General features: G+C 43.5%; 42 protein-coding genes (2 of these 42 running past the window's edge). 19 read left to right on the top strand and 23 right to left on the bottom strand.

The window, feature by feature from the left end:
* From atpE to PNK_RS08180, 9 genes are all read left to right on the top strand, one after another.
* Nucleotides 1-47: the 3' end of an ATP synthase F0 subunit C gene (gene atpE / locus PNK_RS08215; RefSeq protein ID WP_032124162.1), read on the top strand. It extends 187 nt beyond the left edge of the window; the window shows 47 of its 234 coding nt (coding positions 188-234); its start codon lies off the left edge, out of view; its stop codon occupies nt 45-47.
* Between the two features lie 7 nt (nt 48-54).
* Nucleotides 55-537 carry a F0F1 ATP synthase subunit B gene (atpF, locus tag PNK_RS08210; protein ID WP_059061416.1) on the top strand — a complete coding sequence of 161 codons (483 nt, stop codon included), beginning with the start codon at nt 55-57 and terminating at the stop codon, nt 535-537.
* Entirely contained in the window at nt 534-1,079 is a 546-nt protein-coding gene (gene atpH / locus PNK_RS08205) for an ATP synthase F1 subunit delta (RefSeq protein WP_059061414.1), read from the top strand. The genes atpF and atpH overlap by 4 nt, the downstream gene beginning before the upstream one ends.
* A gap of 8 nt (nt 1,080-1,087) precedes the next feature.
* Nucleotides 1,088-2,617 (top strand): F0F1 ATP synthase subunit alpha, encoded by a 1,530-nt coding sequence (gene atpA, locus PNK_RS08200; RefSeq protein WP_032124165.1) that lies wholly within the window; start codon nt 1,088-1,090, stop codon nt 2,615-2,617.
* 75 nt (nt 2,618-2,692) lie between these two features.
* Nucleotides 2,693-3,553, top strand: coding sequence for an ATP synthase F1 subunit gamma (gene atpG / locus PNK_RS08195; protein WP_059061412.1), 861 nt, complete (start codon nt 2,693-2,695; stop codon nt 3,551-3,553).
* Nucleotides 3,554-3,620: 67 nt separating this feature from the next.
* Nucleotides 3,621-5,018 carry a F0F1 ATP synthase subunit beta gene (atpD, locus tag PNK_RS08190; RefSeq protein WP_032124167.1) on the top strand — a complete coding sequence of 466 codons (1,398 nt, stop codon included), beginning with the start codon at nt 3,621-3,623 and terminating at the stop codon, nt 5,016-5,018.
* Nucleotides 5,019-5,096: 78 nt separating this feature from the next.
* A complete protein-coding gene (atpC, locus tag PNK_RS08185) occupies nt 5,097-5,510 on the top strand; it encodes an ATP synthase F1 subunit epsilon (protein ID WP_032124168.1) in 414 nt (137 codons plus the stop codon).
* A gap of 104 nt (nt 5,511-5,614) precedes the next feature.
* Nucleotides 5,615-5,797 (top strand): GxxExxY protein, encoded by a 183-nt coding sequence (locus tag PNK_RS14020; protein ID WP_420885364.1) that lies wholly within the window; start codon nt 5,615-5,617, stop codon nt 5,795-5,797.
* 276 nt (nt 5,798-6,073) lie between these two features.
* Nucleotides 6,074-7,039 (top strand): o-succinylbenzoate synthase, encoded by a 966-nt coding sequence (locus PNK_RS08180; protein WP_059061410.1) that lies wholly within the window; start codon nt 6,074-6,076, stop codon nt 7,037-7,039.
* 68 nt (nt 7,040-7,107) lie between these two features.
* Here PNK_RS08180 and ycaC read toward each other — a convergent pair whose 3' ends face one another.
* Both ycaC and PNK_RS08170 read right to left on the bottom strand, forming a co-directional pair.
* On the bottom strand, nt 7,108-7,734 hold the full coding sequence (gene ycaC, locus PNK_RS08175) for an isochorismate family cysteine hydrolase YcaC (protein ID WP_059061408.1): 627 nt from the start codon (nt 7,732-7,734) through the stop codon (nt 7,108-7,110).
* A 143-nt stretch (nt 7,735-7,877) separates the two neighbouring features.
* Nucleotides 7,878-9,548, bottom strand: a complete 1,671-nt coding sequence (locus PNK_RS08170) for an arylsulfatase (RefSeq protein WP_079992878.1) — start codon at nt 9,546-9,548, stop codon at nt 7,878-7,880.
* A 479-nt stretch (nt 9,549-10,027) separates the two neighbouring features.
* Here PNK_RS08170 and PNK_RS08165 point away from each other — a divergent pair, with 479 nt between their 5' ends.
* The 3 genes from PNK_RS08165 (at nt 10,028) to fumC (ending at nt 15,045) form a co-directional block, all read left to right on the top strand.
* The gene (locus PNK_RS08165; protein WP_079992877.1) at nt 10,028-11,431 is read left to right on the top strand and encodes a DUF1254 domain-containing protein; all 1,404 of its coding nucleotides are present in this window, start codon (nt 10,028-10,030) and stop codon (nt 11,429-11,431) included.
* An 83-nt stretch (nt 11,432-11,514) separates the two neighbouring features.
* Nucleotides 11,515-13,500: an alkyl/aryl-sulfatase gene (locus PNK_RS08160; protein ID WP_059061407.1), complete on the top strand. Its 1,986-nt coding sequence runs from the start codon at nt 11,515-11,517 to the stop codon at nt 13,498-13,500.
* A 153-nt stretch (nt 13,501-13,653) separates the two neighbouring features.
* Nucleotides 13,654-15,045 carry a class II fumarate hydratase gene (gene fumC, locus PNK_RS08155; protein WP_059061405.1) on the top strand — a complete coding sequence of 464 codons (1,392 nt, stop codon included), beginning with the start codon at nt 13,654-13,656 and terminating at the stop codon, nt 15,043-15,045.
* Here the strand turns inward: fumC and PNK_RS08150 are convergent.
* Both PNK_RS08150 and PNK_RS08145 read right to left on the bottom strand, forming a co-directional pair.
* The gene (locus tag PNK_RS08150) at nt 14,934-15,539 is read right to left on the bottom strand and encodes a hypothetical protein (RefSeq protein WP_059061403.1); all 606 of its coding nucleotides are present in this window, start codon (nt 15,537-15,539) and stop codon (nt 14,934-14,936) included. The genes fumC and PNK_RS08150 overlap by 112 nt on opposite strands.
* Before the next feature lie 20 nt (nt 15,540-15,559).
* Nucleotides 15,560-16,630, bottom strand: a complete 1,071-nt coding sequence (locus PNK_RS08145) for a 3-deoxy-7-phosphoheptulonate synthase (RefSeq protein ID WP_059061401.1) — start codon at nt 16,628-16,630, stop codon at nt 15,560-15,562.
* 678 nt (nt 16,631-17,308) lie between these two features.
* Here PNK_RS08145 and PNK_RS08140 point away from each other — a divergent pair.
* Nucleotides 17,309-18,703 carry an alanine/glycine:cation symporter family protein gene (locus PNK_RS08140; protein WP_420885343.1) on the top strand — a complete coding sequence of 465 codons (1,395 nt, stop codon included), beginning with the start codon at nt 17,309-17,311 and terminating at the stop codon, nt 18,701-18,703.
* Between the two features lie 16 nt (nt 18,704-18,719).
* Nucleotides 18,720-20,129, top strand: a complete 1,410-nt coding sequence (locus PNK_RS08135; RefSeq protein ID WP_059062392.1) for an alanine/glycine:cation symporter family protein — start codon at nt 18,720-18,722, stop codon at nt 20,127-20,129.
* A gap of 101 nt (nt 20,130-20,230) precedes the next feature.
* On the opposite strand, the gene PNK_RS08130 is transcribed toward PNK_RS08135, so the two are convergent.
* From PNK_RS08130 to PNK_RS08110, 5 genes are all read right to left on the bottom strand, one after another.
* On the bottom strand, nt 20,231-22,066 hold the full coding sequence (locus tag PNK_RS08130; RefSeq protein ID WP_059061399.1) for a hypothetical protein: 1,836 nt from the start codon (nt 22,064-22,066) through the stop codon (nt 20,231-20,233).
* A 428-nt stretch (nt 22,067-22,494) separates the two neighbouring features.
* Nucleotides 22,495-23,565 (bottom strand): hypothetical protein, encoded by a 1,071-nt coding sequence (locus PNK_RS08125; protein ID WP_059061397.1) that lies wholly within the window; start codon nt 23,563-23,565, stop codon nt 22,495-22,497.
* A 149-nt stretch (nt 23,566-23,714) separates the two neighbouring features.
* The gene (locus PNK_RS08120; protein WP_059061396.1) at nt 23,715-26,570 is read right to left on the bottom strand and encodes a valine--tRNA ligase; all 2,856 of its coding nucleotides are present in this window, start codon (nt 26,568-26,570) and stop codon (nt 23,715-23,717) included.
* Nucleotides 26,571-26,724: 154 nt separating this feature from the next.
* Entirely contained in the window at nt 26,725-27,165 is a 441-nt protein-coding gene (locus PNK_RS08115; protein WP_059061392.1) for a hypothetical protein, read from the bottom strand.
* Nucleotides 27,166-27,279: 114 nt separating this feature from the next.
* Nucleotides 27,280-27,714, bottom strand: a complete 435-nt coding sequence (locus tag PNK_RS08110) for a hypothetical protein (protein WP_158021758.1) — start codon at nt 27,712-27,714, stop codon at nt 27,280-27,282.
* Nucleotides 27,715-27,825: 111 nt separating this feature from the next.
* Here PNK_RS08110 and PNK_RS08105 point away from each other — a divergent pair.
* Nucleotides 27,826-28,553, top strand: a protein-coding gene (locus PNK_RS08105; RefSeq protein ID WP_197560202.1) for an IS1 family transposase whose coding sequence is annotated in 2 segments (ribosomal slippage) — nt 27,826-28,297 and nt 28,297-28,553 — 729 coding nt in all. Because the reading frame shifts where the segments join, the coding sequence is not laid out codon by codon here.
* 252 nt (nt 28,554-28,805) lie between these two features.
* On the opposite strand, the gene PNK_RS13165 is transcribed toward PNK_RS08105, so the two are convergent.
* The 4 genes from PNK_RS13165 to PNK_RS08090 all read right to left on the bottom strand — a co-directional run bounded on the left by PNK_RS13165 (nt 28,806) and on the right by PNK_RS08090 (nt 33,246).
* The gene (locus PNK_RS13165; RefSeq protein WP_158021757.1) at nt 28,806-29,360 is read right to left on the bottom strand and encodes an NUDIX hydrolase; all 555 of its coding nucleotides are present in this window, start codon (nt 29,358-29,360) and stop codon (nt 28,806-28,808) included.
* Nucleotides 29,350-32,286, bottom strand: a complete 2,937-nt coding sequence (gene pknD / locus PNK_RS08100) for a serine/threonine-protein kinase PknD (RefSeq protein WP_231909236.1) — start codon at nt 32,284-32,286, stop codon at nt 29,350-29,352. Before pknD ends, PNK_RS13165 begins: the two co-directional genes overlap by 11 nt.
* A gap of 174 nt (nt 32,287-32,460) precedes the next feature.
* On the bottom strand, nt 32,461-32,865 hold the full coding sequence (locus tag PNK_RS08095) for a hypothetical protein (RefSeq protein ID WP_059061385.1): 405 nt from the start codon (nt 32,863-32,865) through the stop codon (nt 32,461-32,463).
* A gap of 33 nt (nt 32,866-32,898) precedes the next feature.
* Nucleotides 32,899-33,246 carry a hypothetical protein gene (locus PNK_RS08090; RefSeq protein ID WP_051981696.1) on the bottom strand — a complete coding sequence of 116 codons (348 nt, stop codon included), beginning with the start codon at nt 33,244-33,246 and terminating at the stop codon, nt 32,899-32,901.
* Nucleotides 33,247-33,465: 219 nt separating this feature from the next.
* On the opposite strand from PNK_RS08090, the gene PNK_RS08085 reads away from it, so the two are divergent.
* The gene (locus tag PNK_RS08085) at nt 33,466-34,263 is read left to right on the top strand and encodes a hypothetical protein (protein WP_032124180.1); all 798 of its coding nucleotides are present in this window, start codon (nt 33,466-33,468) and stop codon (nt 34,261-34,263) included.
* 177 nt (nt 34,264-34,440) lie between these two features.
* Here the strand turns inward: PNK_RS08085 and PNK_RS08080 are convergent, their stop codons facing one another.
* From PNK_RS08080 to PNK_RS08050, 6 genes are all read right to left on the bottom strand, one after another.
* A complete protein-coding gene (locus PNK_RS08080; RefSeq protein ID WP_059061383.1) occupies nt 34,441-35,697 on the bottom strand; it encodes an MFS transporter in 1,257 nt (418 codons plus the stop codon).
* Nucleotides 35,698-36,322: 625 nt separating this feature from the next.
* Complete coding sequence (gene uvrA / locus PNK_RS08070) at nt 36,323-42,016, bottom strand: excinuclease ABC subunit UvrA (RefSeq protein WP_059061379.1); 5,694 nt, start codon at nt 42,014-42,016, stop codon at nt 36,323-36,325.
* A 205-nt stretch (nt 42,017-42,221) separates the two neighbouring features.
* Entirely contained in the window at nt 42,222-42,518 is a 297-nt protein-coding gene (locus PNK_RS08065) for a hypothetical protein (RefSeq protein WP_059061377.1), read from the bottom strand.
* Nucleotides 42,519-42,887: 369 nt separating this feature from the next.
* Complete coding sequence (locus tag PNK_RS08060) at nt 42,888-43,361, bottom strand: hypothetical protein (protein WP_059061375.1); 474 nt, start codon at nt 43,359-43,361, stop codon at nt 42,888-42,890.
* 27 nt (nt 43,362-43,388) lie between these two features.
* Complete coding sequence (locus PNK_RS08055) at nt 43,389-43,934, bottom strand: hypothetical protein (protein WP_059061374.1); 546 nt, start codon at nt 43,932-43,934, stop codon at nt 43,389-43,391.
* A 362-nt stretch (nt 43,935-44,296) separates the two neighbouring features.
* Nucleotides 44,297-47,317: a hypothetical protein gene (locus PNK_RS08050; RefSeq protein ID WP_059061372.1), complete on the bottom strand. Its 3,021-nt coding sequence runs from the start codon at nt 47,315-47,317 to the stop codon at nt 44,297-44,299.
* A gap of 418 nt (nt 47,318-47,735) precedes the next feature.
* On the opposite strand from PNK_RS08050, the gene pyk reads away from it, so the two are divergent.
* From pyk to PNK_RS08035, 3 genes are all read left to right on the top strand, one after another.
* Entirely contained in the window at nt 47,736-49,505 is a 1,770-nt protein-coding gene (pyk, locus tag PNK_RS08045; RefSeq protein WP_032124186.1) for a pyruvate kinase, read from the top strand.
* 302 nt (nt 49,506-49,807) lie between these two features.
* Nucleotides 49,808-51,907, top strand: a complete 2,100-nt coding sequence (locus PNK_RS08040; RefSeq protein WP_059061370.1) for a hypothetical protein — start codon at nt 49,808-49,810, stop codon at nt 51,905-51,907.
* Nucleotides 51,908-52,143: 236 nt separating this feature from the next.
* Nucleotides 52,144-54,177, top strand: coding sequence for a hypothetical protein (locus PNK_RS08035; RefSeq protein ID WP_158021756.1), 2,034 nt, complete (start codon nt 52,144-52,146; stop codon nt 54,175-54,177).
* A gap of 10 nt (nt 54,178-54,187) precedes the next feature.
* Here the strand turns inward: PNK_RS08035 and PNK_RS08030 are convergent, their stop codons facing one another.
* The 4 genes in view from PNK_RS08030 to folP are tightly spaced (at most 8 nt apart) and all read right to left on the bottom strand, a layout consistent with a single transcriptional unit that may run on beyond the window.
* Nucleotides 54,188-54,964 (bottom strand): RsmE family RNA methyltransferase, encoded by a 777-nt coding sequence (locus PNK_RS08030; RefSeq protein ID WP_079992875.1) that lies wholly within the window; start codon nt 54,962-54,964, stop codon nt 54,188-54,190.
* Nucleotides 54,909-56,225 carry a YbbR-like domain-containing protein gene (locus PNK_RS08025; RefSeq protein ID WP_051981699.1) on the bottom strand — a complete coding sequence of 439 codons (1,317 nt, stop codon included), beginning with the start codon at nt 56,223-56,225 and terminating at the stop codon, nt 54,909-54,911. Before PNK_RS08025 ends, PNK_RS08030 begins: the two co-directional genes overlap by 56 nt.
* Entirely contained in the window at nt 56,213-57,016 is an 804-nt protein-coding gene (cdaA, locus tag PNK_RS08020) for a diadenylate cyclase CdaA (RefSeq protein ID WP_032124190.1), read from the bottom strand. Before cdaA ends, PNK_RS08025 begins: the two co-directional genes overlap by 13 nt.
* A gap of 8 nt (nt 57,017-57,024) precedes the next feature.
* Nucleotides 57,025-57,671 carry the 3' portion of a dihydropteroate synthase gene (folP, locus tag PNK_RS08015; RefSeq protein WP_032124191.1) on the bottom strand. It continues 151 nt past the right edge of the window, so 647 of the gene's 798 nt are visible here — the last part of the coding sequence; the start codon falls outside the window, past its right edge; the stop codon is at nt 57,025-57,027.

Below are 57,671 nucleotides of genomic sequence, written 5' to 3'. Positions count from 1 at the left end.
TTTATGCTCTTATTGTCTTCTTCGTTGTTTTAGAAAGAATGGCATAATTGAATTATGAATTTAGAAATCGAGCAAATCTTAACTCAAATTGTTGCTTTTTTAATCATGCTTTGGGTTTTAAAAAAGTTTGCTTGGAAACCTCTGCTGGGTCTGATGGAAGAGCGTCAAGAGCTTATTCGCTCCGAGTTTGATTCCATTGAGATGCAGAAAAAAGAGGTTAACAAGCGGGCTGACGAATACAAAACCAAATTGCATGATATCGATGCTGAGGCAAGAAAAAGAATTCAAGAGGCCATTGGTAAAGGGCGAGACATTGCTCACGATATTGAGCGTGAGACACGCAACAAGGCTGCACTGATTTTGAACAATGCACAAGACGAGATGCGACGTGAATTGGATCAGGCCAAAGAACAGTTGAAGAGGGATGTTGTCAAGATTTCTCTGGCTGTAACTGAAAAGTTGATTCAAGAGAAGTTGGATCCTAGCAAGCATCAGAAATTGATTGAAGAAGCCATAGACCAGGTTGTGATCAAATGATAGCAAAAGCCGTTGCTTCGCGATATTCAAAGGCTTTAGTTGATGCAGCTACCTCTCCTGAGCAGCTAGAGAAGCATTTAGCTGCTTTGGAGGAGATTGCCGATTTACTGCAGGCGATGCCGAAACTTCGCGAGTTTTTATTCGATCCTCATCTCAGCACCAGGAATAAAAAAAACATTCTGCAGCGTTTATTTGGCGAGCGTCTCGACAAAACTATTTTGAGTTTTCTTTATTTGCTAATCGAAAAAGGGCGCTTTAAGTATTTGTCAGAGATCAGGAAAGAGTACCATCGTTTGGTCAAGCAGAAATTGGGAATTATAGAAGCGCGCTTGATTACGGCGGTACCCGCTGAGGATGCCTTGAAGGAAAAGGTGAAAGATAAGTTGGAAAAGGCTTATCGCAAAACGATCGATATCAAATCGGAAGTTCGCCCCGATATTATTGGTGGAATGATTTTAATCGTCGGCCATAAAATGATTGATGATAGTGTAAAACAAAGACTTGCAAAATTAAAAGATAGCTTATTAGCAGCTAAGGTCTAGGAGCGAGAATGCGATTAAAACCAGAAGAAGTATCCTGGGTTATCCAGCAAGAAATTGAAAAATATGATGAAGATCTTTCCTTAAAATTCGAGTCGGCTGGACGCGTCCTTTATGTGGGTGATGGCATTGCGCGTGTATGGGGTTTAGACGATGCCATGATGTCTGAGCTTGTCGAGTTCGCCGATGGAACATTGGGAATTGTTCTTAACCTTGAAGTTGACAATGTCGGGGTCATTATTCTTGGCTCTAACCGCAACATTCGTGAGCAAGACATTGTTAAACGTACGGGTAAGATTGCTTGCGTGCCTGTTGGAGAAGCGATGCTTGGACGTGTTGTTGATGCTTTAGGCAAGCCGATCGATGGTAAGGGACCGATTGAAACAACTGAATACCGTCCAATCGAGAGTCAGGCACCGGGCGTTGTTCAAAGAAAGCCTGTTAACGAACCTGTTCAGACTGGGATTAAAGCCATTGATGCGATGATTCCAATTGGTAGGGGGCAGCGGGAACTTATCATTGGTGATAGACAGACGGGTAAGACGACGATCATCTTAGATACCATCATCAATCAGAAAAATAGCGGTGTGCATTGCATTTATGTCGCTATTGGTCAAAAAGCTTCAACTGTTGCTCAAGTCGTGAAAACGCTAGAGGAGCATGGGGCTATGAAGTATACAACAGTTGTCTCAGCATCGGCATCAGACCCCGCTGCTTTGCAGTATATTGCTCCGTATTCAGCTGCGGCATTGGGCGAATATTTCATGTATCAAGGCAAGCATGTGATTTGCTTTTACGACGACTTATCGAAGCATGCGCAGGCCTATCGCCAGATTGCACTGCTGCTCCGCCGTCCGCCTGGCCGCGAAGCCTATCCTGGGGATATTTTCTATTTGCATTCCCGCTTGTTGGAAAGGGCTGCCAAGCTCAGCCAGGATCTCGGAGGGGGCTCTTTGACAGCGATTCCAGTGATTGAAACGCAAGCAAATGACGTGACGACTTATATTCCGACAAACGTCATTTCGATTACGGATGGACAGATATATTTAGAGCCAGATCTCTTTTATGCTGGTGTGCGTCCTGCGATTAACGTTGGTATTTCTGCTTCTCGAGTCGGTGGAAAGGCTCAAACTAAGGCAATGAAAAAAGTGGCTGCAAGTTTGCGTCTGGATTTAGCGCAGTACCGCGAGTTGGCTGCATTCGCTCAGTTTGGTTCTGAAATGGACAAGACGACACAGGCTCAGCTTGTGCGCGGGGAGCGAATGATAGAGGTCCTGAAACAGGACAAGTTTACTCCGTTTTCACTTTCGAAGCAGGTGATGATTATTTTTGCTGGAACGAGAGGGTATTTGGACGATTTTCCATTAGAGCTTGTCAAGGTGTTTGAAAACGAGTTTTATCCATTCATGGACACTCACTATCCGGATGTGGCTCGTTCGATTGACGAGACTAAGGATTTGGATCAGAGAACAATCGAGCAGTTAGAATCCGCAGTTGTTGAATTCAAACAAAAATTTAAAGAGCTCCATCAATTATCTTAAGCAGCGTTCAGAAATGGATGCATGATGAGGAAATTATAGGAAAAATGGCTTTAACGGGATTGATAGTGGCAGAGCATGGTTAGTTTAAGAGATATTCGCAAACGTCTACAGTCTATTCAAAATATCCAGCAGCTGACGAAAGCGATGGAAATGGTTGCCGCTTCTCGTTTGCATCACGTTCAAATGAAAGTAAAGCAGTCGCGCCCTTATGTGAACAAGATTAAAGACATTTTAGATCAGCTAAGTCAGGTTGCTTCGACAGACTATTGTCATCCACTTTTAGAGCAAAGAGAAGTGAAGAAAGTAGGTGTTGTTGTTATTGCGGCAGACATGGGATTGTCAGGCTCTTATAATAAAGATGTTTTTTCGGCTACGAATAAGTTTTTGAAGTCGTATAAGCAAGATCAAGTAGAACTTATTTTGGTTGGACGCAAAGCTGTGGAGTATTATCGCCGCCGCTCCTGGCCAATTCGCTATGAGCTTGAAGAGTGGGGTGAAAAACTCACACAGCAGCAGGTGATGACATTTGCTAATGATCTTGTCAGCTGGTTTTTGCTAGGCGAGTTGGACGAGGTCTGGTTTGTCTATACCCACTACATCACGATGATGTCGCGTAAAGTCGTGGTAGAGAAATTCTTGAATATTTCCCAGTCATCTAAAGAAGAGTCTAAGGGCGCTGCAGAGTATCTTTTTGAGCCAGCTCCCCAGGAAATTTACGGCGCTATTTTGCTCCGCTACTGCCTGACAAAGGTGCAAACGACATTAAATGAAGCCTATGCTTCAGAGCTTGCTGCGCGCATTTTTGCCATGAAGGCAGCGACCACAAATGCTGACGATATGATTGAAAAGTTAACGCTTGTGCGAAATAAAGTCCGCCAAGCGGGAATCACCAAAGAAATGCTGGAAATTACTTCTGGCGCGGAAGGATTAAAGTAATCGAGTTGACCGCTTGAGCTTTGTAAAAGATATAAATTTGTAATTGAGCGATAAGAGAAGGCATATTATGGCTGTAGGAAAAGTCAAACAGATTATTGGTCCCACATTAGATATCGAGTTTCCACCGGGCGAGCTTCCCAAAGTTTTGAACGCGATTAAGATCATCGATAAAGAGAGGCAGCTTGAGCTGACAGCCGAAGTAGCAATGCACTTAGGGGATAATGTGGTGCGCTGCGTAGCTTTGTCCTCTACGGATGGATTAGTACGTGGCATCGAAGCTGTTGATACCGGTGCTCCCATTACGATTCCTGTTGGGCGTAACACTTTGGGGCGTTTATTCAATGTGCTTGGGGACCCCATCGATCAAGATGGTCCAGTTTTAGATGCTGAAACCTCACCTATTCATAAAGATGCACCTACATTTGAAGATCAAGATACGCAAGCGGCCTTGTTTGAAACAGGGATTAAGGTCATCGACTTGCTTTGTCCTTATTTGAAAGGGGGAAAGGTTGGTCTGTTCGGTGGCGCGGGCGTTGGCAAGTCTGTGATTGTGATGGAGCTGATCCGCAATATTGCGACTCATCATGGCGGCTATTCGGTTTTTTGCGGAATCGGAGAAAGAACGCGTGAAGGAAACGACTTGTGGTTGGAAATGAAGGAGTCTGGAGTTCTTTCTAAAACGAGTTTGGTGTTTGGTCAGATGAACGAACCGCCAGGAGCGAGGCTGCGAGTTGGTTTGACAGGATTGACCATGGCCGAGTATTTTAGAGATACCGAGCATCAAGACGTCCTTCTTTTTATCGATAATATTTTCCGTTTTGTCCAAGCAGGATCTGAGGTTTCGGCGCTGCTCGGAAGAATGCCTTCGGCAGTTGGTTATCAGCCAAACCTAGCGACCGAAATTGGTAGTTTACAGGAACGCATTACATCGACTAAGCATGGTTCAATTACGTCGGTGCAAGCCATTTACGTCCCAGCCGACGACTACACAGATCCGGCTCCTGCCAGCATTTTCCCTCACTTAGATGCTGCAACGTCGCTTTCTCGTCAGATTGCAGAGCTTGGAATTTATCCAGCAGTTGATCCACTGAATTCCAGTTCGAGAATTTTGGATCCGCACATTTTAGGCGAAGAGCATTATGGCGTGGCCCGCCAGGTGCAAAAGGTTCTGCAGCGCTACAAAGATCTGCAAGATATTATTGCCATCTTAGGCGTGGATGAATTATCCGAAGAGGATCAATTAATTGTTGCGCGTGCCCGTAAGGTTCAGAAATTCCTTTCCCAGCCCTTCTTTGTGGCTGAAACATTTACTGGTAAGAAGGGACGATTTGTCAAATTGCCCGATACCATCAAAGGTTTTAAGATGATTGTCGATGGGGAGATGGATGACATCCCTGAGCAAGCCTTCTACATGGTTGGAACGATTGATGAAGTCTTTGAAAGAGCTGAGCAGTTAAAAGCTTAGAATGCATAAATTAGTGAATAGGTGCGGGGGGGGTGGCTTCCTCGCACGTTCTGATTTTTAAACAAGGCTACACAAACGATGTATACATTAACGATCTTGACACCTGAAAAAGTCGTATTTGAAGAGCCCGTTTACTCAGTCAATGTTCCCGGAGCAGACGGCTATTTTGAGATATTAGTCGATCATGCGCCTTTGACTGCTTTGCTTCAGTCTGGAAAAGTGACGATCATTGACAAAGATGAAAAAAAACTCCATTTTGCCATTGCAAGCGGCTTCTTCGAGGTTTCCCACAATAAAGCCAACATTATTGCCGATGCGATCGAACCGGTCGAAGAAATTGATTTGGGTCGAGCTAAGCATGCATTTGAGCGAGCCCAGGCGCGATTAGAGCACTCGCAAGAGCATGTGGATATAGCTCGTGCCAAGAGAGCTTTGAAACGCGCTGAAAACCGCATCAACTTATATCAAGAATTTCATGCACTGAGAAAGTAACTGCGAGTTGAACGTCTTGCTTAATTAATTTTTTTCATATTATGCAAATGATAGGGAAAAAATAGCCAGAGTTACAATGAAGTCTGTTGATTAACGCAAAGGCAGTGAGGCAGGGCGACTCAGAGGTGATTGATAACTTGTTGTCAGAACAAGTGCTCGAGGCTGCAATTGATGTGCATCCTACTTTAGGTGGTCCAGCACTATTAAAAAGTCTATATGAAGAAGCCTTGTTACATGAGTTAAGGCTCCGTCATATTCCGGTAAGAATTGTAAATTTCGAGACCTGATGCGTCTTGATATACTTGTAGATCGTAAAAGTTATCATCGAAGTAAAAGCAACGGAAAATGTGCTTGTTGTCCATAGCGCAAGTATTGACTTACCTGCGAACGAATCTTAAATTAGGTTTAGTGATTAATTTGGACAGAGAAGTCTCATTGATGGATGGAGTCGGGTAGTTAATGCTTTATAACTCCCTCTGCGTATCTCAGACTCTCTGTCTCTGCGTTAGTATTTCTCTCATTCAGACAGCTAAATTGCAGACAGGTTCAGGAGGAGTTTTGAAATGCAAATTAAGTCAATGACTCTTCATCCTTACGAAATCATTTTGACACACGGTTTAGTGCGTTCCGGCGCATTGATTCAACTCATTGACGAAAAAGCGAACTGCGGATGGGGAGAAGTAGCCCCACTTCCCAACTGGAGCAAGGAAAATTTAGATGAGTGCTTTAAGCAGCTTGATCGACAGCACCAAGCCCTTTTGCAAATGGATTGGACGCTATTAAACTGTTTTGAAAACTTAAGCCAGTTAGGCCTTTTACCGTCTGTTGAGTTTGGCTTAGAATCAGCCCTTCTTTCCCTTTTAGCCCCCGTAGAAAGCTGCTCTTTACCAGCATGCGCCTTGTTGATGGGATCGCTTCCCTCTATTCTTGATCAGGCAAGAATGAGGCGAATGGAGGGGTATACTTCAGCTAAGCTGAAAGTGAGTCAGTTGAGCTTTGAAGAGGCGAGAGACGCGATCGAACTGTTAAAAGATCATTTTGAATTGAGAATCGATGTTAATCGCGCCTGGAATACTTCCGACTCTATTCGCTTTTTTGAGCAGTTTCCTTTAGAAACTTTTGATTACGTTGAGGAGCCATTTTCCAATCCTCATGATCTTGCTCTTTTTCCCCATCCTTTGGCTGTAGATGAATCGTTTCCGAAAAATCTTTCCCTAGAGCAACTCGAGTCATTGCCTACTCTCAAGGCCCTCATTTATAAGCCAACGATGCAAGGAGGAATGTGCGGGTGTCTTCCTTTGCTTGAATGGACTGTTAAAAGAGGCATTACCTTGGTTTTGAGTAGCAGTTTCGAGACAGATGTGGGATTGGCTCACATAGGTGCGATGGCCTGCAGGCTTGGGCTTTCTTCTCCGATTGGAGTGGGAACGTATCATTACTTGCCGGCACTGTTTTGTGCTGATTTGCAGTTTTTGAATGGCAAGGCTCATGTTTTAGGGAAACCCGTGCTTAAGCGGCCTCGGGTTTAGAAAGTAGAATTTATCAGTCCTCTAGTCTCCGGTTTTTTTGTATTCTTTACGAGCCTCTTTTTCAGGATTTAAGACTTGCTTTTAGCGATGTAGCTTGTAATTAAATTGCGGTAGGCAGGTAGATGGCTCGCGAGGAGGGTTCCAAGTCCTTCAATGTCGTTTCTCCAGTCGCGATGTAGTTCGCATGCAACGCTAAACCAATTCATCAATTGCGCTCCAGCATGTGTCACGCGCATCAGAGCTGCGTCGCGGACCGCCTGGTTGAAAGTTCCCGATGCATCAACGACGACAAAAACGTCATATCCATCTTCGATAGCAGAGAGCGTAGGAAATGCCACGCAGACATCGGTCACAACACCTGCGATGATGAGCTGCTTTTTTCCAGTTGCCTTGACAGCTCTGACAAAATCTTCATTGTCCCAGGCGTTGATCTGTCCAGGACGCGGAATGTAAGCTGCATTGGGTAAGATCTCCTTCAATTCAGGAACGAGAGGGCCATTTGGGCCATTTTCGAAGCTTGTAGTAAGAATTGTTGGGAGATTGAAGAATTTAGCGATATTGGCTAAGGCAAGCACGTTGTTTTTGAATTCACTTGGCGAATAGTCCTGGATCATGTTGATTAATCCGCTTTGATGGTCGACCAGTAAAACAGCAGCATCATTTTTGTCTAAACGCTTGTATTTAAAGCTTGCCATTCCTCCCCCCTCCTACTTATCAGTTGATAAAAAATATTTAACACTCTGTGAGAATCAATGCAACCAAATAGCAAGCCGTTAAACATTTCCCGGCTTGAGGTTCGGCAGGCGAATAGTGCCTGCCGACTATGAATGCTGTTTGATTAGCGGTCATTTGTAGGTGAGGAGTGAGCCTTGACTTGAATTTTGGAAGGATATTTTTTGAAGGTCTCCATGTGCCTGTCGATTTCATGAGTCAAATATTCCGCAAAGGGAATTTTGCGAATGATGATATTGTGAGATTCTTTAGGATCGAGATAAAGATTAAATAGATGACCATAGGTATAGTCGACATTTTTACCTGTCAAGCCGCCCATGTCAGGGGTGTCTAAGGTGCCAACTGTGGCAGTTTCCATGATCTTATATTCACCCATTCTAACTGCTGAAAAACGATCTTGCAGCCAGTATAAGATGGAAGCGCGGTTTGATTTTCCTTGATCGGCAAGTAGGAAAGAGACCTGGTCGATACCATCGATGTAGCGATCTTTTGGAAGCTTCTCTTTGGCTCCAGCAAGCGAAAGGCTTGTTGTGAAAAGATCTGAGAGGTCGAATAAACCATCAGAGACTCTACCCGGTTGGATGACACCTTTCCAATAGGCGATACCTGGTACGCGTACACCACCTTCAAAGGAAGAACCTTTAGATCCTCTAAAAGGCGTATAGCCGCTATCGGGCCAAGACTCCATTTCGGGGCCATTGTCTGAAGTAACGAAAATGAAAGTGTTTTCAAGCTGTCCTGTTTCTTCGAGAGTTTTGACGAGCCTGCCTAGGATAGCATCCATTTCGACCATGACATCTTTATAAGGGTATTTGGCAGGAGACTTTCCTTTGACAGATTCATTGGGGTAATTATCAAAGTGTCCACCTCTTGTTCCGTAATAGAGGAAGAAGGGTTGCTCTTTTTTGGCGTTATCTTGAATAAATTTGACGCCATAGTCGGCCATTTTTTGATCGAAGGTGGAGATATTGGCAATTGTCAGTTCTTCAATGTTTTCTAATTTAGCCCCTTTTACTCCATGTACGAGGTGTTTATTAAAGGGGCTATCTTTAGATGGATTGATTAAGGCTTCGGTACGCTCTTTATTATTGACGAGTTCTGGTGCAAGAGCAGGGTCGCGCCATTCGGTGTACATGTCTGAAACACTTAAAAAGCCATAAAAATCATCAAAACCTACATTTTGCGGCTGCGAAGCTTCATTTTCTCCAACGTGCCATTTACCAATTCCTTGTGTGCGGTAACCCGCTTCACTAAGGAGTTTGGCAATTGTTTGTTCTTCAGCTAATCCACCAGGTGCTCCATACATGGGCGGAATTAAGATTCCATGGCGCATAGGTAAGCGACCAGTTAGAAGCGTGGCCCTTGTCGGAGAGCAGCTTGGTTGGGAATAGGTAGAGGTGAGCTGTAAACCTTCATGGCACAATTTATCCATATTCGGCGTAGGGGCGCCGATGGCTACTCCGCCTCCAAAGCATCCTGGATCTCCATAGCCAACGTCATCCATGATGAAAATGAGGATATTGGGCTTTTTCTTAAATTTGTCGGCGAGAGTTTGGAGCTTATTTGCGGCCTGTTGTTGATCTTCGGGATGAGCAAGGACGGGTTCCATATTTTCTGCGAGGGACTCTCTTTTTTTCGAAAAGACATCTTCCCAGATCGATTGGGGGTAGGCCTGTTCTTGTTTAGCTGGATTGGATTGAGCATGTACAAGTTGGGTGATCCATGATGCACTAAAGAAGGATCCATACAAAAGCGAAAGAGTAAATATTGATCGCATGTGTTCTCCTGTTTGATTGCGTAAAGAAAAATTTATAGGGAAAGTCGGATGGTAAGTAAATAAAAATATTTTTAATTTTGTAGGTGCCTGGATTTGACAACTATTTTTGAAAGGAGCTAAATAGGGAATTTATAAAAAAAGATTTGGTATGTTAAAGACTTATTTTGGCTGCTCTTGTAACTGGGATGGCATTTTTGCCTATTGAATCTGTGCGAAAAAAGGGAATGAAAAAGGAAATTTAATTCGGATGGCTCTTTGATCATATTTATTTATCGATTCAAGAGCCTGCGGATTTGAATGCGAGAGCAAACTGGTTGCCAGCGAACCATTTTTTGCTCATGAGAGTGTATGTTCCAAAAGCGGACATTGAAAGCAGATAGTATCTGTTACCCAATGTGATGCATGTTAAAGAGGACTTTTCCACTCTCGTAGAATGCGTGGAGTAAAAGAAGTAGAGAAAATTAACAAAAGGATTTTACATGAAATGTGCATTTTTGACTGTGGCTGCTTTAATTGGATTTATCTTACCTCTATCGGCTGTTCCTAGTGCCCATGATCAACCTGTGTCCGATAAAGAAATAGTGGTTGAGGAGGCGTATATTTATGGGTTTCCTCTCGTTGTCATGGACATTACGAAAGATGTCATGACAGCGACGTCAAAGGTGGCAGAGAGTCAGGGGCCAATTAATCTACTTTTTTCTCTTAAAACATTTCCAGATCCTTCCTTTAAAGATGTTGTGAGTCCAAATGCGGATACGTTGTATACGCAGGCATGGCTGGATGTGAGTAAGGAGCCTGTAATTTTAAGCACTCCAGACATGGGAAAGCGTTACTATTTATTTCCCATGCTCGATTTATGGACGAATGTCTTTTTTTCGCCAGGCACACGTACGACGGGTAATGGCAAAAATAATTTTGCCATTACCGGACCGGATTGGAAAGGAACTCTTCCAAGTGGAGTGCAGCAAGTGAAGGCACCGACCAATAGTATTTGGATCATTGGCCGCATTCAAACCGACGGACCATCCGATTACGCGGCTGTGAATAAACTGCAAGAGCAGTTTAAATTAACGCCTCTAAGTGTATGGGGAACAAATGATGTTCCTCCTCGCATTGCGGGCGCGCGTGATGTCGATGTTAGTACACCTCCGATTCAGCAAACATTAAAAATGGATGGAGTCGCATTTTTTACAAGGCTTGCGCAATTGTTAAAAGAGACCCCAATTCCATCCGCTGATAAGGAGTATGTAAAAAAATTCTCTATGATTGGACTGGAGCCTGGAAAGGAGTTTGATGTTGAGAAGTTATCCAATGAGGAGATTAAGGAGCTCAACCGGTCCGCCAGAATTGCTCAAGCTAAGGTTAAAGAGGAATGGGAGAAGCATTCTTTTGCTTCGAATGAAAATGGCTGGGGCGTCATTCTCAAAAATATTGGATTGTATGGAACAAATTATCTATTGCGAGCTAGTGTCGCTTATGGAGGACTTGGGGCTAATGTTCCTCAAGATGCTGTTTATCCAGCTACGAACGTGGATGATTCTGGCAAGCCTTTAACTGGACAGTCGCTTTACGTCATTCATTTTAATAGGGGAGAATTGCCTCCAGTCGGCGCTTTCTGGTCTATTACCATGTACGATGATCAGCAGTTTTTTGTGGCCAATCCAATTAATCGTTATGCAATTGGAGATCGAAGCGATTTGCAATTCAATGCAGATGGCTCCTTAGATATTTTCATTCAAAATAAATCACCTGGCAAACAAAGAGAATCTAATTGGTTGCCAGCGCCTTCTGGCCCTTTTAATTTAATCATGCGTCTTTATGCTCCTAAAGAAGCCGTATTAAACGGAAGCTGGAAGCCTCCTAGGGTGCAAAGAGTTCAATAGATAATTTTTCCATTTAGACAAAGAGCCAGACAGACTCTGGCTCTTTATTTTGCTTATTTAAACAAAAAGATGAATTTTTGATCATGAATTTAAAAATTATTTTACCCGCCACGCTTGTCCTGTCTCACATGCAAGCCTTTGCCGATGCCACTAAATACACGACTGAATCGAATAGTCAAGTTCTCAAGCAATTACCATTCGATAATATAGACGATTTTAATGATGCCTCTCGCGGCTTTGTTGCTCCTATTCCTAACGATGGGATCATAAAAAATGATAAGGGAGAAGTCATTTGGGACTTGGAATCTTACCACTTTGTCAATTCGGACAGAGCCCCCAATGATCCTTTTTCTCCTTCGACAGTCAATCCGAGTTTGTGGCGTCAGATGAGGCTTTTGAATAAAGCTGGGCTTTTTAAAGTAACAGAGGGAATTTATCAAGTTCGCGGCGCGGATGTGTCGAATATGACTATTATTGAGGGGAAGACGGGAATCATTATTATCGACCCACTGCTTTCCAAGGAAACGGCTAAAGTAGCGCTTGATTTATATTATCAAAATCGCCCAAATAAGCCTGTGAAAGCTGTCATTTATAGCCATAGCCATGCCGATCATTTTGGAGGAGTTAAAGGAGTTATTTATCAAGAAGATGTTGATAGTGGAAAGGTAAAGGTCATAGCTCCAGAAGGATTTACAGAAGAGGCTATTTCAGAAAATGTCTTGGCAGGAAATGTCATGCTAAGAAGAGCCATGTACATGTACGGCGCGCTGTTAAAGCCTGGACCTGAAGGGCAGGTATCTGTCGGGCTTGGAATTGCTGCATCACAGGGTGGAATGACCTTGATTCTTCCGACGGACTTTGTGAAAAAGACAGGCGAAGAAATGGAAATCGATGGCATTAAATTTGTCTTCTTGATGGCTCCAGGGTCTGAAGCTCCTGCTGAAATGCTCTTTTTCTTGCCTCAATTCAAGGCACTCGGTGCGGCAGAAGATGCCACGCATAACATGCATAATCTCTATACCTTGCGAGGAGCTAAAGTTCGCGATGCGAAAGCATGGTCCAAGTATTTGAATGAAGCGATTGTGCTATTTGGAGATCAGACGCAAGTCGTTTTTGCTCAGCATCATTGGCCTAAATGGGGAAAGGAAAATGTGATTGATTTCTTGGAAAAGCAGCGAGATCTATATAAGTACATGCATGATCAGACGCTTCGTCTTGCCAATCAGGGCTATACAATGACTGAAATTGGCGAAATGATGCAATTGCCTGATAGTTTAGCTAAAGAGTGGTACAATCGTGGCTACTATGGAAGTCTAAACCACAATGTGAAGTCGGTGTATAACTTCTACTTGGGATGGTTTAATGGAAATCCTTCCACTTTGCATGTTTTGCCCGAAATAGAAGGCAGCAAGAAGTATGTGGAATATATGGGCGGTTCTGATGCTGTGATTGACAAAGCACAGAAAGACTATGATAAGGGAGATTATCGCTGGGCTGCTCAGGTGCTCAACCATGTTGTTTTTGCCGATCCTGCCAATCAAAAAGGAAAGAAATTATTAGCTAGTACATTAGAACAGCTGGGCTACCAGTCTGAAAATGCCACATGGCGCAATTTTTATTTAATGGGAGCTAAGGAGCTCCGTGAGGGAATTCGTCCACAACCTGTTTTAGCAACGGATAGTCCGGATGTTGTAGCATCCATGCCAATGGAAAACTTCTTTGATTATCTAGCCGTGAGATTAAATGGAATGAAGGCTGCTGAACATTTTATGTTGATCAATTTCAATTTGACTAATTCAAATCAGCGCTATCTTTTGGAAATTAAAAATGGGGTATTAAACTATTTTCCTGATAAGAAGTCTGATAAAGCCAATTTATCGATTGCCATCAGCCGCAGTGACCTCAATGATTTGATTGTAGGAAAGGTGAAAAAAGAAGAGTTACTGCAATCGAAAAAACTAATCATTGATGGGAGCAAAGAGGATTTCAAGATATTGAAATCGCTGTTTGACACATTTAATCCTTGGTTCAACATCGTTGAGCCGCAACTGAAGTCTAACAAGGAATGAGTTCATAGCTGTTTCTTAAATCCTCTAGAAAACATTTGAAATAGCTAAGAAACGGGCAAATTTTAGTATTTAAGTTGAAGGTTCGCAAGCGCAAAGCTAGAGATTTACGCTTGCCCTGCTCTCCAAAATTAATCATTTATCCAGTGGAACGTTATGCAATATCGAATAGAGAAAGACAGTTTAGGGGATGTTCGGGTGCCTGCCGATCGCTATTATGGGGCGCAGACAAAACGATCGCATGAGAATTTTCCGATTGGAACCGAGAAAATGCCATTAGAGGTCATCTATGCCTTGGCATTAATCAAAAAGGCTGCCGCATTGGTTAACGAAGAGCTCGGATTGCTACCAAAAGAGAAGCAAAGGGGCATTTGCCAGGTTTGTGATGAGATTTTGGCGGGCAAGTTAGATGATCATTTTCCATTATCTGTGTGGCAGACTGGCTCTGGAACACAGACAAACATGAATTTGAATGAGGTCATCAGCAATCGTGCAATTGAGAAATTGGGAGGAGAGCTCGGATCTAAGCAGCCTATACACCCCAATGACGATGTCAATCTTTCTCAGTCTTCTAATGATGTTTTTCCCTCTGCTATGCATATAGCAGTGAAGCTTGACATTTGCAATAGGCTTTTGCCTAGCTTGACGGCTTTAAGAGAAACTCTGCATAAAAAAGCAGAATCATTTCAGGACATCGTTAAAATCGGCCGCACGCATTTAATGGATGCGACACCTTTAACGCTTGGCCAGGAATTTTCAGGTTATGTGAGCCAGCTTGATCATGGCATTCAAGCTATTAAAAATACGTTTCCACACTTGGCGGAGCTAGCTCTTGGGGGTACAGCTGTCGGCACAGGAATCAACACCCATTTCGACTATGCCCGGAAAGTGGCTGAAAAAGTTAGCGATTTGTCCGGCTATCCATTCGTATCGGCTCCAAATAAATTTGAGGCGCTTGCAAGCAATGATGCTCTTGTTGAGGTGAGTGGGGCTTTGAAGCGAATAGCTGTTTCATTATTCAAGATTGCCAACGACATTCGATGGTTAGCATCCGGTCCTCGCTGTGGCATTGGCGAGATCACAATTCCAGCCAATGAGCCTGGATCGTCGATTATGCCAGGCAAGGTCAATCCGACTCAGAGCGAGGCTTTAATGATGATTGCCATTCAAGTCATGGGGAATGATACGACAATTACTTTTGCTGGCTCGCAAGGAAATTTAGAATTAAATGTGTATCGCCCTTTAATCATTTACAATTTGATTCAATCGATTCGTTTATTAAGTGATGGAGCGGCCAATTTTAATCAGAAATGTGCAAAGGGAATCACTGCAAATCGGGAGCGGATTGCTGAGCATCTCAATCGCTCTTTGATGCTTGCAACGGCTTTGAATAAGGCCATTGGTTATGATAGGGCAAGCCAGATTGTCAAAAAAGCTCATGCAGAAAATACGACATTAAAAGAAGCCGCCTTAGCATTGGCTTTTTTGTCGGAAGAGGAATTTGATCGCATTGTAGACCCCAAAAAAATGATCGGTCCCACACTTTGATAGACTAGTTGTTTTGCGTCGGTTCCGCTGCTTGTGCAGGAGTCTGCCTGCGTTTGTGGAATGTCGAAGGTAATCAAGTCAACCCAAAGAGGATGTTTCCATGTTTCAACCACACATCCGTCGCCTATCACGTCGACTTTATACGTGGCTATGCCGCCTGAGGCGCAATAAGCATCGTTGATGAGGTAATAGAGATAACTTCCAGTCATATTTTTGATGGGAAAAGAGATTTTTTCTTCTTTACGGTCGTGCAAGCGGACGATGAGGGAGAGTTGGAGCTCTTGATAATTAAGATAGCTGGAAGGGAGTGCCCATTGAACAAGAATGCGTTGACCGATGATGGGATTATCTAGATGCGGATCGGGCGTAAAGACATAGTAGCTGGCTAGATTTTCATGGCTCAGGTAGTGGGTCTGAATGGTCAAGTGCTGCCGTACACAACTGCTTGTACAAAGAGAGAGAGCAAGCAGGTACAAAGGAATAAAATATTTCATAGAATAATTTAAAATAGAATTTATAATCGACTCAAAATGGATTCTGAGGAGCATGCTGGCTGACACTGGAGAGTTGTGTGTTCAACGAGCTGATGAAATCCCCATTGGATCAAGTGACTAGTCGAGTCCCAATCCAAGCAAGAATCTGTAATAGACACACCATAGGTTAGCTGATTAGGGTCATTTAAAAAGGGTTGGTTGCCTCCATATAAATGGCTTTCTAACATCAGGCCGCGGATATTCGCGTTCCCTTCTATAATTTGATGGACGATCGATTGAAAAACAGCTGGTTGACGTTCATGTTTTTTATTGGAATTGTTGTGCGAACAGTCGATTAGAAGTCTTTTTGGAAGATTTGTCAGAGCCAGGCGGGCGAGGGCTTCGGATACTGAAGAGGGATCGTAATTGGGTTTGGATTCTCCTCCTCGCAACACAATGTGAGCATCTGGATTCCCCGGCGTCTGGATGGCAGCCGGCCATCCATTTTCATGTAAGGCCATGTGAGTATGGGGTTGAGAGGCTGCAAGCACGCCATTGATGGCGGCTGAAATATTGCCTGCTACCCCATTTTTAAATCCAACAGGCATTTGCAGCATAGAGGCTAGCTGACGATGGGTTTGTGAGGAAGCTGTACGAGCGCCAATAGATCCCCAGGTAATAAGATCATCATAGTAGAAGGCTGTTAGGGGATCTAAAAACTCTGTGGCGGCTGGAAGATTGAGCTGTGCTAAATCGAGTAGTAATTGACGCGTTTGCTCGATTCCTAAAAGAAGGCGATTAGATCCATTCAATAAGGGATCATAGAGGAATCCTTTCCACCCAGTTGCGGTCCGCGGTTTTTCACAATAAACCCGCATGAGTATAAAAAATTGAGAAGAGACGCTTTCTGCTAAGGACTTCAATTGGATGGCGAATTCTTTGGCAGATGCAGGATCATGAATCGAGCATGGGCCAACAATGAGCAGTAAGCGCGGGTCTGTTCCATTTAAAATGCGGCGTACAGTCTGTCTGCTTTCTTCAATAAAGTGGCCATATTGCGAAATTGTCGGCATCCGGCTTTTTAATTCTTTGTAGGATGGCAAGAGTTCCATATTGATCCGGCTCCATTCCTTTCCGTTAGATCGTTTCTCAGAACCCTAAAGTTTAACAAAGATAAACATTTAACGCACACCGATAGCGCGAGAAGGTAAAAAAACTCTTCGCCTGGAAGACCCTGATTGCTACTCACTGTCGCCTAAGTTTTTTTAGATTCAAGAGCGTAGGATCAAGAAATCGCTGGTATATAAACCCAAAGTGCGGTTTTTTTTAATCAATGTTTGATTGCTTAACAGCGAAGGCGTAAACCTCTTGGCTTTAGCTAATTATCCCAACCGATTTATTGATGCAATTAGCGCAAGAAGAGTTCAATTAGTATGCATTAAAGAGACTTTTTAAAATTAATAATCTATAAAATATTTGTTTGCAGTCTTGATTTAGAATATAAAGACTGTTATAATTGTTACAAATTTGAAGTCAAATTTTGGCAAGCGATCGCATTTTAGAATCTATTCCTTTATAGGCCACTGTCAGTGGCTGGGATCATTTTCCGTAAAATACAGCTGCAGCTCATAAGCTACGTTGAGCCGTTTTGCCCAGGTCATTGGTAACGATAGTTTAGGCTATGAAGTATATGTGATCTAGGCAGCATCGTGTTGGACATAAATGATACTGATGCGATTGATCTTGTATTATCCCTTATTAGTGATAACTTTCTACCTGATGGGTGAACCATGGAACAAATGGATCAATTTTTGAGTGAGCTGAGAAATTGGGTCTGGGGCGCTCCTTTGCTTTTATTATTGTTAGGCACGGGTGCTTACTTGACGATTTTATTAAAAGGTGTCCAGTTTCGTTATTTAGGATATGCATTCAAGCAGGTAGTTGCGCGACAACGACAGGGTAGTCAAGGGGATATTAGCCATTTTCAAGCATTAATGACTTCATTAGCCGGAGCCATTGGAACCGGAACGATCGTTGGAGTAGCGACAGCGATTACGGTTGGTGGTTTGGGAGCCATTTTTTGGATGTGGGTGACCGCATTTTTAAGTATGGCTACAAAATATGCAGAATCCTTGTTAGCGGTCAGGTATCGCGAGAAAGACAGCCGCGGCGAGATGGCTGGCGGACCGATGCAGTACATGGAAAAAGGATTGGGGTGGAATAGAATGGCATGGATTTTTGCCGTTTTAGGAATGGTTGCGGCTTTAAGTACGGGAAATCTTGTCCAGACGAATTCGATTGCTGAAGCATTGAATCATGTTTGGCATGTCGATTCTTGGTTGACGGGAGTGATCTTGTGTGCCTTGACAGCAGTTGTCGTGATCGGCGGAGTAAAAAGCATTGGGAATGTAGCGAGCATTTTGGTTCCAGGGATGGCCTTATTGTATATTGGCGCTGCCATTTACATCCTCATCGTCAATTTCACTCACATTCCAGAGGCATTCATGCTGATCTTCCATAGTGCATGGAATGGACAGGCTGCGACTGGCGGCTTTCTAGGTTCTACGATGATGATGGCTATGCAGATGGGCGTGGCTCGTAGTGTTTTCTCCAATGAAGCTGGTTTAGGCATTTCTTCTGTTGCTGCTGCTGCTGCTAAAACGGATAGCCCTGGCCGCCAGGCTTTGGTGACGATGACAGGTGCTTTAATTTCGACTGTGATTGTTTGTACGATGACAGGACTTGTATTAGCCGTTACAAATGTCATGGGAGCTACAGGGGCTAATGGTCAAGTTCTAAATGGGGCTTCCATGGCTATTGCAGCCTTTAATACCCATATTATATGGGGCGAGTACTTAGTGACAATTGGGCTTGTCTTATTTGCCTATACGACAGTTCTTGCTTGGTCCTATTATGGAGAAAAGTGCTGCGAGTATTTATTTGGTGAGCGCTCTATTATAGCTTACCGCATACTATTTGCCTTAGTCGTTATTCCTGGTGCGGCTTTAAAGATGGAAACGGCTTGGTATTTAGCTGATATTAGTAATGGTTTGATGGTCATTCCCAATTTGATCGCTCTTGTTGGACTATCAAGCGTGATTCGTAAAGAGACAGAGGAGTTTTTAGTGATTGCTAATCGAGAAGAAACAGAAAGCGCCAAGCTGCGTTGTGTAGGAGACGAGTAGAATGTCTAGTGAGATAATGACAAGTGTATTAAGTGGGTTAGATATTCTCTATAGTTGGATATGGGGCGCGCCCTTATTGATTCTTTTAACTGGAATTGGAATTTATTTGACTATTGCCCTAAGAGGGCTGCAATTTAGGTATCTAGGTTATGCTTTAAAGCTGGTTTTTGGATCGAGAAAGGCTCATCCAGAAGCTGAAGGTCAAGGAGATATCAGCCACTTTGAGTCTTTGATGACGGCATTGGCTGCAACAATCGGGATTGGAAATATTGCTGGTGTTGCAACAGCCATTACAGTGGGTGGTTTTGGCGCTCTTTTTTGGATGTGGGTTACAGCCTTGCTAGGGATGGCGACGAAATATGCGGAAGCTATTTTGGCTGTGAAATACCGCGTAACGGATGCTCGAGGAGAAATGTGTGGTGGTCCCATGTACTTCATTGAGTCGGGCCTTGGCTGGAAGTGGTTGGCTGGTTCATTTGCCTTCTTTGGTGCAGTTGCAGCATTAGGCGGTGGAAATATGCTCCAGGCGAACTCTGTTGCAGACGTCATGCGTACAATGTTTCATGTCGATCCGTGGTGGTCTGGTGTGATTGTGGCTTGCTTGACAGGTTTCACTCTATTGGGCGGAATTAAAAGTATTGGAAAGGTTGCGAGCTTACTCGTCCCTTTCATGGCGCTTTTCTACATTGCTGGTGCAAGCATCATCTTGATGTATCATTATGAGCGCATTCCAGGCGCTATTATGGCCATTATGACGCAAGCTTTTACTGGCCAAGCCGCATTTGGAGGATTTGTAGGGTCGACAATGTTGCTGGCTTTACGTGTTGGAGTAAGCCGCGGTTTGATGACTAGTGAAGCAGGTCTTGGAACGGCTTCTATTGCGGCAGCTGCTGCAAAGACTGACTTACCAGGACGCCAGGCCTTAGTCTCTATGACAGGTTCATTTTTGGCGACCATCATCATGTGTTCTGTCACAGGCCTTGTCTTGGGCGTTACGAATGTATTTGGCCAGCTAGATGCGCAGGGGAAATTGTTGAATGGTGCTTCGATGACCGTAGCAGCTTTTGATTCCGTTTTCTCGGGCGGGGGATATGTTGTTACGATTGGGCTTATTTTATTTGCCTTTACTACTCTTTTGGGGTGGGCTTACTATGGTGAAAAATGCGTCGAGTATCTTTGCGGTATTAAATCTGTTGCTATTTACCGCATTTTATTCACTTTGGTGATCATTCCTGGTGCTGTCTTGGAATTGGACATTGTTTGGAAGATTTCGGATGTTTTCAATGGATTGATGGCATTCCCCAATTTGATTGCATTATGCGCTTTATCTGGGGTCGTCATTTCTGAAACGCGTTTATTCTTGAATGTCTTAAAGGCGGAACAAGAAGCTGCTAAAGAAGCGGCGGCTCTGCTAGAGAATTCGTAATTCAGTCGAAAGACAAGGTGGCAAGCATGAATGACTTGCCACCTTGTCTTTCTTTTAGCTTTAGGAGCGGTGCCAGCTGCGTATGATAAGTCCTGTTAGGGTTAAATGCAAAGAGGGGGCCTTTCGGGAAATTCGAGGGGCAGGTTATATTCCAGGCACAAGCGTTCGGTATTTTCCAGGAGAATCGTTGTCTGTTGGGCTGCTTTAGTCACTTCCTCTTTCATTGCTTCTACGTCGTGCTCTTGATCTTCCTCTGTTAAAGACTCGTCAAACATATTCATTAAATAATAGATTTCCAAATCCGATTTTAGATGCTCTTGATGCCCTTTATTGGCTCGCCTGAGTTTTTTTGCGGCACATTCAACAGTTGCCTGGAGGTAGGATTGCATTTGCTCTTCTGACAACCGGGATTGGAGCCAGACTTCGATAGATGAATAGCTGCATGTTGCTCTACCGCGTCTTTGGATGGGATAATCGGGACAGCTGTCGCTGATATTCTCACCGTTTTCCAAAATCGATTGGTATAAGAGATCGTAAAAATAGTCGCAAACTTCTTCCTGGGGCTTGGCATTGATATAAGCGGTAATTTTCATGCCAGCCAGGGCAGCTATAAAGTGGAAGTTAAACAAGTCTTCTTTGACCAGTCCACCAATTTTTAGTGGTTTAGCCCTGGTTGGCATTTCTTGATCATCGTTTTCAGTTATCAGATGGTATTGAATGCCGGTGCCTGTGTTAAAAACTGATAAAGAGAAGGTTTCGTCAGCTTCCATTGCGAATTCAACAAGAATGGAATGATTTGGAAAGCTTAAAGGGATGATGAAATAGTCGCCAGGTTTTTGAAGGATGCTTTTTTTATTCATGAAGTCCTGGATGATATAGCTAATAAATACTTCTATCGACAAAAGGGGAAGTTCTTTATTTCTGGTATATTCAGCACAAGCGCCATTGAACAATTTCGAATAGTGAGGTGAAGCATTTTCAGACCACTTTCGAATAACATCTTGATCATAGACATAGGTTCCTGCCTGTATTAAGTCCTGTTTTTTTTGTTCAAAGGCTTTGATGATGGGAATAAACTGGCAGATTGAATGAAAGCATTCTTCATTCGCTATAGGGCCTGAATTAACCGTGAAAGCTCCTCCTCTTTCTAAATTAGCTGCTGTGACCATCGCATTGTCTAACTGATTGACCAGAAACGGCATTGTATCACCAAACAATTCGACGATGATAGCTTTGGTCATGCCTAAAGAGATATTTGATTGGCCGCCATTTAACTGGGATAGATTAACCTCTGCTAGCTGTTCTTCTGACAGTTGACTGGAGATGAGATGATAGGCTTTTTTTTGGGCCCACATTAACTGGCTTTTTGAAATAAAATCTTCTTTTTCAGTCGTTTGATTATAGAGATACTCAGAAAAGTATTGAAAATAGCCAAAATTGAGTTCGACCCCTTTTTCGATAATGAGGTTTTGTAAATCTCGTTTTGTATATTCGAGGCAGAATTTAATTTGATTAAACTCCTCTCCGAGCCAAACAGCCTGCTTTTTTATTCCTATCCAGCGCAGAAATTTAGAGAAGGCATTCACTTTATGTGCCGTTTCTAAGGCTCTAGTTTTTACTTCTTCGATTGACTTGAGGAGGCTGGATATGGCGGTATAACGCTCAAATTTATCTTCTATAGTAGGCAAAGGGCTATTCGCTTGCGCAATAATATCTTGGGTTAAATTTGCGAGTTTGACTGACAGCTCCCGTACTAGTTGAATTTGCGGCGGCTCACTAAAGCGATAGAATAGCCATTTATGGATTTTAGCAAAGAGGGTGGCTGCAATTCTTTGAGTCGCATGATAGAGGTGCTGTATCGATCTTAAAGAAGTTGCAACTTCAAATAATCGAGTATTCAATTCCCTCAGGGGAGTGTCAGCGGTTTGCCAGGTCATGGATCTCTCTAGCACTTGGTTTGAAAGCCTATCGATGCGTCTCGCACGTGATGGAGATTCTGCATAGGGGCATTTTAAACAATGATTGAGTTCGCAATAGATCCTATTGATAAAGTTTAATTCACAGGAAATGCTCATATAGTGAAAGAATAAGTGTTGTGTAAGTTATTTATTTAAATAAAATTTGGGATTCTAGGGATTCGAAGAATAAAGGTGAAGTAAATGTTTTTTTGAATCTTTCGACTGTTTGCTAAGTTCGTAACAGTTAAAAGAATGAGGCTTGCAAATGAGGAAATTGATGGTGGGTGATGAACTGCATTTATATTGGAATTTTGGAGGCTATCTGACAAATATTATCGAGATGTGCATGTGAAAGGTTTTGCGTGGTTTTCAGGCGATTGCATTTCAACTCAGGATGCAAAAATTCTTTAATGAAGAGAGCTGGTTTGAAAATCTGTTTTTTTAAAGCGTAGAATCAAGGGGTTATTATGTTCTGTATGGATAGATTCTCCTAAGGGACCTTGATTTTTTCTTCTCATTTTATAAAGGAACCATGTGCCCATATGCTGGAAAAATTCACCAACCTGCAGATTGTAGCGCTCACATTGACACCAGCTAACGGTTCTGGTTGATCCATCATCTGTCTTTACAATTTTTTGCGAGAAAAGCAACTCTTTAATGGCTTCACCTTGTATGGAATACTGTGTAAAGCCATCCGATTGATGAGAGGAGTGGCGGCTTTGTTTGTCTTCCAAAGCTGTTTTCCAGTCTTGATATAGTTGTCCGTCATCTTCAAACATCACATATGCTCCACACAGGATCTCCGTAATCACTTTATCTTGATCTAACCCAGTCCAATCGATCTTGTCCCTTAGATAGTGAGCTAAATAGCGCTCTTCCCCAGTCATGCGATTGAATCGCTTTAAAATAGATGTTTGTGTGGATGGAGTCGCGTGGGTAAAAACCTGTTTGAAGTCTTTCATTATATTGCGTTTTACGCTGGAACTCTCGCTCAAAAACACCCCTTTCAAGTCATTGAATACCATTTTAATGTGATTGAGTGTTGTGCCTGGGGTGGCATCGTGCATTTCAATGAAAATGGGGCGTTCGGATTTTGCCGAGTTGGAAAAAGAGGAACGCAGCCCTTTAAAAATCTCGGCACTGACAATTATCATTTTTTCTGTCGAGTGCTCTTGTTGCTGGACGGCGATTTGTACCTCGGGGGCTTCATGCAGGGCTATTTTTAGCGATTTAATCTCGCCAGTCGCAAGGTTTATATGCTGGGCTTGAATAAGCTGTTCGACTAATGTTCTAATGCGTTCCGCATGTGTTTCAAGAACCGAAGTACTCTGCTCCCTTTGCACTAAATTGGCGTGGTTGTGATCAAATAATTTAACTTTAAAGATTTGTTTGTCAGAGATTAATTGAATGGCTCCACTTTTTACTTCAATTTGAAAAAGTGGTTTATCGAAATAATTAAGTGGAATGGAATCTAGCATGATAAATCATCGATTTTGTTATTTATCTTAAATTAAACAGGATGGGTATTTGGATGGAATAAAGATAGGGACAAGGGGAGATAATAGCTGGGAAGCAGGAAAAAGGCGGAAGGAAAATCAGCATTGATTTTCCTTCCTCTCGATGATAATTAGGGGAGAGTGGACAATTTATGTTTAATTTCTTGGAGTTCGACTTCTCCCTGAGAGACTTGCTGCTGGAGTTTTTCGATCAATTGAGCCGGGGCTCTGTTGACGAAATCAGGATTTGCGAGCTGTGTTTTTAGTTTTTCTAAAGATGCCTGTAATTTTTCCTGTTCTTTGCTTAAGCGGACTTTTTCTTGTTTGAGCATCTCTTCTGGCAAGGGAAGCTGGATCTTTAGGGCATGGAAAACACCCGTACAGGCAAAGCCGATCGGCGATTCTTGCGACTGCACTTCGATTCTTTGGGTACGTACGAGGGCTGCAATGAGGGCCGTGTTTTCTTTGACAGTTTGCCATTCCGGATCATCGGATTGTCCAATGATATAAACATCCGTTGCAACGCCTGGTGATAGTTTCATTTCGCCACGGATATTGCGGATGGTATAGACCATCTGTTCCATCAGGGCAAAAGTTTGGTCAATCTGTTCATTGCTGTCTTCGGGTCTGATGACTCGAGGGTAGGGCGCAACTAAGCAGGCTGTGCTTTGTAAGGCTTGAATGCATTCCTTTGTGTAGGGATCGCTCTCTTCAACCTCTTCCAAACCTGCCAAGCGCTCTTTTAGGATATGGAAAAGCTCTTCTGTGATAAAAGGAGCCATTGGATGAATCAAGCGAATGGCTTGGCAGAGAACAATGACAAGGAGTTTTTGCTTATTGATCCGCTCTTGCGCCGAGCCTGTTTTTCCAAATAAAACGGGTTTGACAATTTCGACATAGTAAGCGCAGAACTCTTTCCAGAAAAAGTCGTAGGCTTCGGTTGCGGCTTGATCGAACTGATAGTGCTGGAGGTGATGGTTAACGCTCTTGACTGTACGGTTCAATGTAGAGAGGATCCAGCGGTCTTCTAAGGAGAAGAGCGACTCGTCGAGTCCTTGTGAAAAGGCTTCTGCTGTCAATGGCAAGGTTCCCTGCTGCTCATCACCATCTAAATTCATAAGTACAAAGCGAGCGCCGTTCCAAATTTTATTGGCGAAGTTTTTAAATTCTTCGAATCGGCGGCGGTCTAAATCGATTTGACGCGCTTGTGTAGCGCTTGCGCAAAGGGCCATACGGACGGCGTCCGTGCCGTATTGATCGATCATTTCGAGTGGATCGATGATGTTTCCTTTGGATTTGGACATTTTTTCCCATTTTGAAAAAACATCTTTAGGTATGGGCTTGCCCAGGTCGTAGTCCAATCGCTCTTGTTCGCTGGCATAGAGAATACCGCCATCTGAATGCTGGCGCCAGTAGGACTTTCCGTAGATGAGGCCGTGTAAGAATGTTTCTGGGAAGGGAGGCTTGTCCATAGCGTAGTCTCCCATCAAAATCATGCGTGCGACCCAGAAAAATAAAATGTCGTGGCCTGTGACGAGTACAGAGTTGGGATAAAATTTTTCTAGTTCCGGAGTCTTCTCGGGCCATCCAAGAGTCGCAAATGGCCATAGAGCCGATGAAAACCATGTGTCTAAGACGTCAGTATCTTGAATCCATTCATCAGGTGCTTGTTTTACTTCTTCAGGCAGGTCTAGGCTGTCGTGGCAAATGAGGCGTGTTGGATCATCTTTGTGATACCAAATGGGAATGCGGTGTCCCCACCAGAGCTGCCGACTGATGCACCAGTCACGAAGGTTATCAATCCAGTGAAAATAGGTATTTTCCCAGTGGGAAGGAATAAGTTTGACTTCCCCATTCTGGACGATTTCGCGCAGTTTTTTGGCAAATCCATCCATGCGAACAAACCACTGTTTAGATAGGTAGGGTTCGATGATGGCTTTTGATCGATAAGAAACACCGATGCGATTGACATGGGGTTCAACCTTTTCAAGTAGCCCTAATTCTTTCATGCTTTCGATGACAGCCTCTCTGGCCTCTGCCATGGACATGCCTTCGAATTGTCCTCCATTGGCATTGATTTTACCGTCAGGTGTCATGATGTTGATAAATGGCAAGTGATGGTTGAGACCCATTTGATAGTCGTTTGGATCATGAGCTGGCGTAATTTTGACCATACCGGTCCCAAAAGCTGGGTCAACGTGGTGATCGGCGATGATGGAGATGGGGCGATTCATGAGAGGAAGCATCACCTGTTTACCCACTAAGCCAGTGTAGCGTTCATCGTTAGGAGAGACAGCAACGGCTGTATCACCGAGCATTGTTTCCGGACGTGTGGTGGCGATGTGAATGAAGCCCGATCCATCTGCTAAGGGGTATTTAAAGTGCCATAAAAAGGACTGTTTTTCTTCATATTCGACTTCGTCGTCAGCTAAAGCCGTTTGAGTGACGGGATCCCAGTTAACAAGGTAGTCTCCACGGTAAATGAGACCGGCATCGAACAATTTCTTGAACATTGTGCGGACAGCGCGGCTATTGTTTTCATCCATTGTGAAGCGCAATCTAGACCAGTCACAGGAGCTTCCAAGCCGCTTGAGCTGTTCTATAATGCGTGTTTCGCTTTTTTCTTTCCATGTCCATACGTGTTCCAAAAACTCTTCGCGAGAAAAGTCTTTTCTCTTCTTTCCTTGCGTTTTAATTAAATGCCTTTCAACGACCATTTGCGTAGCTATTCCGGCGTGGTCGGTTCCTGGAACCCATAGGGTTTCGAATCCGAGCATCCGCTTCCAACGAATCAAAATATCCTGCAAAGTATTGACTAATGCGTGCCCCATGTGTAAGACCCCTGTTACATTGGGAGGGGGGATAACAATGCAGTAAGCTGGCTTGGGTGAGTGGGGATCGGCCTTAAAATAGCCACGCCCTTCCCAGAATTGATACCACTTTGCATCGATTGTTTTTGCTTCATAAGCTTTTTGTAAGTCGGCCATGATTCTCCTAAGCATTCATATAGTTGCTGGATAGTTTATCACAGCGGGTATTGCTGGTGCAACTTTTCCATGCGAGCTCTTGTTCATATACTTATAAAAAAGGCGAAAGCTCAATTAGAAAATGTATCTTGGTTTGCCTGCACGAATTTCTTTACTAATTAGGGTGGGAATGGGCGGCTGGATGCTGTAAATAGAGGCGGAAATGATAAAGGGCAAAATGAATGACGCTTAGGGTCAGGAGGAAGAGTATGCCAACGTGCGATATTTGCGTATTGGTTAAATGGTAACCAGCCAGGGAGCCAATTCCTTTGGCTAGTATAAGAGAGAGGGAAAGCTGAAGAATTTGTCCGCCTAATGGGACGAGTGGAATCGCTCGGTTTTCTTCTAGCCAAGCGGCAAAAAGAGGAGCAACCAAGTGGCTAATGCTAAGAGCTAAGGAGACGAAAATGGCGCTCGAAAGAGGCGAAATGGATGTTAAAAGAGCTGTGCTGAGATAAGTTATTGTGGAGAAAAGAGCTAGCTGAAATTTAAAGTGATGCGAATGAGCAGGGCGAGTCAGCTCGTCTAATTCTTGAGAGAATTGTTGCAGACGCATAGTAATCCTTGTTCAGAGGGGTAATCCACCCACGCGCTCGATTATATTAAGCTTAAGCGTTAGCACGGGAATGATTAAAAAAATCTATAGCAAAGTGTTGCTCTGAAATCAAGGCTAGTCTCTGTCCATAAAACAGATGCGTACGATTTGTCCTCCAAAGGCTGCGAGAGCAAGGGGAATGGCGACTTGATAATTCATGTGCGTTTTGCAAACGGTATTGATAAAAGCCGTTGTGACTGCATACGAAATCCCTAAAATAACACTGCTTTTTTTGAGGTCGAGGTCAATCTGCTGGCGGGCGATTTCTACCATGGGTGTAAAAACCACACTGTAAACGACACCGTAAAGAGCAGCTGTTGATAAACTTGTCGAGGAAAATAAAGCTGCAAAAGCGACTGTACTGATAACTGTAATCGGTAGGGAATGAAGAACGGCACGTTCCTTGACATAGTAATCCCAATGCTGATCGACATGGTCCGCAACCGAATCCTTGAGCTCTTCGCTCCACTCAAGCACACCTTGGTAAATAGCTGTACAAGCATTAAGCATTTTATCCCTCGTTTTTTTGGTAGTCCTAAACATGTAATGCTGAGAAAAGATTTCCTTTGACTTTTTGATGTCGTTTGGGTTTTCGTCTTTGGTTTATAACCCAGGAAAACAATGCTTCTAGAATGTCCAGCTTGCTCTTCAACATCGATCAAAAAAAATGGTCATATTCACAACGGAAAGCAAAATCACCAATGCCTTGCTTGTGGACGACAGTTTGTCCTTGATCCTCAGCAGAAAATAATTAATGAAGAGAAGAGATCGTTGATTCGCCAAGCACTTCTCGAACGAGTTTCTCTTGAGGGGGTCTGCCGAATTTTTAATGTGAGCATGCCATGGCTTTTGCAATTTATTAATGAAATTATCAAAGAACTCCCGGGTGATCTGAATGCGACGGTAACCTGTGCTGATGAGCTTGAAGTGGCTTTTGTTGAGTTAGATGAGCAATGGAGTTATGTTAAAAAAAAAGATAATCAGCAGTGGTTATGGCTTGTTTTTCATTCCAAAACTCGGCAGGTTTTGGCAATGCATGTTGGTAAGCGAACAAGACAAGCAGCTGAATGCTTATTAGAAAAATTGCCCGAAGACTTAAAAAAAAAGCCATCTTTTATACAGATAAGTTCTCTGTTTACTATGAAACCATTCCATGGCTTCAACATCGACCGGTTGGAAAAGAATCAGGTAAAACAAGCTACATTGAAAGATTTAATAATACCCTCAGACAAAGATGCTCTCGACTGGTGAGAAAGACTCTTTCTTTTTCGAAAAAACTAGCAAACCATATAGGTATGCTAAAATATTTTATTTGTGACTACAATCAAAGGCGAGCATTACATCTTTAGGACTACCGTTTTTTTTGTTTTTAGTTATTAATGGTCCATTTTAGGTTGTTTATTTTAATTTAATTTAAAGAATTTATTAAATGAATGTGGTCGAATTTAATAGGGACGGTATCCTCAAAATAAGACGTTAACTTGTCCGATAATCAATTAGTAGGATTGAGTAATTGGATTGGCGGACTTTTGCAAACAGGAGTATGTCTTGAGTCTTAAAAAAAGATGCAGATGAAGTGCTAAGACGTAGAGTTTTTGTAGCTAAGAGTGATGTCGAGCATTGAAAAACAGGGCTGTGCATAAGGTTCCATCGAGCTCGAATTCAGCCATGGTTTGATTGAGTTGTTGCGGTGTGATTAAGCGTGTGCGGATGATTTCTGATGGTTCTAAGGAGGGGGAGGTTGTTAAAACGGTTCCTGTGGCTTTGACGTAAAAAGTCTTTTGTCTGCTTATGCCTGCGTAAGGGTAGGCACTGCCGATGAGGGTAAAGGTTTCGGCATGAAATCCCGTCTCTTCTTCCAGCTCTCTTTTTGCAGCTTCGATAGGGTCTTCTTTCTCATCGTTTAAAAAACCACCTGGGCAGCTCAGTAAAATTCTTTTAGTGGGATGGCGATACTCTTCATTTAGGACGTAAGTTCCGTTGTGCGTAAGGGCCAGAATGACTACAGCGTAAGGGGGAGTGAGCAGAGAATAGTAGCGATAAGGAGGGCTATCTTTGAGCTTAAGCGTGTCGCGTTGTATTTTGATGAGCGATTCTTCGAAAATTAGGGTGCTTTCTTCGATAGTTGGAAGTTCGAAAGGTTTGTTAGCTAGCATGGGTAAATTGTTCGGTAAAGAGTTTTTGATAAAAGGCCTTTTTTTCTGCATTTACAGCACAGTGATAGTAAAGAGCCAATTGACGATAGAGCTGCCGCCTTTCCCAAAGAAAGGCTTTGTCGAACCAAGAATTGGAGAGATTGCCGATGAGTTCTTGGCTAGCAAGTGTCCAGGACCTAGGGTAGAGGACGGGTAAGAGCCCTGTAAAGTGGATTTCTGCCATTTCTGCGCCTTCGGTTCCTTGCAGCCAACATCCGTATAGGAAGTGGAGCGGTGTCGAGTCATTATTTAATAGTTCCACTGGATAGGCATAGATGAGTTCGCCTGAGCTATGCCAGTTTTTGTCTAGTAGATAGGCCCAGATGCGTCTGCAATTGAATTGGAGTTGCGCCTCGAATGAGAGTTCGCATTGCTCAATTAATTGTGCACAGGCATGAACTAAATCCGTTTGTGAATGGTTGAGTGCTGCATCCATTACATACAAGAGGGCGCGCATCTCGTTTGGCTCGATTGAGTCGAGCGGGGCCGGGAAATAGTGTGATAGAACGTGTGCGAGTGGTTTGGTATGGCAGGCAATGCATGCCTCGATCCCTTTCCAATTAGAGGGAGGGGGGAGAAAGGTTTGAATGGCGTCCAATTTTTCTTGAGCGTATTCCCAGGATCCCAGTTCGACGAGGCAGAAGAGGGCGTTGCTGATGTCTTCTGTAGAAAAGTGCTCGATATGCAACGAATCGTCGATGATTTCCCCAAGGATGTAGGGTTTAGCCAGCCAGAAGGCAAGAGGAATGGCAAAGCGTGTGCGGTGGGAGGAGATGGGGTTTTTTGACGAGCTGTCTTCGATGAAAGGCAGGATTTCCCAGTGTTTTTGGAGGCTGTTAAATAAGCGGCGCGTGTGCGTGTCGATGGCATTTAACGGAAGATGCCGCACTGTTAAGAGGGTAAAGCGGTAGGTTGTAATGCGCTGTTGCCGTGAGACTTCATGCAAGCGAGAGATAATTTGTTCTTGCAGCATAGGTAAGAGGGGATGCTTGGGATAGCGTCTATAGGCCAGTTCGTAGCATTTAATTTCTTCTTCGTTGTCATTTAAGGCCTGATAAACAAGCGCTTTGCCTAGGTTCTCCAAAGGAGCGCTTGGGCTTCCGTGGAGTTTTTCAAATTCGTTTAAGGCCTCATCCAAAAGTGTGCTTTTATCTTCAGCGTTTTTGGCTTGTTCGAGAAAGGTTAATCCGGCGCGGAAGAGCGCTTCTCGGCCTTCTGATCGATCTGGGAAAGAATAAGCGATGCGACGGTAATCACTTAAGGCTTGTATGTAGTCGCGATGTGCTAAAAAGGCGTCGGGGACGGCAAGGCAGTTAACCATGATATTTAAGCTTCCTACATAAATTTGCAGAGGGCTTATTTCAAAATCTGCATCGCGGGATAACAAGCCGATGTGCGTTCCTATTAAGGGAATGTGGGCAATGTAAGAAAACTGCAGTGTGTCGTTGATATAGACGTGGATTGTTTTATCGATTTTTTCAATGCGGACGCGGTACCACTGCTGTCTTTTTAAAAAAATGTCGGGTGCGTGCACCACTTCGACGTTTGAGCGAAGTAGCTTAGTCGATCGATTAAGATCAGAGCCGAGCCATAGGCAATATCCCTCATTAATATGGGCGCGCTCTCCTGCTTCAGGAATGCTGAGCAGAAAACCAATGCCGTGGCCATTTTCTCCTAAGCACACATCGGCTTCGATTTTACTATTTCCTGCAAACGATTGTTTAGAGATCATGAGGCTGACCCACTCAGCTTCTTCTGTCATCCGGGTAATTGCTATGTGTTCGGCGATTAAGATATTTTCTTGAAATTCCCAATCGTCTTTTTGCTCGATATCCAGCTGGGCCATGTGAAACCAGTCAGAGCGCCCTTCAATATAGTTTTCCACATCATTGATGAGCTCGTCAACCGATTGGTAACGCTCTTGGAGATCAAGCGCCAGGCACTTTTCAGTAAAGCTTGCAAGCATGCGCGGCACTTCCCTGTATGGGGCTGCGACAACCGGATCGATCCACTCTTCGCGGGTCATATTTTTTCTGAACTCTTCTAAAGTTCCCCTCTTAAAGGGGCTCTTTAAAGTAAGCAGCTGGTATAAAATGACGCCGAGCGAGTAAATATCTGTTTGAATGTTGGCAGGCTGTCCAAGAGCTCTTTCAGGAGCCATGTAGGCAACCGTTCCCACGACTTTACCGGCACGGGTGATATCTTTTTGTCGGGATACGGAGCTTGGAAGTGGGGGGATGAGCCCTTCGTCGTCTGAGGGGCTGTTGATCGATTTAGCAAGGCCCCAATCCAAAATCATGACTTCACCATATTTTCCAATGATGATGTTTTCCGGTTTAAGATCGCGGTGTAAGACCCCTTTGGAATGAGCGTAGGCAACAGCTTGACAAATGGTTATGAATACGCGCATGAGGGCTAAAATTGATCCCCCAAGGTGATCAAGTTTTTCTCCTTTTTTCTCCTGCTGCTTCGTCTTGCGGATGATTTGCTTGAGGGTTTCGCCTTCAACGAAAGGCATGGTGTAGTAGGCCATGTTTGCGTCTGAGCGGATAGTGTAAATCGGGATAATTGCTGGGTGAGTCAGCTGACAGGTCATATGGGCTTCTTTTAAAAAGCGCTTCCTAATTTGGGGATGGTCGAGGAGATCCGAGCGTATTTTTTTTAAGGCGATTTGCCTTTCGCAAAAGGGATCGTAGGCCAAAAACACCTCTCCCATTCCTCCTTTACCGATGCTCCTGATGATCTGGTGAAAATCAGATTGAACAGGGGCGGCTATGTTTGAGCTTTGCTGAGACTTGCCGCAAAAAGGGCAAAACGCAGGCTGAGCCGCAAGAGAAAGGATGCAGCTATTTTGGCAGTAAGGACAGGTAAAAGAGGAATCAGTCAAGTGGTTTTGCATGGGTTGATTTTAAAGCGTGTCGTGAAATTCATAATGCCCATATTAAAGATTATTTCTCAAGACGATAGCAATGGAATGAGAGGAAAAAAGAGACTTGGTCCTTCAAGTGAATGATGCCTAGGAGAATGGGCATTAGCTGTCTAATGCCTATGCTATTGGAGGTTAGGTGATAGGTTGTTGCTGAAGCCTCTTCAAGAGATTGCGAGCTTCCATAGAGGCGTTATGGACGATGCAGTTAGAGCCAAGCTCGTCTTCGAAATAAACGCCATTCATTGAGTTGTAAGAGGCAGCCATTTGATAGAACAAGGCATTGCTCCCATGTTCGTCTCTCTCTGGCAGAGTATAGCGGAAACCACAGTTCAGCGTTCGAAATAGCTCATTTTTCCATGCTTTGCGCGCAGCATAGATCGCCTCTTCAGTATTGGCTCCCCAAATTGCTGTTTCGATCTCGTCTGGACCGACCTCTTTAAACCAAACGTAGCGATAGGGATCTAACTGCCGTAAAAATAGGTAGCGTTTGCCTTGTTCTTGAATCTCTGCTACGTGAATGAGGCGCCCTTTTTCCATTGGTTAAATCCTAAAATGAAGAATTGAGGTCAATCATTGCCGATTGTCTGCGTCATCGGACTTTAAGCGGATCACGCCATTTTGATACCGATATTCACGTGATAAAAGGTAAATTCCCGTTACTATGAAAAGGAGAGGAAAAAGGAAGGAAAAGGCCATTCCGATGAGCGTGATAAATCCAAGTACTGCGATGAAAATGATCGTAATAAAAAAGTCGAGTCTGCGCCCCGTTAAATATTGCCGTAAAGCAAAGGTAAATGCAATCGCAAATAAAATGCCTGGCCACCAGGCTTTAGTGTAAAACAAAATGCCCAATAAAATGAGAAACACTCCATTGGAAATATTGTCTGCTTTGCGCTTTGATAGGTAAGGAAATTTCATTTCACTCCTAGAGGGGGTTGTCTCTACTCCTCTTGCCTCATCATAAAAAAGAGATAGATAAAATGAAAAGAGAAAATAATTTGATTTAATGATTAAATTTGTTTTGTTAAAATAAGGTTGTAATCGCTTTAATTTTTAATTAATTGTTGGTAATCAGTTGTTTGAAAAATACCTCGTATATATAATCTCGTTTTTATAGTTAAAAAACTAGGTGGTCATATGATAAGGAACGGAGCGCTAGAAAATATTTTGCCTCCTGCGGGCTTATTTACTGCAGATGTGTCAGTGAATCTTTTTGTTGCATCAAAGGGTTTAAATAGGCTTAAAAAGGTCAATTTAGCTGATTTGACGCCGGAGCAACAGACTGATAAGTTGCATAAATGGGTTAAAAACAACCGTTTTGTTGCGGTCGTTGAGAAAGGAGACACTGTTTATGCGTTTGCGAGTCCTCAGATTGTTGTAGGTTTGCAAAATCAGAGTTTGACCATTAATGACAAGCAAGTCACAGTTAAAGAGTTGTCGGACGAGGAGTCGGAGCGTTTATCGGTAGTTATCGGGGAGACTTTTAACGACTTCAACCATCACAATCTGCTTGAAGAGCTACAGGAAGATCACAAACGAGACGAGATATCGCGCGAGCGTCGTGAGAATGCACGTGCGAGTGTCCGAGAATATTTTGCGAGTGCTGACCTTATGAGCGATTTGATGAAGATCGACTATCTTATTCTTCAAATGCGCAATCTGCCTACGAAGATTATTCAGGCCTTTTTAAAAAAGATGCAAGAGATACGTCTCGCCGAGGAAAAGCGTCGGAAGGAAGATGCCATTCATGAAGACGTTGTTGCGACTGATCGCAAGCATGATGATTTGAAGAAGCGCATTCGAAAAGATGAAATAAAGAGCGAAGAGGTTAAAGGGCAGCAACAGAAACTAGATCAAGTCTCTGAAGTTGTCCGCAAGGGAACTCCAATAGCCCCTGTTGTTTCAAAAACGAAGCGCGACATCCGCCGCAAGTAATCAACTCCTGTCCCATTAAAAAGCCCTTTTGCAGATGAGAGTGCCTTTGCAAAAGGGTCTTTTTTTTTGTCTTTCATTCGCGAGGTCTTTGCCATTCATTAGATTTTTGCAAGAAGGTTCCGCGATCGCATGCAATTACGTGGGCTTCAATGGGAAGTAGGCTCGCGGTCGCAAGTTTTAATTCAAAACAGATTGTTGGGCCGCTTTTCTGGATTGGACATCGAGCCAAATCGAGTAGCAGGCACCTGTTAAGCAAAAGGATGCGCTGCATAGAAAGACGACTGTAAAGTTAGAGGATAAGAAGAGAAGTTCTCCAAGAAAAGGAGCGACGCATCCTCTTAGGCCGACCATGGCAACGTTGACGCTCGTAAATAGGGTGCTGTCTTCTTTTTGGGCAAACTGGGGGCCGGCTAAGTTCCAGCTCAATTCACTTCCAGCCTGCATTACTCCATAGATGAGATATGCCACATAAAGCCACTCGATTTGCTGATTCATCAAGACCAACATGATGGCGAAGAGACCGGCGAATGCTGTGACGTAGAAGTTAAATAAATTGATGGAGATGCGGTTGAACCACTGGGCCCAAATGGGCGAAGTCAAGGCGAAGCCGATTCCTTTACAGAGCGAAACGGCAAACGCGAGTTGGGTATAGGAAAGTTGGAGAACTTGCTCGAAAAACAGAGGTAAAACGGGTTGGGCCAAGATTAAACCTGTTCCACCGAACAAGAACACGAGCTGGTAATTGCGAAAGTCTGGCCTTTGCTTGATTAAATTTAAACTGTTTTTCCAAGGGCCCACAATGACCGATTGCAGCGAAAAACCTTCTTTCGGTCCATTAAGAGGGTGTTCGCAGTAATTGGCTAAATTGACCTTGAGCCGAAAGAGCAAAAGGACGTGGAATAGCTGTATGAAGGCGAGTAAAAAGAAAATCCATTTCCAGTTGGCAGGATGCCAATCCATGAAGGGCGCAATCAGAAGAGGAATGGCGATATTGGCGAGATAATTGACTGTCGATCCTTTAGAAAAAACCTTTCCTCTTTCATCAGGAGTGATATTTAATTTAAAAATCTCTGACCAGGCCGGCAGCATGGCTCTTGCAGACATCATAAAAAGAGCGAAAGAGAAAATGCAAAACCAGCTGTTGGCGATAAAAGGGAAAAAAAAGCAGGGAATGAAGCTGATAATAGTTGAGGCTATGATGAGAGACTTAAGTCGGTGAGGTTTGTTTTTAATAAAGACGAAGCCGTAGAAAGAAAGAAGAGCAACTAGAGGCTTAGAGCTGACTAATACAGTAATTTGCAACGGAGTAGCATTGAGCTGCTTGCAAATGATAAATGCCAATAACCCATACATGACACCTAAAGGGCTATTCAACAGCTTGCTTGCTATAAAAATAGACTGTGTATTTTTGTGATAGTCTGCGTTTGTTTGCATCGTAACAAGCTATTATTCTTCTTTAATTAAGCATTAATTTATATTTGGCTTGATTATATTCTAGATTTAAATTGTCCTCTTAAATTTAATTTTAGTCAAATTTTAAAAAAATAAGAGTAGTGGATGGATTCGAAAATGGAAACAGCTGTGTTATGAAGAATCTAGGCCGTTGGCAATTTGAGGACATGCCCTTGTCAATAAAGAAGCAAGAAAAACCAATTAACTGATTTTCCAAGCTTCTTAAATTTAAAAAATTTGGCCGACTTATAGCTGCAAAAGAATCTACTTCACTAAGTGCTTAGTATCTCTTGTTTTCTTTTTGCTCATGAGCTGGCCTATCCATCAGTGATTGGGAAAGGCTATGCATTTTTTGGGGACTTTATTTCTTCAAAAACCCTTGTTGTGATTAAGGGCCTTCTATTGATTTTACTTCATCAAAAAATCTTTACGGGTACATCTATTCCGTTTGTTTTTTGCAACTCGATCTGAAATGTTCATTCAATACTGCGAAATATTTCTTTCTATATCGAATTTGAATTTGAGCACAAATGCAAGAAAGCGAAATTTCGCATGTAATACGAGGATTGTAATAAATAAGTGGGAACCTGGGTTCCCGCTTAAGTCTTTATAAAACGTCTTTTAAATAGTGACCCGTCCAGGAAGAGGTGAGCTTAGCGATTTGTTCTGGCGTTCCCGTTCCCATGATTTGGCCCCCTTTTTCTCCAGCTTCTGGTCCCAAGTCGATGATGTAGTCAGCATTTTTGATCATATCCAAATGATGCTCGATAATAATCATAGTATTGCCTTTATCGACCAGCCGGTGAAGTACGTGCAGCAGTTTTTGGATGTCGTCACTGTGGAGTCCAGTTGTTGGTTCATCCAAGAGGTAAAGCGTGCGTCCGGTGGAGCGTTTAGCCAGTTCACGGCTGAGTTTAAGTCTTTGGGCTTCTCCTCCCGATAAGCTAGCCGTTTCTTGGCCGAGCTTGAGGTAGCCGAGCCCCACTGCGATGAGCGTATCTAAAATGCGTACGATGCGAGGGTGATTTTGGAATGCGATCCTGGCTTCATCAACCGTTGTGTCAAGGTATTGGCCAAGATTTTTGCCGGCATAAGTCACTTCTAAGCTTACGGGATTGAGGCGTAATCCTTGGCAGTCTTCGCAAACGACTTTAACGGCCGGTAGAAAATGCATTTCGACGCGGCGGTAGCCCAAGCCCCAGCAGCCAGTGCACATTCCTTTGCGATGGTTGTAGCTGAAGTGTTTGGGTTGCAATCCCTTCATTTTAGCAGCTGGCAAAGAGACGAAGAAATCGCGGATGCGAGAAAGAACGTCGACATAGGTTCCCACATCGGATCGAACTGTATGACCGATAGGGTCTTGATCGATTGAGATGACTTTATCGAAATGAGAGAGGCCTGACACAAGAGCACCCTCTACATCGACCGCATCATTATTTGCGCGTCTGTCTAGGGCTGGCAGTAAGACCTGTTGTAAAAGAGTTGATTTACCCGATCCGGAGACTCCAGTAAGGCAGGTTAAGGCTCCTGTTGGAATGCTAACGCTAATAGCTTTCAAATTGTTTTTAGAAGTGTTCCGAATGATTAGCTGTCCCTTATCGAGTGCGCGCCTTTTGTTTGGCAGAGGAATGCTTTTTTTGCCTGATAAGTAGGCGCCTGTTAGCGAGTGAGCGCTGCGCTGCAGTTGTTTTAAGGTCCCTCTTGCCGTGATGTGTCCGCCATGTTCGCCAGACGCTGGCCCAAAGTCGAGCAGATAATCCGCTGTTGCAATAGTTAGAGGATCGTGTTCGACCATGAGGAGGGTATTGCCGAGATCTTTCAATTTTTTGAGGGCTGCGTTGAGGCGGGCATTATCGCGTGGATGAAGCCCGATGGTGGGTTCATCTAAGACGTATAGGACGCCTGTTAATCCACTGCCAAGTTGCCTAGCCAGGCGAATGCGCTGAGCTTCGCCGCCGCTTAAGGTGGGGGCGCGTCTTTCCAAGGAGAGATAGTGAAGCCCAACTTCGCACAAAAAGTTTAGTCGATTGATGAGCTGTGTGTGAACCTCTTCGAGCAATTTTTTATCTTGCGGTTGGAGCTTTAACTTTTTGATGAAGTTGAGAGTTTGTTCAATCGGAAGACTGCAGACATCGTGAATCGACAAGTCTTGGATCGTCACGTGGCGTGCAAGCGGATTGAGTCTTGCTCCTTGGCATGAAAGACATGTTTGCTCTTGCAAGAGAGGAATGATCGCTTCCCGCTTTTCGGTCACGGCGCTTCTACCGGCCTTTGCGAGGACGTGATTGATTCCGATCCAGCGGTAGCGGATGCCGTTGGAAGCTGTATACCAGCGCTCTTCAGAAGGGCCTTGCATGAGAAATTGAATGTGATCGGTCGATAATTTCTTTAGGGGGGTGTAAGGGTCGATTCCTTCTTTATCTAGCACAAGCTCTAAGAAGCTAAAAGCGGCTTGGCTGAACTCTTCCTGCCAGAGGAAGCGCATCAGGCCGATGATCGAGTGGGACAAAATGTCGGCGTGGTGGGAAAGATTGGCTCCATATTGGTATCCCAATCCCATGCAGTCCGGACACATTCCCTCAGGAGTATTAAAGGCAAATGTGTGGGGAGTAATTTCCGGGTATGATTTTCCTGTGCTTTCAACGGCAAAAGACAAATTGAAGGGAACATCTTCTTTTTCGCGCATGACGACTAATTTTCCGTCGCCAATGGATGTTGCATTTTCCACGGCCTCGAAGATACGCGCTTTCATTGAAGAATCGGCTTTTAAGCGATCGATGACAAGAAAGAGTTCATTTTTTCGTTTGCGATCGAATGGAATCAGTGCGATGGCTTCTTGCTCGAGATTGTAAAACTCTCCATTGAGACGTATGCGTAGAAATCCTTGCCGTTGCAATTTGAGAAGCAGCTCCTCAAATTTTTCATTCTTATTAAGTTCAATAGGAGCTAAAATTTGGAGCTTTTCTTGCTCGGGGAAAGAGAGAATTCTCTCGACGACCAATTCTTTGCTGATTGCTTTGATGACTTCGCCGGTTTCAGGGCAGTGGGCGATTCCAAGCCTTGCGAACAAAACGCGCAAGTAGTCATAGACTTCTGTCATCGTTCCAACCGTACTGCGGGGATTACCTGCGTGTGCCTTTTGCTCGATAGCAATTGCAGGGGATAAGCCGCTAACGTGTCCGACTTTCGGTTTAGGCATTTGCTTGACAAATTGACGAGCATAGGGGGAGAGTGATTCGATATAGCGCCTTTGGCCTTCCGCATAGATCGTCTCGAAAGCTAAGGAAGATTTTCCAGATCCTGATGGGCCAGTGCAGACAGTAATTTTTTCGCGCGGGATCGTGACAGATACTTGCTTGAGGTTGTTTTGTTCGGCGCCTGTCACGGTGATTTCCCGAATGACGTGAGCTTCTCGCTCCCGTTTATCTTTGCGGCGATGTTTCCCCATTTCTAGTGCCGCTTCGATCTTTTGTTCGGTGTGCGGGTAGAGAGCATGGCGAACGGCATGACCAGTTGGAGATTCGAGCTTGGCGATGTGTTCAGGATGGCCTATGGCAACAATTTCTCCGCCGCCATCTCCTCCTTCGGGCCCAAGATCGATGATCCAATCGGCTGTTTTGACTACATCCATGTTGTGTTCGATGACGAGAACGGTATTGCCTTTTTCGACTAAGGCATGGAGTACTTGCAAGAGGTGTTTGATGTCGTGGAAGTGGAGTCCAGTCGTTGGTTCGTCTAAGATGTACAGGGTTTTGCCTGTGGCGGGGCGGACGAGTTCTTTGGCCAATTTAATCCGCTGGGCTTCGCCGCCAGAAAGGGTTGTTGAGGCCTGTCCCAATTTAATGTATTCCATTCCCACTTGGCTAAGCGTTTCCAATTTATGCTTGATGGCAGGAATATTGGCAAAAAATTCCAAGGCTTCAGAGACATCCATTTCGAGGACGTCATAGATGTTTTTCCCTTTGTACAAGACAGAGAGTGTTTCTGTGTCGAATCGCTTTGTTTTACAAAGGGGACAATCGACCCAGGCATCTTCCATGAAGTCCATATCGATCTTGATCATTCCCATTCCTTCGCACTGAGAACAGGATCCCTCTTTGACGTTAAAGCTGAAGCGTCCAGGCTTATAGCCTCTTGCCTGGCTCTCGGGAAGTTGACAGAATAAATCGCGAATTTCATCAAATAATTTGATATAGGTCGCTGGATTGGATCGGGGATTGCGCCCAATTGGGGATTGATCGATTGCGATGACTTTGTCTATATTGTCAATGCCTTTGATGCCTCGATGATCGCCCACTTGATGTTCTCCGCCATGGAGTTCGTTGGATAGGGCTGGATAGAGAATATCAGTAATAAGGGAAGATTTTCCAGAGCCTGATACGCCAGTGATGGCTAGAAACATTCCGAGAGGGATTTTTACATCGATCGATTTGAGGTTGTGGTGTTTGGCGCCTTTGATTTCCAGGCATTCTTTTTGGGGTTTGCGCCGTTTTTTGGGGATATCTATTTGTCTCTTACCCGTCAGGTAAGCGCCTGTGATCGACTCTTTACTCTCGATGAGGTCGGTCAGATCGCCGTTGATGAGAATCTTTCCACCTTTGACACCAGCGCCTGGACCAAAATCGACGATGCGGTCAGCTTCCCAAATAGTTTCCTCATCGTGTTCGACGACAATGACCGTATTACCCATATCACGCAGGTGCTTGAGCGTATCAATCAATTTGCGGTTATCGCGTGGATGAAGTCCAATCGACGGTTCATCTAAAATATAGGTGATGCCAACAAGCCCACATCCGATTTGGGACGCAAGGCGCACGCGCTGGGCTTCTCCCCCAGAAAGAGTGGGAGCCGTGCGGTCGAGAGTGAGGTAATGGAGCCCTACTTCTAGCAAAAACTGCAGCCTTTGACGAATTTCTTTGAGAAGCTCTTCCGCGATTAAGGTATCTTGCGTAGAGAGGGTAAGGTGTTCAAAGAAGCGGGAGCAGTCTGCAACAGTCATGGCAGAGAGTTCGCTGATTCGCTTGCCTTGCAGGACCGTGGCAGCTGGATACGCTTTGAGCCTGGCTCCTTGGCATTCTGGACATGTTTGAATGCTCATGAGCTTCTGCATTTTTTTGCGATAATTCTCGCTTTTCGCTTCGGAAAAGCGGGTATGGGCATCATGCAAAACCCCTTTCCATTGAATATGATCGGTCCAGCGAGCACCTGTGACTGGATGGACAAAATGCATCCTCGTCCATTTTTTGTCTGTCCCATATAAGTAGACTTTACGGGCGCTTGAGGATAGCTTTTTCCAAGGCGTTTGAACGCTAAAGTTGTATTGCTCGGCTAGATTGTCGTAGATATTCCCATAGCGGACCGTTTGGTAGGGACTCGCGATCGAGCAGCAATTGTCTGCAATGCTCAAGTTCGGATCGATGATTTGTTCCAGATCGAATTCATGAATTGTTCCCATTCCATGGCAGCGAGGACACATTCCCGATGGACTATTAAAAGAAAAGTCGTGTGGTTCGAGCGACGTATAGGAGAGGCCTGATTGGGGCGAGTAGGCATGCATAGAGAATAGCTGTTCGTTTTGCGAATCGACATCCAGGACACTACATACTCCCTGACCTAGTTGTAAGGCTTGGGTTATGGAGTCAGCAATGCGCGATTGGGCATTGCTTTCAACCGTCAAGCGGTCGATGACTACGTCTACATCGTGCCCCACATTTCCGTCCAGGACTAATTCATCCGTCAAATTGACTAATATTCCATCGACTCTTGCACGCATGAATCCTTTGCGGATAAGCTCTTGAAAATCTTCTTTGAATTCAGCTTTTTTACCTTTGGCATAGGGAGCTAAAACGATGATTTTAGTGCGGAGGGGAAGGTTCTGGACCGATTTAATGATTCTTTCACGGCTTTGCGGAGTCACTGCTTCTCCACTAATCGGGCAATGAGGAATACCAATGCGGGCGTAGAGGACGCGCAAATAGTCGTAAATTTCGGTCAAGGTGCCGACTGTCGAGCGGGGATTGCGTCCAGCAGTCTTTTGCTCGATTGAAATCGTTGGAGAAATACCGCTGGCATGCTCAAGATCTGGTTTGGAAAGTTCGCCAAGTTGGCGTCTAGCAAATGTGGAGAGAGATTCGACGTAGCGTCTTTGCCCTTCAGTGTAAATCGTATCAAAGGCTAAAGAAGACTTTCCCGAGCCTGAAACTCCTGTAAAGACGACCAATTCATTTTTTTCTAAAGTTAAATCCACAGACTTTAAATTGTGAATGCGAACTTTCTTTAAAATAATTTTCTCGTTATTCATAACCAGTTACTTGTGAAAAATTTTGCTATTAGCATAGCACAAACTGAAATGCAAGCAAACGGATAATTTGCATGTCGATCATGATTCTTTTGCCAGTTTTAGAGAGCGATCGTAAACGCACAAAAAAAGGCGAAAATGACCTGTAGAAAAAGCGTTGTGGGAGTGAGAATCAGAATTCTCGCTTCTAATTCTCATTCTAAAAGGATTATTTGAGAGGAATGGGTTCGTGGAAGTGTAGTTCATATTCAGCAGGGCCGATTTTCCCGGTTTGGCTATAGACTACATCGACTTGCAGCTGATGCTTGTTAGTTGTGATGAGGTAGCCGCTGTCATTTTTTTGGATAGTCTCCAACACTTCGCCAGATTGCAATTTTTGACTCAGGTTAGAACTGGCTAAAATCGTTTTGACTTCTTTTATTCCCTCATAAAGCGGAGGTAAAAGAGCGAAAGTAGGAACGGAAAATAGGAGAAAAGTTGCGATTAGGCCCATGAATTTTTTCATAAAAAACCTTTATTATTTTATTTCTCGTTTAGGAAGAGTTCATAAAATCATCACTTTATCATACAGCGCTTTCATCCCCTTATCAAGTTAAAATAAATTTTCCTTGAAAATTACCCATAGTTCGCTAGCCGCTCACTATGAGCTTTCAGTCGGCCTAGAGGCCTTGCATTACGACCGTATCCAAGCATGGGCGCTAGGTGGTGAAAGATCAATCGAATTTGATCCTTCCTATCCAAGTTTTTGTTAACGTCTATAAAGTAAAGTGAATGTGTGTGTTAGAGGCCATTAGGCCGACTGATTTTAGAGTCCATAACAACTGTCTTCTGATCTCGATATTATGCGACAAATGGTTTGGAGTAAGCATAATGTTTAGGCATAGGGAAGCAGTTCGTATTTCATGATGAAATTTTGATCGCAAATAGGATAGCTCAAAGACGCCCGATAAGGAATTTTTGTATAATCATGCCACACAAAGAAAATGAGTTCGTGCGCGTTCAATCGAGGGGGGTGCATGATAGAGACGTCATAGGTCCCATAGTCATTTTGGCAAGGGATATTTTGCAATACCTCGAATTGTCCAGCATCTATGCGTTGCGCATAGTCTTCTTGGAATTTGAGAATGTTTTCAATGAAGTGAAATTCCAATCCTCTCATCAAAAAGTTTGAGAGTTGGGCTATTTTATCGGCTTGTTGAGGAACGGCAAATTGAGGAAAATGTAGCAAGACTTCAAGAAGGGATGTGTAGGTGGTTCCTTCAATGTCAATTGCAGGAAGATCATTTTGATTAAAAAAGAAGCAAATCCTAGTCTCGCCAATATGAAGCAACTGGATAGATGCTTTCATGCTACCTCCTCTTAAGCTTTTTTTATTCTATATTTTTTGGTAGTAGGTGAGTTTACAATCATTCTTTAATGAGGAAAGAGTGGCTTGGTAGTAGAGTGCATGACTGTGAACTTCGAATTCAACCCCCTCTCCCTTTACCTTAGCAGAGTCTTCGATATAGGTGAATTTTGTTCCTTGGCCTATGTAGTTGCTAATTGTTGCGATTGTATTGAGCAGGGCTTGATCCAGCTGTGTTGGAAGTGTCATGTTTATTAAAGCTTCTTGAATAGAGGAGATTAGCTTGCCTTGATAGCAAATGGCTGGCTCTTTTTTTATTCCCAAAGTGAATGTTACAATCAATTGATTGATTCTTCTTACAGGAAGAATGGAAACCTCTTCTTCGATGCCATCCAAATCAAAATGAAAGTGGGGGCAAAGGGTACCATTCGTCTGTTGCGGATGCAAATAAGAGTAGGTTCGCCCATGCCCCGAAGGGGGGGGGAACTCTTCATAATGAGAGAAGTGAAAGTAGTTCTGAGCATGGGATGCACCATTTGATGGTGCAAGATAACTATAAGTTAACGAGGCTGACATGCCGTTTCCTTATTTTACAAAATTCCATAAAGCCGTTTAATTTTTAAATCAGCCATGACTGTTTTGGGGGAAACGAGAGTATTCAAGACATTTAGAAAAGGCTTAGTGGAGTTAGCTAGTCTGTTTTTGCTAACCCACTCGAACCAGATGGTTTGATACGAGGCATTCACAAACACGTTTTTACTCCAATCAAGCAATCGATAGATTTAAGTAAAAGGGTCGAGAAGTCTACTATAAAGTCTCAGCCAGGCTATTTGGAGCTATCAGTTTGTGTTCGGATAGTCGATCTATGCATATGATAATAAGTGGATAAACCAAAAGTCCAGATTAACAAGTCTTGTTTTTCTATAAAATGACTTTTTTTAGGACTTAAGCAAATCACTAGAATCGTCTGGAATGAGTTCTTCAGGGATCGTTAAAAATTCCCATTTTTGATTAAACAGCCAATAATTCTGATCAAGTGCCACAAGGTGGCTGCCATTGGAATAGACTTCCCATAGCTCCAACTGCCCAGTTCCGGGGTTGATGGCAAAGCAAAAATGGATGTCATGGATTCCGTTGCACCAGTTGGTATCTGCAAAGTGAACAGCGGAGTCTTCTAATTTTTTCTTAAGGGCCGGCTCCAGCGATTGACAAATCGTTGTATCGATGTGTCTGACCAAATTTTCTAGTACAGGACCGCTTGAGCCTTTTATTTTTTGACAAATGGTCACAAGGGCTTTGCGGTAGGTCTTAATGTCAGTGTATTCAGCAACTTTCTTGATGAGATCCAAGCAGGCCGAAGCTTCATGCCTGGAAAAAAAATGGGGGAAAACGTCGGCTTTTAAATTTTCCAGGATTTGCTTGCGGGTAGTCTCATTCATAAGCGTATTGGCAATTTCAAGTCCTGGACTGATGACAAATTCTTTGATCCAATCGCTGGTCGGTTGATTTTTCTGCCATGCGTTTGCTAGAGAGGGATTGCCAGCCATGAAGGGCAGGCGGTGCTTGCCGAGGATGCAAAAAGGTTTGAGTTTATTGGGATTATTGACAAAGAGTCGTTTTTCCTCTTCAGACATTCGTTTGCACATCTCGATAATATTTGTAAGCGCCTCTTCTGCTCCACTAGAGATAAAGCGTTCTGCAGCGATTTGTTGATCGGCTTCAAAGTAAAATTTTAGAACGGCTTTTGAGTTATTTCCTGTTTGTGTGACCCAGGGAGTAAATGGCAGGGCTTCGTAGTGGAGAGCTTCATTGGATTTAAGCTGACTGACAATGGCTGTATTTGAAGGGTGGTAGCGGACAAGGAGATAATTTATAAAGTCGTGGCTGCCAAGATAAGAATTTAGGGTGTGGATGGTTTTCGCCAATTCAGTACTTTCGCTTTCTTTAAGTTGGCTCTGCAGCAATTGATCGACATCAGAGAGTATGGTTTTTACGAATCCACGGAAAAGCGATTCGTTATCGATGCGCTTCTCATGGCAATACAGTACAAAACCCCCTTGCTTATTGTGCAAGTTTTTATTCCAATGACCTTGGATGGCGGGATCATATTGCAGTCGGATGCGCTCGTAGAGCTGCTTTTGGATGTTTAAAAATAGGCGTTGAAGCAGGCGTGTTGGCTGGATGTTGAGTTCTCCCAATTTAAATTGAAGGCTGTCTAAAATGGAGTCGAGTATGGCGGTTTTTACCATCCCTCCCTCTTCAGCTTCAGCCATACTAGCGATCGCATTTTCCCATATTTTTAAAAGCGGTTGAGAGGTTTGAGAACTAAATGCAAAACAGGCTTGCGAATACATGTCGCCCAGCGGTTTTTGTTGCATCCCTTGTTGCTGTGCATATTCGCATAGCTTTTTTATCAAGTTTTTTACGCTGCATTCTACAGGTTTGCTTGTCTTATCGAATAGATCTGCTAGAACGGCTTGACAGGCTTTTTTGGGCTTTTTCAAACCTATAGACAAGCAAACAGCTTGGAGCCCGGGAGCCTCCCATAGTTCGGCCCCTTTGCGATTTTTGAGAAGGACACAGCCTTTACTATCTATTGTAATGAGCTTTTCCAAATTTTCATCGCTAATGCGTTTGACAAAAGGAATATCGATGCAAACGTTTTGAACTTGGCGGACCAGTTTGCTTTCCTGAAGTAATTGTCTAAGATCCTTAAAGCAAAATCCAAGGTGTGCCGATAATATTTCTATTGCCAATGACACAGCAAAGCAAGAGCCTTCATCGCCTTGGCGCAGATGAGAAAGTAGAGCCACAAGCACCGTTAACTTAGTGTGAAAGGCATTAATCGACTGGCTGGCCTCCATGCCTAAAGAAGCCCGAATGACATCGTTAGAGGGCATTTTTGAGGAATTTGGCGCTTTAATTTTATCGAATTCTCCTCGCAATTTTGGAGACCGCTGTAAAAGCTTTAATGCGTAGGAGAGGTTGGCCTCATGGTTTAAAGGGCGCTCTTCTTGAGATAGAAAGATGTCTGACAGTATGTCAATGATGCCGATGTTTATGCTTCCTATATCCGTTAAAAGAGCTTTAGCAATTTCACGTGGGATCATATTGTGGATGGCTACATCAGGGGCTTGCAGCTGGGTTTCGTAATGGCCAACATAGTGGTTTTGCAAGCGGTAGCACAAGTCTTGAATCCGAATGTTAAATTCTTTGTTAATGTTTACGACCGCCGTATTGTAATGAGGAGTATGAATGGCTTTTATGGCTGATGGTGGGTCGTTATTGAATAGATAAATTAATTGACCAAGCACTTGCTTCGCATCTTCTGTCAGCTCATGTGAGTGCATATAATTGCCTTTAAGATTGGATGCGGTAGCCATTTTAGCTAAATTAATAGCGAAGTCCATGAGCTGTTCGCGCTTTTCACTCCCTACATTTTTCTGATCGCTAAGGCTGTAGAGATCGACAAGCTGTTCGATGAGAATGGGGCAGCGAATGGCTTTAATCTCATCCCAGGGGTAACCGCTTTGTGGAGCTAATTTTTCTGCTAAGTTCGTATACCCTTTTTCTTTAAGCCATTCGATTAATTGCTGCTCTTTCATCTCTTTGGTGCTGGATTCTAATGAGGTCGTGTTCTCATTTTTGGAATCAGGAGAAAAAAGAGGTAATGAGAGGTTAGATATGACGCTAAGAAAATTTTTTTGCTGAATTTGCAGCCGATCGCTGAGAGAGAGGGATGGGGTGTCAGGAAATGGGTGCTTCTTTCGAGAAGAGAACTCTTCTTGAAGCATTTGATCCATAAGAGATGAAAGAGGATGTTTGCGATTGGCGATTTTTGCTAACCATTTAGGTTTTAAGGCACTACAGGTAATTAAGAGGGGTAAAGATGCGTCAAGCTCCTTTACCTCTTTTTTTACTCCTGACTCGCTTAAAGGGGAAGAGGGGCCTTCTAACATAAAAGTGTCCTCGCAGGCTTGTGTCCTACTATTCCAATGCATAAATCTTTATAGAGGAGATGTCAAATAAAAAGTTTAATTATTGTTTTAAGGCAATTGAGGCCTTTGAAAGGAGCAGTTAATTTAAGTGGATTTAAGATGCTTAAGATTCATTAAGTGTTTCTTTTTTAGAGGCATGCTACCCTTGGAAAGGGTGTAAAAATCTGAGGTAGGGGATAGCTAAGGAGAGTAGTTTTAGGATATATAGTGTATCTATTTGTCAAAATAGATATTTAGGATTAAATTAATGATTGACTCAAAGTGAAACGACTGTGGAGTTGCTAGTTATCTTGTGAAAAGGCATGCAAACTCTAAAAGGGGGGTCAAGGTGCATAGGGTATTCGCAAATAGAGTGACGCAAGAAGGAAATTGAAAAGCTATGACGATAATTAGAACCAAAATTATTTGCACAATGGGCCCTGCATGTCATACTGTCGATAAAATTTTAGATTTGATGCGTGCAGGCATGAATGTCGCTCGGCTCAATTTTAGCCATGGTACTCAAGCAGAGCATTTAATGATCATTGATAATCTGAAAGAGGCACGTAGACTGCTTGGCATGCCTTTATCGATCATGCTTGATACGAAAGGGCCTGAGATCCGCCTGGGAAAAATTAAAGACGGCCAAATTCTTTTGACATCCGGCCAAAAATGGCGTCTTCTCAAACATGAGAAGCTAGGGGATGAAAATCAAGTTTCTGTTTTCCCAGGCGAGGTTTTAAATAATTTGCCTGAGGGAACGCGTGTTTTATTCGACGATGGCTATATTGCCTCTCACATTGTCGAGAATCTAGAGGACAGCGTCGTTGTGCAAATTGATAATGGTGGCATTATTCGTTCGGGTAAGGGAGTAAATATTCCCAATACGAGCGTTAACCTACCTCCTGTGACGAATAAAGATATCGAGGATATTCGCTTTGGCTGCCAGCAAGATATTGATTTGATTGCGGCTTCTTTTGTCCGTTCAGCCGAGCATGTGTTAACAATTAAGCGTCTTTTGGCGGAAGAGAAAAAGCCTGATATTTTAGTGATTGCTAAGATTGAAAATAGTGAAGGGGTGCAAAATTTTGATAGCATCGTCCAAGCAGCTGATGGGATCATGATTGCACGCGGTGATTTAGGGGTTGAAGTGCCTCTTAGCCATGTTCCTCGTTTGCAAAAAATGATGATCCGCAAGAGTTATTTGGCAGGCAAGCCGGTTGTGACAGCAACGCAGATGCTAGAATCGATGATCAATAATCCAAGGCCAACGCGTGCTGAAACGTCTGATGTTGCTAATGCTATTTATGATAGTACATCGGCCGTGATGTTATCGGGGGAGACGGCTATAGGCCGCTATCCGGTTGAAACAGTGAATGTCATGCGCAGCATTGTTGAAGAGGCTGAGGCAGATTTTAATTATCGGGCGTTTTTTGATCAGCATGCACCCCTTGTCTATCATGACGTTCCTTCGGCAGTCACCTTGGCGACTGTAAAGACGGCTTATAGTTCGAATGCTAAGGCTATTTTTGCCTTTACGAGAGGGGGATCGACGGCTCGTCTGTTATCTAGGCTCCGTCCCAAAATGCCGATCATTGCAATGACGGCGAATGAAAAAAGCTTTCACCAGTTAGCTTTTAACTGGGGTGTTATTCCTTATTTAAGCGAGCCTTGCGGCTCGCTAGATGAGAGTTTTGAAAAAATCAGTTCTTTTGCTTTAGATAGTCAGTTGGTTAGTTATGGAGATTTGGTTGTGATGACAGCTGGAACGCCGTTTGGGTTTTCTGGAACAACCAACATGATGATTGTTGAAAGCATTGGAGATGTACTTGTCAGAGGGCATAGTGGGTATGGAAACCGGGTGCATGGTAACGTGACAATCGTGCTGGCGCCGGAATCTAAAGCACCCTATGCTGTCAAAGATCAACTTTTAGTCATTGCACGATGTGATGATGACTACCTACCATTAATGCGCGAAGCTGCCGGAATTATTTTGCAAAATCATATCAATGATGTGGAATCCGAAAAATTTGCAAAAAAAATTGCTCTCAGTCTTGGTAAGCCCGTTCTTTTGCGTGCGGATGCGGCCTGTCAGATTTTGAAAGAAGGGCAGCTCATCACGCTCGATCCAGAGAAAGCGTTGGTTTACAAGGGAATCGTTTTAGACTAGGCGTATCGCCAACTCACTATAACTCCTTTACCAAGCGGTACCTTCATGAGTTCATTGATGGGCTCATGTTTGTTGTTTTGCGCAGGTTGTAAAAGGTTATAGACATTAGATTTCTTTCGAAACTTCATTTGGTTGTTAAAATTGCCATTCTTTTGGGATTATAATTACCAAATTTTTCGATCATATACTCCTATATCAACATTTGAAGATCAACTTAACTCAAAGATTTTCAAATTTTTCAAACAGATGAAGTTTCCAAAGAGTCTATTAATTTGACAATTATATTATTGAGGACTAGGCCTATGATATATTCAACTAACGCCACTTCGTTGCCTGCTGTTTTTCGAGATAATCAACAATATGAAATCAATAGTCGCCACGCCGCACCAGTATTTCAATACAACTATGCTGTAAGATTTAATCAAACGATTTTCTTGATCGATAAAAAAATTGGTCAATTTATCCGCTTGTTTTTTGAAGAGACGGGGGCCGAAAATATCACCCTGACTGGAATGGGGTCTGCCGCTTTATTAGAATTGAAGCCTACCCGCTGCCTGACTTCTAAAATCTTCGAAAGCGTTCTTGAATTCTATCGAAGAGGGGGGATAGCCGATCAAGTAGAGGGAGATATTCTTAATATTAGTCAAGATTATCATTTTTCTCTTTTACACTTTTATCTCAATCACAAGGTGCAGTCCAGTAATGAAGAGCTGTTTGCTGAAGGAAGTTTTTTAAGTCCTTTTGATAAATTGGAAATAGCGGCCATGCAACAAGAAATCGGCATCTTTTTCCAGCTTTTAAGACAATACTTTCATCAGCCAAGTTTGAAAATAAAGGGGCTGCAGTCTGAGCCGGCGCTTAAAGAACAATCGATTGAGCCGATGGATGCTGAAGAGGGAATGGAAAAAGAAGATGCGGAAACTGATCTTGCGAAAAGTTTTAGCATGATTGAAAAGGATTTAAGGATTCAAAGAGAGCTTGCTAAGCTGCTGGCCCATTTTGAGCCTCAGGCATTTGAAAAGGTGGTCTGCATTGTTCGATCACATTCGAAGCTGCTTTATGAGCAGGCTATTAAAGCTTATGTACGCGCGCATCGCTATTGTCTGGATGATTTGATTCATGAAGCGAAAGATGGCCAGTTGAAGTGGGGCTTAATCTCTTATGTTCCTACACTGGATGCTAGATTAGTGTGGTTTTCGCAATTAAAGATTGAAGCACCGGTAGAGATAATTGAAAAGGCTGTCATTAATCCGTTAATAGCTCTTGGAAGACTTGAAGAAGCATTAGAATGGGCTTCTAAAAGTAAGAATCCACAGTTGATTAAACAAGTCGGTCATAAGTGCAAAGAGAAAGCCCGTTCATCGAGTTCATCAAGCGACTCATTAGATGAGGAGTTAGAGAGTTTTTCTTTCGAAGAGAATGCTTGGGTTAAATGCGTATTGCGGCCTGAAGACATTGCAAAGATGGACTTTGACTCGAGTACACAAACTCCCTTTGAATTTATTCAAACCGAGATCAAACACCAAGTTACCCGCTTTCAAGAGACTGCAAGCTTAAAGGAGTTCGAGCTGTTAGGCAGGAAGTTCATGGATGCTGTAGAAGAGCTTCTCAAAAGGGAGCTTAAGCATGGATGGACGCAAGAGTTATTGGTTTTTGCCCTTCAATGTTATATTGATGAGATGATGGGGAGGGAGGCTGAACAGCATGCCAAGCTGATGAGAAAGAAATGCTCGGCAGTTACAAGTTACGGAGAACAGCTTCATCCTGCATTGATGGAAGATCTGCAAATCATTAAAAAATTTATTAGGATAGCCAGGTTGGATTTGAAGACTCTGTTTGGCTCTAGTGAAATGCAGGGGCTTTTAAAAAAACGGGTCGATCTTTTATCAGAAACTAAAGTGGCTGACGCCCTCATCGTTAGCACCCGAAGGCTTTTTCAAAAGAGATTTTCTTTAAGGGAGAATTTTATTGTCCAAGAGGTCAGCCATTTCTTCCAGCCTCACTTTTTTAAGCCCAATGCTTGGCATAAGTCTAATTCAGTGCAACCTTTTATGGAGCATTTAGAAGAGCGCATAGAGAGTGCGAAGCTCGGGCAGGGGTTGAGTGCTCATGAAATTATATTGGTAAAAGAGCTTTTTATTCGCAAAAGTGTAGAGATGGAGAATTATCAATTCAATCCTCTGGGATGGAGTAAGCTAGATCCATATGACATTAAGCATGTAGAAGAAGGCGTTTTTCATAGAATAAAAAATGGTTTACAGGGTGTTTTGAGGGGTAATTTCAGAAAAAGCGATCTGGGCAAACTGACTCAACAGCAAAAAGAAGGGTTTAAAGGAGCTCCTTTATTGCGTGAAATCTTTTTACAGGCCAACCATGCCAAATTTAAGAGTCGTGAAGATTAGGATGGGAGTGATCTGAGTCAGTCGAATGCAATTAAGGCAGCAATAGCAGCGGAAAACGCTAGGAGCTATGGAATGGCTTGGCTCCTTGCGTTTTTTTCATTTTCCCAACAATTTCTTGCGTCAGTTAAAATCAGCCCAACGGCCTCTTCTCACAGCCTTGATCTAGTGAATTGGTTTCGCATTGCTTAAAATCAATTCTTTAGTTAGGTTGGAAATTAAAAAACACTTATTGATTTATGATGTATCCGGTGGGTGCTTTCCAGTCATTTTCTCTTTCAGAAGGCGAAAAAAGTCGTTTCATTAATCTTTCTCATTCTTCTTCCATTTTCCAGCACAACTATACGATGCGAATTGGGAACACTTTGTTTTTGATCGATCAAAAGATAGAGTCCGCTATTAGGGGGCTTTTTGGCGCCAGCCCGCTTGATGATTTGACAAGCAGTGGGCTTGGTTCCCCAATTGCATTGAAATTAAAGGGGACGAAACATCTGACTAGCCAAATAGTGGATAATATTTTGCTTTTTTTTAGACGGGGATCGATCGAACGGCAAAAAGGCGATCTGGAGCAAAGAGAGTCTTTACTTTTGCTGGTAAAGGCCTGCAAACGCTACGACTTTCTGCTACTGAATTCTTATTTAAGTGATCTCATCTGGCATGGCATCGACAATCCGTTTAGTGAAACAAAGTTTTTAGGGCCATTTGAGAAGTTAGAGCTGGCTGCATTGCGCCAGGAGCCAGACATGTTTTCCAAGCTATTGGATCAGTATCTAGAGACAAAGGGCGAAAGTAGCTATGAGATTGCGCGGGGCGAATTCTTTAACCGGAATTTTAAGAAACTCCTTGAGGAGTCGTCTTTTGGGGAATCGGAGAATGCGATCGCAGATGAGAATGAGGATGCTTGGGATCAAAGTGAAATAGCCAGAGTGATGATTCCTTTCGAGGTTGAATCTTTTGAAAAGATCGCTTCTTCGCTTAAAGCAAGGAATCATGAACTGTATGAACACATTGTTCAAGCTTATGCCAAAGCTCATCAATACTGCCTCGACGATCTGATCCATCGGGTCACAGATATGCCATTGAAATGGGACATGATTGCCCACATTCCTTCACTGGACATTCGGATGCTTTGGTTTTTGCAATTAGATGCTAAAGCTTCTGACGAGAATATTGAAAGCGCAATCGTTAGGCCTCTTATGGCTCAAGGACGCTTTGAAGAAGCCCTGAAGTGGGCTAAAAAAGTGGGAAATCAGCAATTGATCATGCATGCTGCTGGTGCTGCAAGTGCTGTAGGTGGATACTTAGAATTGTCTAACGACTTAGTTGAAGTGAAAATCGAGAGAGTTGTCAACAGCCAATCTTGCCTGAATGAGACGACTCTTATAGGATTCATCCAAGATAGAGTTGGCGAGCTTGTTACTAAAACGAGCGAGATTACAGGCATTTTTGCTCGCAGGCGGTTGGTGCAGGAGTTTCATGAAAGTGTGGAAACCTATCTGATGGAGACGAATCAGCAGGGCTGGACACAGCCTCTCCTTGTGTGCGCCATTCAGCACTATATCCAGATGGTAGCAGAGATGCTAGTCGAAGAAAGTATGGAAGAAACGCAAACCAAGTGTGCGATCACAGACTACGGCAAGCAGCTGCATCCGGCCATGATGGAAGATCTGCAGATCATTAAGGCTCTTATTAAGACGGTTAAAGATTACTTAGATAAGGCTTTTGGAACGGGCCAGCTGCTTTCAATTTTAGAGGATCAATGTGAGTGCCTATCAGAAAGCCGTGTGGCAGAGGCGCTCATTGTGCATGTACGCCATCTCTTTCAAAAACGGTTTTCTTTAAGAGAGGATTTCATTGTTCAGGAGATCAGCAATTATTTACAGCCTTATTTTTTCAAATCGGATGCTCCTTTGGGGTCTAAGCCTTTTATAGAGCGTTTGGAGGAAAAATTGAGTGAGGCCAGGCTAGGCGGAGAACTGAGTGTCCAGGAGATCTTGTTAGCAAAAGAAATTTACATTCGGAAAGGACTTGAGGTGGCCAATTACCGCTATTGCCATTTGGGAGTGCACAAGCTCGATCCTTATGAAACAAAAAATGTAGCTGACTTACGCGAATTGAAAGAAGCTTTGCAAATTGCTTTACGGGCAGATTTTAGCGAAAACTATCTGCTTAGGCTCTCAATGGATCAAAGAAGGTCTTTTGAAGGGCCTATTTTGATGCGCGAAGTCTTTGTGCAGGCCATCAACTCAAAATTCAAGGCCCAAAGCATCTGATTACAGGCCTTTAGCTTGCTTTATTCAACATGAGCCAGTGCTGAATGAGGGTAAGGGCGGCAATGGAGGCTGTGTCAGTACGCAAGACATGATGGTGAAGTTTGACTCCCTGAACGCCTTTTTCTTTTAGCATAGCCGTTTCTTTTGCACTCCAGCCGCTTTCGGGACCAGTAAAGAAAGTGATGGGGTAATTGGGTGTTGCACTGGAAAGAGCATTCACTAGCAAAGGAGCTTCTTGGTCGAGGTCCCCAAAAAAACTTTGACCTTGGATTGGTGACCATTTTTCTATCGCTGGCATGTATGAGATCGAAGGGAGCGTCAATCTGCCGCATTGTTTCATGGCTGCGATGGTCAATGCTTTGGCTCTTTCTTGCTGGCTAGAAAAGACCTCTTTTTTAGCACTTTGGTGGCCGGGGAAGAGCCAAAATTCGTCGACACCGAGTTCTGTGCCCTTTTCTAAAATAAAGGCCAATCGATCAGGTTTGGGGAAAGCTTGTGCTAAAATAAGTCTGGAGGGGTGGAGCGATTCCTCGGTGACTTCATCGATCGAAAGGGTGGCGTGTTCTTTATGGATATCTAGGAGGGTTGCTTGTGCGAGCGTTCCACGTCCGTTGACCAATTCAATCTTTTCTCCTGGCCGTGTACGCATGACATGAACCAGATGATGAAACTCAGTCTCTTTTAAGAATTTTTTATGGTTTAAAGAGATCTCTTCGTCGATGAAATAGCGTTCAGCTGGCATGGGGAGTACTTGGTAATTGAGATGTTTGACTGTTTTGAGGGGCATTTGGCGGCGTTGGAACCGATACGTGTGGAATATGGATGAGTATTTGCTGATTGCCGAGAGTACTTTCTAGTTCCAGTTTTTGTTCCTGTGTCAAATAAAGCGTAAAGCGCTGCATGTAATTGCGAAAGCGTTGGCGGAAATATTTTTCCCGTTCTTGAACTTTCGACTGGGAATATCCGCTAGTTGTCCGCATATTGCTAAGAAGAAAAGCGACGTAAGTGTCTTCTAAGTGGACATTGTCGATAAATCCTACACTCCATTCCAATTTTTCTCGTTCGGTCCTGGGAGCTGTGACAATTTCGAGCTCAACGTTGTCTTTGACAATTTCTACAAATAGTTTACTGACATTGCTGACAAATAATGGCAGCTTCAAAACCGGGATGTGGTTTTTCATTTGGATAAAGGAATTGGGGGCTAATGCGTAGGTGTTGGGATTGATTTGTGCGCTGTATTTAAGCGGATAGTAGACATGTAGAGGAAGATCATTTTTAATTGGAATCAATTGCTGACGCAAGAAGCTCATATGAAGATATTTGGCGTCGGGATCGTTTATGGTTTCTGGTCCACGGGACGAGAAAGGAATGACCACTTTTTTCCATTGATCTGGTACAAAAAAGCTTACTTCGTCATCGTAGGGGCCGTTGGACTGCAGTGCGTCCAATTGCTCCTTGGTGATGTCATTGAGATTGAAAGTCAGCTCTAATCCCTGATTTTTTAAGTTGAGAACTTGATCGTGCGGTCCACTGACAGTTTGGGTTAAAGTCAAGGGCCAGTTATCCAGGAAATCGTAGCCTTTAGGAGCCTCTCCAAGAGGGCGATGAATGGTAATGGGAATTTTCTCTGTCAGCATTTCACTCATTCTGATCACAAATTCCGGATGGCTCACCGAGGTGACGTGTTTGCCAAGATTCACGTCCGGATTTAAGCTGACGAGATTTTTTTTAGAGATTTGAACGATTTCCTCGTTGGGTTGATTAGAGACATCTAAAATAATTTCCAGGTCCCCCGGTTCGAGTTGCTCAACAACGTCTTTTGTCCCCGTTAGAGTTAGGGTGGTTCTCTTGGCTAGAAAGCCATTAGGAAGTAACCCTGGGATAGTCTTGTCAGTTGGTAGATTGATCACGCGGATCGGGACAAAAGGAATCGTTTTTGTCGATGTAATCGAATGGCTGACATAAATCCAAATAACAGCTGCAGCTAGCAGGGCCGCTAGTTTTTTTTGCCATTGATAGGTGAAAAAGCTATTAATTAACGTTTCCATAATTTTAACTGCTCCCAAAAGTTCAAACTAGTCGGAATAGCGGTCTTGGGAGGGCTAAAGACACTGCGAATGATTCCTTTGAAACGGTCGACTTTGACTCCCCGGGTCATGATTCCGTCACGGGCGATGGAAACCTTACCAGTTTCTTCAGAGACGACGATAACGAGGGCATCGGTTAACTGACTTATGCCAAGCCCTGCCCGATGCCTGGTACCCATTGATTTAGATAAGTGAGTGCTGTCGTCTGCCAAAGGTAAAATGGTTGCGGCCGACATGATAGTGGTTCCTCGGATGAGGACGGCTCCATCGTGCAGTGGAGTTGTTGTAATAAAGATCGATTCTAAAAGCTCTGGGGAAAATTGAGCATTAATGAGAACGGCCTTATTTGCTAGATCTTCAAGGGAATCTTGATTCTCAAGTACAACCAGTGCACCAATTCTTCTTTCTGAGAGACGATAGATCGACTGAGAAATGCTTTCTAAAAATTTGTCAAACTCAGTAATTTCGCGGTACTTCTTACTCTTCAAGCTTAATTTTGATAGGGCTAAGCGCAGCTCTGGCTGGAAGATAATTAATAGAGCCAGGACGGCCACATTGACAACGTAGTACATGAGTTTTTCTAAAACCGGCAAGTTCAGCCATTTTGCTAGGGCGAAAAAGCCTAAGAAGGCCAAACTCCCATAGAGCAAGTCCATGGCTCTTGTGTTCCAAAAAAACGAAAGAAGATAGTAGACTATGATCGCAATGATCAAAATCTCTACCACGGGAACCATTAATTGAAAAAACCACATATCCGATGTCAGGGCGTTAGGGGGTTGAATTGCTGCATGACTTTAAGGACATCCCGGTGAGCCGCCACATCATGGACGCGGATGATGTCTACTTGAGCCAGAATTGCCAAAGTATTGGCGGCAAGGGATGCGGGAAGCAATTCTGAGTAAGGTTTATTTATGATCTTTCCAAGAAATGATTTACGTGAAAGTCCTACTAAGACAGGAAACCCCAATCCCTTAATTCTGTGCAAATTCTGTAGGATTTCAACATTATCGGCAACGGTTTTTCCAAATCCAATCCCGGGGTCCAAAATAATCTGTTGCTCTTTTACACCGGCTGATAGAAGAAGGTCGATTTGTCTTGGAAACCAGTCGAGTAAAAAAGGGATGACGCCGCCTGGATAGATCGGATTGTCTTGCATGGTGGCTGGAGTTTCGTACATATGCATGACGCAAATAGAGGCTTGCGATTGCGCTGCCAAAGCCCGCATGTCTTTATCGCGAAAGCCCGCCACATCATTGATCAGTGTGGCTCCAGCTTCTAAGGCAGCGGCTGCTACCTTAGCCTTCATCGTATCGATTGAGAAAGGAATGGGCAGCTCTTTTTTTAAAGCCTTAAGGATTGGAATGACTCGCCTAAGCTCCTCTTCTGTAGAAACAGACGGGGCGCCTG

The sequence above is a fragment of the Candidatus Protochlamydia naegleriophila genome (genome assembly GCF_001499655.1).
GTDB classification, from domain to species: Bacteria; Chlamydiota; Chlamydiia; order Chlamydiales; family Parachlamydiaceae; genus Protochlamydia; species Protochlamydia naegleriophila.
Note: the sequence above shows the minus strand (reverse complement) of the source record. Positions and strands in the feature narration are given on the sequence as shown.

Bases quoted from the DNA above. Each gene is read 5' to 3' on its own strand.
- PNK_RS08025 (WP_051981699.1), bottom strand. From the start codon at position 56,225: ATGGAAACGTTAATTAATAGCTTTTTCACCTATCAATGGCAAAAAAAA.
- PNK_RS08065 (WP_059061377.1), bottom strand. From the start codon at position 42,518: ATGAAAAAATTCATGGGCCTAATCGCAACTTTTCTCCTATTTTCCGTT.
- PNK_RS08140 (WP_420885343.1), top strand. From the start codon at position 17,309: ATGGAACAAATGGATCAATTTTTGAGTGAGCTGAGAAATTGGGTCTGG.
- PNK_RS08030 (WP_079992875.1), bottom strand. From the start codon at position 54,964: ATGCCCCTCAAAACAGTCAAACATCTCAATTACCAAGTACTCCCCATG.
- fumC (WP_059061405.1), top strand. From the start codon at position 13,654: ATGCAATATCGAATAGAGAAAGACAGTTTAGGGGATGTTCGGGTGCCT.
- PNK_RS08150 (WP_059061403.1), bottom strand. From the start codon at position 15,539: ATGAAATATTTTATTCCTTTGTACCTGCTTGCTCTCTCTCTTTGTACA.
- atpG (WP_059061412.1), top strand. From the start codon at position 2,693: ATGGTTAGTTTAAGAGATATTCGCAAACGTCTACAGTCTATTCAAAAT.
- atpF (WP_059061416.1), top strand. From the start codon at position 55: ATGAATTTAGAAATCGAGCAAATCTTAACTCAAATTGTTGCTTTTTTA.
- PNK_RS08055 (WP_059061374.1), bottom strand. From the start codon at position 43,934: ATGTCAGCCTCGTTAACTTATAGTTATCTTGCACCATCAAATGGTGCA.
- atpA (WP_032124165.1), top strand. From the start codon at position 1,088: ATGCGATTAAAACCAGAAGAAGTATCCTGGGTTATCCAGCAAGAAATT.
- PNK_RS08095 (WP_059061385.1), bottom strand. From the start codon at position 32,865: ATGGAAAAAGGGCGCCTCATTCACGTAGCAGAGATTCAAGAACAAGGC.
- atpD (WP_032124167.1), top strand. From the start codon at position 3,621: ATGGCTGTAGGAAAAGTCAAACAGATTATTGGTCCCACATTAGATATC.
- PNK_RS08120 (WP_059061396.1), bottom strand. From the start codon at position 26,570: ATGGCCGACTTACAAAAAGCTTATGAAGCAAAAACAATCGATGCAAAG.
- PNK_RS08135 (WP_059062392.1), top strand. From the start codon at position 18,720: ATGACAAGTGTATTAAGTGGGTTAGATATTCTCTATAGTTGGATATGG.
- PNK_RS08110 (WP_158021758.1), bottom strand. From the start codon at position 27,714: ATGCTTAATGCTTGTACAGCTATTTACCAAGGTGTGCTTGAGTGGAGC.
- PNK_RS13165 (WP_158021757.1), bottom strand. From the start codon at position 29,360: ATGCTAGCTAACAAACCTTTCGAACTTCCAACTATCGAAGAAAGCACC.
- PNK_RS08080 (WP_059061383.1), bottom strand. From the start codon at position 35,697: ATGCAAACAAACGCAGACTATCACAAAAATACACAGTCTATTTTTATA.
- PNK_RS08090 (WP_051981696.1), bottom strand. From the start codon at position 33,246: ATGAAATTTCCTTACCTATCAAAGCGCAAAGCAGACAATATTTCCAAT.
- PNK_RS08040 (WP_059061370.1), top strand. From the start codon at position 49,808: ATGATATATTCAACTAACGCCACTTCGTTGCCTGCTGTTTTTCGAGAT.
- PNK_RS08170 (WP_079992878.1), bottom strand. From the start codon at position 9,548: ATGCGATCAATATTTACTCTTTCGCTTTTGTATGGATCCTTCTTTAGT.
- ycaC (WP_059061408.1), bottom strand. From the start codon at position 7,734: ATGGCAAGCTTTAAATACAAGCGTTTAGACAAAAATGATGCTGCTGTT.
- PNK_RS08145 (WP_059061401.1), bottom strand. From the start codon at position 16,630: ATGGAACTCTTGCCATCCTACAAAGAATTAAAAAGCCGGATGCCGACA.
- PNK_RS08050 (WP_059061372.1), bottom strand. From the start codon at position 47,317: ATGTTAGAAGGCCCCTCTTCCCCTTTAAGCGAGTCAGGAGTAAAAAAA.
- PNK_RS08085 (WP_032124180.1), top strand. From the start codon at position 33,466: ATGATAAGGAACGGAGCGCTAGAAAATATTTTGCCTCCTGCGGGCTTA.
- PNK_RS08180 (WP_059061410.1), top strand. From the start codon at position 6,074: ATGCAAATTAAGTCAATGACTCTTCATCCTTACGAAATCATTTTGACA.
- atpH (WP_059061414.1), top strand. From the start codon at position 534: ATGATAGCAAAAGCCGTTGCTTCGCGATATTCAAAGGCTTTAGTTGAT.
- cdaA (WP_032124190.1), bottom strand. From the start codon at position 57,016: ATGTGGTTTTTTCAATTAATGGTTCCCGTGGTAGAGATTTTGATCATT.
- PNK_RS08165 (WP_079992877.1), top strand. From the start codon at position 10,028: ATGAAATGTGCATTTTTGACTGTGGCTGCTTTAATTGGATTTATCTTA.
- PNK_RS08160 (WP_059061407.1), top strand. From the start codon at position 11,515: ATGAATTTAAAAATTATTTTACCCGCCACGCTTGTCCTGTCTCACATG.
- atpC (WP_032124168.1), top strand. From the start codon at position 5,097: ATGTATACATTAACGATCTTGACACCTGAAAAAGTCGTATTTGAAGAG.
- uvrA (WP_059061379.1), bottom strand. From the start codon at position 42,016: ATGAATAACGAGAAAATTATTTTAAAGAAAGTTCGCATTCACAATTTA.
- PNK_RS08125 (WP_059061397.1), bottom strand. From the start codon at position 23,565: ATGCTAGATTCCATTCCACTTAATTATTTCGATAAACCACTTTTTCAA.
- PNK_RS08035 (WP_158021756.1), top strand. From the start codon at position 52,144: ATGATGTATCCGGTGGGTGCTTTCCAGTCATTTTCTCTTTCAGAAGGC.
- PNK_RS08130 (WP_059061399.1), bottom strand. From the start codon at position 22,066: ATGACCTGGCAAACCGCTGACACTCCCCTGAGGGAATTGAATACTCGA.
- PNK_RS08060 (WP_059061375.1), bottom strand. From the start codon at position 43,361: ATGAAAGCATCTATCCAGTTGCTTCATATTGGCGAGACTAGGATTTGC.
- pyk (WP_032124186.1), top strand. From the start codon at position 47,736: ATGACGATAATTAGAACCAAAATTATTTGCACAATGGGCCCTGCATGT.
- PNK_RS08115 (WP_059061392.1), bottom strand. From the start codon at position 27,165: ATGCGTCTGCAACAATTCTCTCAAGAATTAGACGAGCTGACTCGCCCT.